Here is a 55,697-nt window from a genome sequence, read left to right as displayed (position 1 = left end):
GGCCACGCCGATGAAGCCGAGCAGCAAGCCCCGGCGTTCGGCGTGGTCGATGTGTTGCATGGGCAGGGCGGCGGACTTGTTCATGGCGGCCGCTCAATCGGCAAACGCCACGGCCACGCGCCGGTTCTGGCGGCTCTTCTTTTCAATCTTGGTGACGACCACGCGGCCAATTTCTCCGGTGGCGCGCACATGGGTGCCGCCGCACGGCTGGCGGTCGATGCCGTCGATGTGGATGATGCGGATGGCTGAGGCGCCTGCCGGCGGCGCCGCGCCGATGGTGCGCACGAGTTCGGGTTGCGCGGCCAGTTCTTCCGGCGTGATCAGGTCGATGCGCACCGGCGTGTTGCGGCCGATAAGTTTGTTCAGCTGCGTGGTGAGCGTGTCGCGGTCGAGCGTCGATTCCGGCAGGTCGAAATCGATGCGGCCGGCGTCCGGCGAGATGCCGCAGCCCGTGACCGGCACGGAAATCAGCGAGCCCAGCAGGTGCAGGCACGTGTGCAGCCGCATCAGGCGGTGGCGGCGCTCCCAGTCGATGGTGGCCGTGACCAGCGTGCCGGACGCGAGCAGCGAGAGGTTGGCGCAGTCGGCAGGCACATGCAGGACGGTTTGGCGATCGGCGCTGTAGACGGTGTCGGCGATCGCAATGGTTTGCCCATCGGGCAGAACCAGCGTGCCGGTGTCCCCAGCCTGGCCACCGCTGCGGGCGTAGAACACCGTGGCGTCCAGTTCGATGCCTTCTGGATGCACGGCGACGACAGTGGCGTCGCAGGTGGTGCGGTAGGCGTCTTCGTCAAAACGTTTCAACGTGGGCATGTGATGTCTCCGGTTCGCTGGGGCGGAATTCTGACCTTGATGCTACCGAACTGTGTCTGTACAGTACCTGTACACTTTGTCGTGGCGCTTTCTGTACAGTTTTCGGCCCGCTTCCGCCTACCCCGTCATGAATTCCACCTCCCACATCATCAGCCTGGATGCCCGCCGCGCCGCTGCCCGCCCGGCGGCGGAACAGTTGCCTGACCCGATTCCGTCGGCGCAGATGACGCTGGTGGATCAGCTCACCGAGTGGGCGCGCATGCGCATCGACGAGCGTGTGTTTCGCGCGGGCATGCGCATGCCGTCGATCCGGCAACTGGCGCAGGAGAAGAGCATTTCGCGTTTCACCGTGGTGGAGGCGTACGAGCGGCTGGTGGCGCAGGGGTATCTGGAATCGCGCCGCGGATCGGGCTTCTACGTCAAGGAGCGCCAGGCGCCATTGCCCGAAGAGCCTGTCGCGCCGCCGCCGACCGCCGCGCGCAAGATCGACGTGACGTGGCTGCTGCGGAACATGTTCCATTCTGCCGAGCCACGCAAGGCGCCGGGCATCGGCTTTCTGCCCAACGGCTGGCTCGACGGCGAGCTGATCGCCAACGCGCTGCGCACGCTCGGCCGGCAGAACGGCAACCAGTTTCTGGCGTGGGGATCGCCGCAGGGCTTTTTGCCGCTGCGCCAGCAATTGCAGACGCGGTTGGCGGAGCTGGAGATCGGTGCGCGGCCGGACCAGATCGTCATGACCTCGGGCATCACGTCGTCGCTGGACCTGATCGCGCGCCAGTACGTTCAGCCAGGCGATACGGTGCTGGTGGGCGATCCGGCGTGGTTCCTGATGTTCGGCCGCTTTGCCGCGCAAGGGGCGCAGGTGATCGGCGTGCCGTACACCGCCGAGGGGCCGGATCTGGTGGCGCTGGAGGGGCTGGTGCAGGTGCGCCGGCCCAAGCTGCTGATCATCAACTCGATCCTGCATAACCCGACCGGTACGTCGCTGTCGGCGGCCAAGGCGTTTCAGTTGCTGCGGCTGGCCGAGCAGTACGGTTTCCTGATCGTCGAAGACGATATCTACGGCGATCTCGCCCCGCCCGGCCACCCCGGCACGCGGCTGGCGAGCCTCGACCAGCTGCGCCGTGTGATCTACCTGAGCAGCTTCTCCAAGACGCTCGCGGCCAACCTGCGCGTGGGGTTCATTGCCTGCCACCCGGAGCTGGCCAAGAACCTCGTCGACGGCAAATTGCTGACCGGTCTCGTCACGCCGGAGATCAACGAGCGCGTGCTCTACAAGATCCTGACCGAAGGCCATTACCGCAAGCATGTCGAACGCATACGCGCCCGTCTGGACCGCGCCCGCGACGGCGTGCAGCGCAGCCTGGAGCGCATGGGGCTGAAGCTGTTTGCGCAGCAGGGTGCGGGCATGTTCCTCTGGGCTGATACGGGGCAGGACACCAATGCCATCGCCCGTGCCGGGCACGAGCACGGCTATGTGTTTGCGCCCGGGAGCCTGTTTTCGCCGTCGCAGATGCCGTCCACGTGGATGCGCTTCAACATCGCGACGAGCGCCGATCCGGAGTTGCTCCGGTTCCTGGCCGAGGAGCTCGAACGCGGGGCTTGAAAACCGGCTTCCACGCCTTATCTAGCCTCACAAATTCATGCGGGCGCATGCGTAACGTGTAGCCCGCTTCTCTTTCCACTTTCCAGACTTTTTATGCACACCATGAGCGCACCGCACGAGAAGATGGCTTTCCAGGCAGAAGTGAAGCAGCTTCTGCATCTGATGATCCACTCGCTGTACAGCAACAAGGAAATCTTCCTGCGGGAGTTGGTTTCCAATGCGTCGGATGCGGTCGACAAGCTGCGCTTCGAGGGCATCGCCAATCCGTCGCTGCTGGAAGGCGGTGGCGAGCTTGGCATCCGCATCGGCTTTGATGCCGCCGCGCGCACCATCACGATTGCCGATAACGGCATCGGCATGAGCCGCGACGAGGCCATCCGCAACCTTGGCACCATCGCCCGCTCGGGCACGCGCGAGTTCTTCAGCCAGCTTTCGGGCGACCAGCAGAAAGATGCTGCGCTGATCGGCCAGTTTGGCGTGGGCTTCTACTCGGCGTTTATCGTGGCCGATCGCGTGACGGTGGAATCGCGCCGCGCCGGCGTGGCCGCCAATGAAGGCGTGCGCTGGGAAAGCACTGGCGATGGCGAATTCACCGTCGACACCATCGAACGCGCCGAGCGAGGCACCACCATCACGCTGCACCTGCGCGAGGGCGAGGACGATTTCCTCTCCGCCTGGCGCGTGAAGTCGGTCGTGCAGAAGTATTCGGACCACATCTCCCTGCCGATCCAGATGCGCAAGGAAGCGTGGGACGAAGAGAAAAAAACGATGGTGGCCCAGGACGAATGGGAAACCATCAACCAGGGCAGCGCACTGTGGGCACGCCCGCGCGCCGATGTGACGGACGATCAGTACATCGCCTTCTATCAGCACATCGCCCACGAAAACGGCAAGCCGCTCGCCTGGACGCACAACCGTGTGGAAGGCCGCAGCGAATACACGCAACTGCTGTACATCCCGACCAACGCGCCGTTCGACCTGTGGGACCGCGAGCGCCGCAGCGGCCTGAAGCTGTACGTCAAGCGCGTCTTCATCATGGACGATGCCGAGCAACTTCTGCCCGGCTACCAGCGCTTCGTGAAGGGTGTGATCGATTCGGCGGATTTGCCGCTGAACGTCTCGCGCGAAATCCTGCAGGAAAGCCGCGACGTGAAGGCCATTCGCGAGGGCTCGACCAAGCGCGTGCTCGGCATGCTCGAATCGATGGCCGAGTCGGATGACGCTGCCGAGAAGGAAAAGTACGCCACGTTCTGGCAGAACTTCGGCCAAGTGCTCAAGGAAGGTATTGGCGAAGACCAGGCCAACAAGGACCGCATTGCCAAGCTGCTGCGCTTTGCTTCCACGCACAACGAAGACAGCGCACAGACCGTCTCGCTGGCGGATTACATCGGCCGCATGAAGGAAGGTCAGGACAAGATCTACTACGTGACGGCAGAAAACTGGACGGCCGCCAAGTCGAGCCCGCATCTGGAAATTTTCCGCAAGAAGGGCGTGGAAGTGCTGCTGCTGACCGATCGCGTGGACGAATGGATGCTCTCGTTCCTGCACGACTTCGAAGAGAAGGAACTGGTGTCGGTGGCGCGTGGCGATCTCGACCTGGGCGCGATGGAAGACGAGGCCGAGAAGGCCGAGCACGCCAAGGTGGAGGGCGAGTTCAAGGCGCTGGTTGAGCGTGCCAAGGCGGTGCTGGGCGACAAGGCCAAGGACGTGCGCATCACGCATCGCCTGACCGATTCGCCGTCGTGCCTGGTGGCCGATGAAGGCGATATCAGCGGCACGCTGGCGCGTCTGCTCAAGCAGGCCGGCCAACAAGCGCCCGACAGCAAGCCGGTGCTGGAACTGAACCCCACGCACTCGCTGGTGCGCAAGCTCGCGCTGCTGGAAACCGTGACCGGCAACGAAGCCGACCGCGCCGCGTTTGAAGATCGGTTGCACGTGTTGTTCGATCAGGCACTGTTGGCCGAGGGTGGCGCATTGGCCGACCCGGCGGCGTACGTGCAACGCGTGAACCGCCTGCTGGCCTGACGACGAGCGTGACGCTCAAGCGATGCTTTCCGCCCGTGGTCGACGCGCACACGCGCGTGCTGATCCTGGGCAGCCTGCCCGGCGAAGCATCGCTTGCGCAATCGCAGTACTACGCCTACAAGCACAACCAGTTCTGGCGCCTGGCCGGCGAGGTGATCGGCCAGGACCTGCCGGGCATGGAATACGCCGCGCGCTTGAAGGCGCTGCTCGCCCATCGCATCGGCCTGTGGGATGTGGTGGCCGAGGCCAAGCGAGAGGGCAGTCTCGATAGCAAGATCCGCGACCATGCCGGCAATGACCTGGCCAGCCTCATTGCTTCGCTACCCGAGTTGGCGGTGATCGCCTTCAACGGCGGCACCGCCGCGCGCATTGGTGTGAAGGCGCTGGGCGACATCGGCGACCGGCACGCCATCCTCAAACTCCCTTCCAGCAGTCCAGCTTATGCAGCCGTGCCGTACGCCCAAAAGTTGGTGGCGTGGCAAGCGCTGCGTGAGTGGCTGTCGTAGCGCTCCGTTACCTGGCCAGCCCCTCGTACAGGCCGGTCACGTCATCCATTACTTCAAGAATGCGTTCGCTGGTTGTGGCAACGTTGCGCAACTGCTCTGCGCGCGTGCCTTCGGTCTGTTTGAGCGCGTCGGCAAAGAACAACCACTGCGTGCTGGCGAGTTGCAGTTCACTGTTGATCGCCCCGGAATTCTGTGGCGCAGACGCCAGGAATGCTTGAGCAGCCGTGAATTCCTTCATTGCCGAATCGAGATCCTGTGTCATCTGCACAGAGGTAATGTCCCACGCGCGGAACATGCTCAGCTTGGCAATGCGCTGCGAAAGCATCCGCTGACGGCCCGCCACGTTGATCAGCTTGCCCGTTGACGTGCCCGATTGTTTTTCCAGCAACACCGTGCCCTGTTGCGCGAGCTTCAGGACGTCTTCACTGGCCTGGGCGATCTTTCTCGCGTTGTCGATGTTCGGGCCCCCGCCTGTCAGCAACTGCCTGTAGACGAGCCACGACTGTTCAAGTTTGGCGTAGGTGTCCTTGATCTCGGGTGTGGGCGCGAATGCCTTCAACTCCGCAAGCTGCCGATCAAAGAGCGCGACGGACTGCTCGAGAATCTTCTTCGATCGCTCGACCTCCACGCCCAGGCCGATCTGGCAATACGCCTTGGCCATGCGCTGTGACAGCATGCGCTGGCGGCCCGCCTTATTGATGGCTGAGTTGATCGTCAGCGGTTGCGCGCACGCGCTCCCCATCAGCCCCGACAGCAGGGCGGAGCACACAAGCAAGCGGATGAATTGTAGGTAGGGTTTCAAGCGGTTCTCCGTCTCATGATCAACGCAGCGACATGTGCCCGAATGTGCGCGATGCCGGCGTCGATGACCGGCGTGTGCCGGCGCCGGGCTGTGCGGCATCGTCGGTTCCGACGACATTGCGGATCAACTGGTCCATCTCCTGGATGATGTCCGCAAGCACCGTAGTGATCACTGAAAACTCGCGCCCGTACGGCCCCGCCCGTGCTGCCGAGACGCGCGCGTTCATGGCGACGATGTTGGCCTGCATCGAGATGCGCCCGAGGTGCGCGGCAATTTCTGCCTGGCGTTTGCGCAGTGCGACTTCGCACACGTGCATCTCCTCCTGATAGGCCTGCGTAATGGTCTGCAGCAGTTCCAGCATGGGCGTGGCCTGTGCCACCAGCGCATCAAGCGACGCGTTGCGTTGGGTCGCCCCGGTCGACAAGGTATCGATCGCGCTTTTGACTAGAACGATGAACTCGCGGATGCGCGCGTCACCACGAAGCTTGCCGAAGTAGAGCTGTCGCAACGCCTCCGAGAATGCTCCGGGCAGACGCGCATTGCCCTCGGCAAGATCGGTGTGGGCCGATGCGAATGTCGCCAGGCATGTCCGCGCGATGTCGAGCGCAGCGGCGTGACCCTGCGCGGCCAACACCGTGTGCAGCACGATCCGCTGCGACAGCATGCGTTGCCGCCCGGACAGGTTGATCAGCTCGCCAATGGTCTCGACGGACACGTCGGCCGTGGGAGCCGGGGTGGTGGAAGCGTTCATGTCATTGCCTTGGTGGTGGTGTCGACGCGCAGCCGCGATGGCCAGAAAAAAAAGCGCTCCGAAGCGAGACGGCGACGCACCGGGTGCCCGGGTCGTGCCGTGTCGCCTCGGAGCGCCGTTGCCCCGGACGCTCCTTGCGGAGCGTGTTGTCGCGATGTGCCAAGGTGGATCAAGGCCGCCGTTGGCCTTGTCCTTGCCCATGCAATAGCCATGCCACGCGAGAGATGCCGGCGAGCCCGTCGATCAGCCCACATCAAGAGCGTTCGCCGCACTGATCTCGTGCCAAATGCCTCATGACGAGGCGTGCGCGTGCTTCATGCAGCGGCCGAATCGCTGCCCTACACTGTGCCCTGCGCAAGAAAGCGCGGCGCCGGCGGGTCGTGCAGAGAATCGCTGGCAGCCACAACGATGGATACCAAGGAAATCATTTCCATGACCACACCTTCGATGTACGAGTTTCTGGTCCCGACCGTGAACCGCATGTTGGGTAACCTGTCGGCCCTGCTCGACAAGGCTGCTGCCCACGCAGAAGCGAAGAAGTTCGACCCGGCCAATCTGATGACCGCGCGTCTGGCGCCGGACATGCATCCGTTCACGCGGCAGGTGCAGATTGCCTGTGACCAGGCCAAGGGCGGCGCGGCGCGCCTGTCTGGCAACGAGGTGCCGTCGTACCCGGATGTGGAGACGACCATTCCGGAGTTGAAGGCGCGCATTGCCAAGACGCTGGAGTTCGTCAACAGCATCGATCCCGCGGCATTTGCTGGCAGCGAAGATCGCCAGATCACACTCAAGAGCCCGACGCGCGAGCTGCAGTTCACGGGCATTGATTACCTGCGTGGCTTCGTGCTGCCGAACCTGTATTTCCATATCACGACCGCTTACGCGCTGCTGCGCCATAACGGCGTGGAGATCGGCAAAATGGATTTCCTCGGTCGCCCCTAAGAAGCCCCTTGCCTCAAAGACAACGCCGGCTGCCTGACGACAGGCGCCTGCGTTTATTGATGGGTCGGCTGTCAAGGTCGGCTCCGCGCGGGTTCGGGGGTGTCAATGCGCAAACGTTAAGGGCGCGTCACACCGATGCCGCAGCGCATCTGTCACAATCGCGCCCGTGGCCGACGCGGGGGGTGTCGGTGCATTTCACTATCGGGCCTTCACATGCCGTTTCTCGGAATCGGATTTCACGTCATCGTTGCGCTGTTCTTTGCCGTGCACGTCGTGCGCAACAACCAGAACATGTACTGGTTGTTCATCCTCTTTGCGTTTCCATTGCTGGGCAGCGTGGTGTATTTCTTCGCGATCTATCTGCCTGAGATGCGCCACTCGCGCGGCGCGCGCGTCGCCAGCCGCGCCGTGACGCAACTGATCGACCCGAACCGCGCCGTGCGTGAGGCGCGCAACGATTTCGACCGCGCCCCGACTGTGCAACACCGCCTGCGCCTGGGCGAAGCACTGCTGGAAGCCGGCAATGCCAAAGAGGCGCGCGAGCATTTTGAGCAGGCAGCCACCGGCCCGTTTGCGGGCGACCCGGCCGTGCTCTTGGGCCTGGCCCGCGCGCAGTTCGCCACGGGCGATGCGGCACTTGCCAAGGGCACGCTCGACAAACTGTTCGAAGCGCATCGCGTGACGCGGCAGCAGCCCGAGCCGACATTGCTCTACGCACGCGCATTGGCTGCGACGAACGCACCGAACACGCGCGAGGCATTCGAGCAAGCCCTGACCTGTGCGAACGACGCGGCTGCCCGTTGCCTCTTCGGCGAATGGCTGCTCGCGCAGAACAACGACGCCGACAAACAGCGCGCCCAGGCCCTGTTTGAAGAGATCCTGCGCGACGCCAAGCACTGGACGCGCTACGCCAAAGACCACAATCGCGAGTGGCTGCACCGCGCCGCTGCCGCTCAGTCTTCTTCCCGTTGATCCGCTTTATGACGCTGTTGAAACGTAAATCCATCGAGGCCGTGGCCTCGCGCCGCCCGGCCCGCGCAAAGCGCGAAGACCGCCTCGACCACGACGATGAACCGAAGCGCATGGCCCCGCGCTTTGCGCCGGTCACGTTTTCTGAACTGGCCGGTGTGCGCTATCTGCACTTCGGTACTGAGTGGGTGCAGGGCGCCATGCGCTTGTCCAAGCCCGACGCCATCGAGCTGGAATATGCACAGCAGATGATGGCTTGGATGCTGTTTCTCGATCCTGCCGCACGGCCGGATTTCCACGTCGTGCAACTTGGTCTTGGCGCTGCCGCGCTGACGAAGTTCTGCCACCGCCAACTCGCGCCCGCGCAGGTGACGGCGGTGGAGTTGAACCCGTCGGTGATCGTCGCGGCGCGCAGCATGTTCAGCATGCCGTTTGACGACGCGCGCTTGAGCGTGCTCGAACAGGATGCCTACGACTGGGTGATGGACGCCAGTCACCACGGCACCGTCGATGCACTGCAGATCGACCTGTATGACGCCACCGCGCGCGGCCCCGTGCTGGATACGCCGGCCTTCTACAAGGCTTGCCGCCAGGTACTGCGCTCGCCGGGCGTGATGACGATCAACCTGTTTGGCGACCACACCAGCTTCCCGCGCAATATCGAGCGCATTTGCGATGCGTTCGACAACCGCGTGCTGGTCTTCCCTGAAGTGCACGATGGCAACGTGATTGCGCTGGCGTTCAATGGCCCGCCGCTGCACGTCAGTTGGGAAGCCGTGCAGGCGCGCGCCGCTGCGCTGCAGGCCTCGCTCAAGCTGCCGACCAAAGGCTGGGCAGAAGGACTGCGCAGTGCCAATGCCGGCCAGGAAGACGCGCTGTCCATCTGATCTTTGCATGCTGCCAATGCAAAACGCCCCGGCATTGCGGGGCGTTTGCTTTTTGGGAGACGGCTCAGGCGGCGTCGCCCATGCCGGGCATCTGGTCAATGAAGCCAGTCACCGCGTGCATGCGGCCACCTTCAATGCGCACGAAGTCGGTGCCCTTGACCAGCGCCTGGCCCTCGGGGCCGAGCGTCCAGCGGAAGCGGATCGTGTCTTGCACAACATCCACGCCGCCGTCGCGCGCAAAGCGGAAACCGGGGAACTTGGCCTGCACGCCTGCAATGAGCGCGTCGATGCCGTCATGGCCTGTGCCTTGCATGAGCGGGTCGACATACGTGGCGCCTTCTGTCCAGGTTTGCGCGACGAGGGCGCGGCGTTGGGCAGCGTCCGTCGCGTTCCACGCGGCGATATAGCGATCGACCAGCGTATCGGCGAGCGTGTCGTTGGCGGCGAGTTGGGTGGCAGTCATGGCGTTTCTCCGTTCGAAGTGGGGAGCTTTGCCAGCGCGGTGATGAGCGATTGCGCTGGATGGCTTCATCTTCGGCGCCAGTGTGGATGGTGTCGATTACGCGTCAGGTAATCGGCGCTCTCCCGAACAGGAATACGCGGGGCACTGCGTCTTCATCAGGTTTCGTCCCCTGATCCCGTCTTTCGCATGGGCTCGCAGATCGACGACGAGACTCCGATAGCCTTCGACCTCCGATTGGAGGTCCTGCATGCACAAAAAAATCACAGGCGAGCCATCGCGCAGTCTCTCACCGCTGCCATCGTCTGTATCCCCAACAGAGCGCACGGTTCAAGAAGGAGCAAATCAACCGACGGTGCGCACGCGTTCCCCGGCCTTTGCGAGCCTTCCCAGCTCGCGTACTGGCGGCTCAGCGCGGGTGTCCACCGCGCCGGCCAAGATTTCCGATACTGAGTTGGCACTCGCTGCGTACCTCCTTGCGCGTGCAGTGGATGGGCGCCCGGTGGCTGCGTCGGAAATATCGCGCCTTCGGTTGGCGAACGCCAGCGTGAACGAAACCCGCCAATTGCTTAAGCATGGTCGCGGTAACGTCGATGTGGACGTGCGAGCCACCCACAACGAAAGTACATGGCGGACGAAGGCAGCGCGGACCCTCAGGCTGGAACGTGAGCGGAAAGCGAAGGTGCCCTGGAATGCGTTCACCCAGCGCGCGCCTTATTCCGCCGCCGCGGCATCGGTGTTTGGCGCAGGAAACTGTGGCGAGCACACCAGCACGACGAGCGTCTATCACAGCCGCCGGTTGGCGCCTCACGAAGAAGTGCATTACGTGAGTGCCCCGGCCGTTGGACACACGTGGGCAGAAGGCCGAGTGCCAGCCGCTCCAGTTGCCGAACAGTCGGAGCGGACGGTCGTGATGGACGCCTGGGCCGCTGGACCCGCGGTACTCGCATCCGATGCACGCTTCGCCAAGCGCCGTGCCGGGCTGGAAACTACGCTGCACTTCAATGCGGAAACGGGCCGCGACGCCCGCATTGCCGCGAATGATCTGGTTCTGGAGGCACGTTCTGCAGGCCCCGCAGAAATCGCCCGGCGTGTGCAAAGCGAAGCCGGACTTACCGCCCGCTTCGCTGCCTTTATCGATTCAGTCCTGCCAAGCGGCATTGGTCACTGGCGTGAGCAGCACGTTCTTGACGGAAATTTCTCGCAAAGGGTGAAGGGCAAGCTTGCCGCTCCCGCGGATCGGGCCCAGATTCTTGGACTGGCCGTGCGCGTTGCAGAACAGCTTGGCGTGCCGCCTCAGCAGCGGTCAGCAGAGGCGCAACGAATCGTCGAGGCAGCCCATGCCATGTTGCCGGACCGGTGAAATTGACGGGGCCGGCATCCCGAAGACACTTACTTGGACAACAACCGCATCGCCGATTCCAACCCGGCAATCGTCACCGGATACATCCGCGTCTTCACGATCTGGTTGATGACCGAGATGGACTGGCGGTATTCCCACAGGCCTTCCGGCTCGGGGTTGAGCCAGACAAATTTCGGGAACTGTTCGATCAGCCGCTTCAGCCACGTGGCACCGGCTTCAGCGTTGTTGTATTCGACTGAGCCGCCAGCCTGCAGGATTTCGTACGGGCTCATGGTCGCATCGCCAACGAAGATCAGCTTGTAGTCGGGCGGATATTTACGGATGACGTCCCAGGTGGAGAAGCGCTCCGCGTGGCGGCGCCGGTTGTTCTTCCACAGCCATTCGTAGACGCAGTTGTGGAAGTAGTAATACTCGAGGTGCTTGAACTCGGTCTTGGCGGCGGAGAAGAGTTCTTCCACGCGCTTGATGTGGTCGTCCATCGAGCCGCCCACATCCATCAGCATCAGTACCTTGACGTTGTTGTGCCGCTCGGGGCGCATCTTGATGTCGAGCAAGCCGGCGTTGGCGGCGGTGGAGTGGATCGTGTCGTCCAGGTCCAACTCGATGTCGGCGCCATCACGTGCAAACTTGCGCAGGCGGCGCAGCGCCACCTTGATGTTGCGCGTGCCGAGTTCAACGGTGTCGTCGTAGTCCTTGTACGCGCGTGCTTCCCACACCTTGACCGCGGTGCGGTTGCCCTTTGATGGCCCGCCGATGCGGATGCCTTCTGGGTTGTAGCCGCCGTGCCCGAATGGCGACGTGCCACCCGTGCCGATCCACTTGTTGCCGCCCTCGTGGCGCTCGTGCTGCTCGTTCAGCAGTTCTTTCAGCCGCTCCATCAGCTTGTCGAGGCCGCCCATGGCCTCTATCTTGGCCTTCTCCTCGGGCGACAGTTCGCGTTCCAGCTTTTTGGTGAGCCAATCGAGCGGAATATCCGCGCGCCAATCGACCGCGCCTTCCACGCCCTTGAAGTAGGCGCCGAACGCCTGATCGAACTTGTCGAAGTGCTTTTCGTCCTTCACCAGCGTCATGCGCGCCAGGAAGTAGAACTCGTCGAGCGACGGCGCGATGACCTGCTGCTTGAGCCCTTCAAGCAGCGTCAGGTATTCCTTGACCGAGACCGGCAGCTTGGCGTGCCGCAGCGTGAAGAAGAAATCGATGAGCATGGTGGTCCTCCGGCGCTCAGGCGCGCGGTTGCTCGAGCTTGTATTGCAGATGGCGTTTCACGGTCAGCCATTCCGATTCGATGATCGAAAACACGACCGTGTCGCGGAAGCTGCCGTCCGGCATGCGTTGGTGGTTGCGCAGCACGCCGTCCTGCTTGGCGCCGAGCCGCGCAATGGCCGCGCGGCTCTGGTGATTCATCCAGTGCGTGCGAAATTCCACCGCAATGCAGTGCAGTGTCTCGAACGCGTGCGTGAGCAGAAGCAACTTGCATTCCGTGTTGATGGCCGTACGCTGGGCCGCCTTCGAATACCACGTGTGGCCGATTTCCAGCCGGCGGTTGGCTTCGTCCACGTTGAAGAGGCGGGTGGCGCCGACCACCTTGCCGGGCTGCCCATCGCGCATCTCGCGCACGACAAACGGCATGGCGCCGAGGCGTTCGCGCATGTCCAGGGCAATGGCCACCCAATCGCCAGTCTTGTCAGGCGAAGGCACCGAGGTGTACCAGAGCTTCCACAGCTCACCATCGGCGGCTGCGGCGCGCACTTCATCCAGATGCTCTGGGCCGAGCGGCTCCAGCCAGGCGTGCTGGCCGGACAGCGTGACGGGCTCGATCAGGCGCGACATGGTCGGACTCGCTCAGCGGTTGGCTCGGTTCATGAACACCAGGCGCTCGAACAGGTGCACGTCCTGCTCGTTCTTGAGCAGCGCGCCATGCAGCGGCGGAATCGCGGCGTTCTTGTCCTGGCTGCGCAGCGATTCCGGCGGAATGTCTTCGGCCAGCAGCAGCTTGAGCCAGTCGATCAGTTCGGACGTCGACGGCTTCTTCTTCAGACCCGGCAGGTTGCGCATCTCGTAAAACGCATCCAGCGCGGCCTTGACCAGCGCCGGCTTGATGCCCGGGTAGTGCACGTCGACGATGGCTTGCATGGTTTCCGCATCCGGAAACTTGATGTAGTGGAAGAAGCAGCGGCGCAGGAACGCGTCGGGCAGTTCCTTCTCGTTGTTCGACGTGATGATCACCAGCGGGCGGTGCCTGGCGCGGATCGTTTCCCGCGTTTCATACACGTAGAACTCCATGCGATCCAGCTCGCGCAGCAGGTCGTTCGGGAATTCGATGTCGGCCTTGTCGATCTCGTCGATCAGCAGCACGACAGGCTTATCCGCCTCGAAGGCCTGCCACAGCACGCCCTTGACGATGTAGTTGCGGATGTCGTGGACCCGGTTGCTACTTTCCTTGTCGCCCAGCTGGGAGTCGCGCAGGCGCGAAACGGCATCGTATTCGTACAGACCCTGCTGGGCCTTGGTGGTCGATTTCACATGCCATTGCAGTAGCGGCATGCCCAGCGCGGCGGCCACTTCCTCGGCCAGCATGGTCTTGCCCGTGCCCGGCTCGCCCTTGATGAGCAGCGGGCGCTGGAGCGTCATGGACGCATTGACGGCAAGCTTGAGGTCATCGGTGGCGACGTACTGGTCGGAGCCTTCGAAGCGTGAGCGCTGGTCGGATGGGGCAGGCGAGGTGGTGGTGTTCATCGTGCAAGCCTACTGAGCGGTAAAAGATTTGGAAACGGCCAGTATAAGAGCATTTGGGCGTTTGACGCCGGGCGGCAGCGTGGCGGATGCGCCGTGCCATTCCTTGCTGTCAAGTCACGGGAGCCCTAACTGGACTGGCAAAAAAACGGTGCGGTACAATGCGCCGGTTTGACGCACCTCAAATGACCGTCCTCTGGCCAGTTGCCAACGGCGGGTGAATGCGCCCAGCGAGACAGCCGGCTGAGACGAGCCAAGCCGGCAGGGCGAGCAGGATTCTGAAACTCCACGCTTAAGAACGAGATGAAAAAGATCCTCACCATGGTGGCCGCCTTGGGCACATTAGGCGCACTGTCCGCCGCAGCCAACAGCGCCGCCGCAGCCGACGTTCAGGGCAACGCGGCCGCCGCCGAAAACAAGGTCGCCATGTGTATCGGCTGCCATGCCATCCCCGACTACAAGACGTCGTTCCCCGAGGTGTATCGCGTGCCCTATCTGGGCGGCCAGAACGCCAAGTACATCGAAAGCGCGCTGCATGCGTACCAGAAGGGTGACCGCAAGCACCCGACCATGCGCGCCATTGCCGGCTCGCTGACCGATCAAGACATTGCCAACCTGGCCGCCTATTACGCGGCGCAGACGCCGGCCACCCAAAACAATCCCCAGAAGTGACGAGGAAGAATATGAAGAAGATCTCGCTCGCAATCTCGTTCAATCTGGGTGCGCTGATGCTGGCTGCCGCTGTGTCGGCGCAGGCGGCCGATATTGAAAAGGGCAAGCAGCTGGTGGAGAAGGGCGCTTGCGTGGCCTGCCATGGCGCCGGCCTGAACGCACCGATCTCGCCGGACTATCCGAAGCTTGCTGGCCAGCACGGCGACTACATCTATCACGCGCTGCTGGCCTATCAGACCAGCAACAACCCGCTGGTGGGGCGCAGCAACGCCATCATGGCGGGCCAGGTCAACAGCAACCCTGCCACGATCGGTGCCGACGGCAAGCCGCGTCCGTTCACGCAGGCTGAGCTGAAGGACATTGCCACGTACATCGAATCTCTGCCCGGCTCGCTGGTCCTCAAGAAGTAAAGCGGCATCGCCGGTAAAGAAAAACCGCTCTTCGGAGCGGTTTTTTTATGGCGTTGGATTTAGCGCGCAGTGGCGCGCTTGCGCACGCATTCGATATAGGCGTCGCCGTCTGGCGGCAAGCCGGTGCGTTGCGCCGTCCATAGCATCTGGCCCAGGCATTCCATTACCTGGTGCTGTGCTTCGTGCGGCGAGTCGAGCCGCTGGGCAAGCGCCTCATATGCAGCGCGAATACCGCGCGGCTGATCCACCGATACCTGCTCGCTGATCGACAGGTGCATCGACAGGTGCAGGAACGGGTTGCTCTGGCCGCTTTCCGGCGTGTAGTCGCGGGCGAGGGCTTCTTCGCCGGCTTCCAAGGTGTCGTGGTATTCGGGATGCTGCAGCATCCAGTCGAGCGCCATGGCTTCGAGCGGCGTGAGGATTTCTGCCTGGCGGTGCTTGCGCCATGCGCCGCAGAAGAATTGACGGACTTCGTCGCGGGAGGGATTGAACATGATCCCGCCATTGTACCGGCGCGCCTCGATGCCTGCCGCACAGCTTCGCGAGACGGCAACGCTACAATGGCGCCCGCTCCCGCAGAGGTCGATTCCAACAAAAACGCCGCCCCCCCCCATGAGACAAGCCGCCGATTCCCCCCTCGCAGTGCGCGCCGCCGACAAGCTCCTTGGCGTGCTGCTGATCGCCGTGTCCGCCGCATCCTTCGGCGCGATGGCCATCTTCACGCATTACGCCTATGCGAGTGGCGCGAACGTGGTGGGTCTGTTGATCGTGCGTTTCGTGATCGCGGCCGTGGCGCTGATGGTCGTGATGCGTGTTCGTCGCATCGGCATACCGCCGTGGTCGCGCGTGGCTGGGTTGGCGGCAATGGGTGGCATCGGTTACGCAGGGCAGTCATTCGCGTTTTTTACCGCGTTGAACTACGCGCCGGCCAGCCTGGTGGCGCTGCTGCTGTATCTGTATCCGATGTTCGTGACGGTACTGGCGGCGATTTTCCTGCGTGAGCGGCTGACCCCCACGGCGATCATCGCGCTGGTGCTGTGCTCGGTCGGGGCGGGGCTGACGGTGGGCGGCGCGGGCCTGTCGGGCGGCAGCCTTCTCGGCATTGGGCTGGGGGTGGCCTCCGCGGTGATTTACTCGATCTACATCACGGTCGGTGCACGGGTCACGCGCGGGCTGGATCCTCTGGCGTGTACGACCGTCATCTGTACCGCTGCGGCCGTGGTGTACACGGGCATGGCGTTGGCCGGCGCGCCTGCGCACCTGCCCGGCACGTTGGGTGGCTGGGCGGCGGCACTGGCCATTGCGGGCTTGTCGACGGTGGTGGCGATCCTGACATTCTTCGCCGGCTTGCAGAAGCTGGGGGCGGCGCAGGCGTCGATGCTGTCGACGCTGGAGCCAGTGGTGACCGTACTGCTGGCGGCATTGCTGCTCGGCGAATCGATCGCGCCCATGCAGATGACGGGCGGTGCATTGATCCTCGCGGGCGTCCTCTGGCTCACGCGTGCAGACGCTAAACCTGCAGGTCACAGCGTGGATGACATGGCCTGAAGCCGAATCTTCACGCAAAAAAGCCGCCCAGCGAGAACTGGGCGGTTTCGCTTTCTGCCTTCAGGCGCTTACTTCTTCGGGCCGCTCGGCAGGCGTTGCAGGCTCTGCACCCGCATCAGGGCCGGACGATCGGCCATCACGCCATCGTAGAACGAAGCCAGATCACCCTTGAGCGCGGTGCGCGACGCATCGTTCAGATAGATCATGTGGCCCGACGGGTAATTCTTGATCGTCAGGTTTTTCGCCTTGAGCGTCGGATCAAGCGGCATTTGCGCCAGCGTCAGCTCGGTCTGGTGGAACGGCGTGACGGCGTCGAAATAGCCGCTGGCCTGCAGCACCTTCAGGTCGGGGTTCAGGCTCATCGTCGAGGCGAGATCGCCAGCGGTGTACAGCGTGTTGCCGCCGCCCTTGTTGGCGCCCGTCGGGTCGATATGGCTGAAGTCCCAGTTGTTGAACACGGCGTCGTTCAGGTCAACGAACGACGAGGTCGATGTGTACTTGAGCTGGGTGTTCAGGTAGCTGTTCCACAGCACCGTATACGCGCCGCCGATGTTCGAGATCGACGGATCGTTGCTGCCCGAGTTCGGCAGGATGAACGGCGCGATGCCCTGGCCCGTGTAGTTGGCGCGGCCGTCATACTGGCCGATCTGGATGCCCGGGTTGAGCGTCAGGAAGAACGTGTACGGCGGATTGTTGTTCTGCGACGGCACGTTGCCCAGCGCTGCCGGATTGCCGAACGTCTGGATCAGCGAGATCGGATCGGTGCCGATGTACGAGCCCATCGTCTGCGCTGTCGCCAGATTCAGGTTCAGGCGCACGTTGACGAAGCCGCCGTCCGCGGCGCTTGGCGCCTGTGCCAGCGGTGCGAGCGTGTTGTCGGCGTAGTTGCGTGCCTGGACCATGTAGCTGTCGAGGTCGGTCGGTGCCGGGTTGAGTGTCGTCTTCTTCCAGTAGAACGCGTCGGCTGCCAGCGTCGGGAAGGTGCCAACGGCCGAGAGCGCATTCGCGTAGTCGAGAATCGACGATTGCAGCGTGATCCCGTTCAGCTCGATGCCGTCTTCATGCAGCACCCACGACAGCACCGCACTGCGCGCCGTGCCATACGACTCGCCGTAGAGGAACTTGGGCGAATTCCAGCGCGAGTTCTTCGTCAGGTAGCGCTGGATGAAGCGGTCGATGGAGTGCGCATCCTGGTCGGTGCCCCAGAAGTCCTTGTTCTTGGCCGGTGCAATGGCGGCTGAATAACCGGTGCCGACCGGGTTGATGAACACTAGGTCGGAGCGGTCGAGCAGGCTGTCCGGGTTGTCGGGCAGTTTGTACGGCGCCGGTGGCGTGAAGTTCGGGAACGACGACTGCAGCCGCTTCGGCCCGAACGAGCCCAGCAACAGGAACACCGACGATGAGCCCGGCCCGCCGTTATAGAAGAACGTCACCGGACGCGGCTTCGACGGGTCCGGGTTGTCCTGCGTGTACGCCACGTAGAACATCGTCGCGTTAGATTGCGACGTAATCGGGTCGATGGTCGTCAGGTGGCCGGCGGTGGCCGTGTAGGCGATGCTCTTGCCGCCGATCGTGACCGTGTGGTGCGTGATGGCTGCGCTTTCTCCCGGGTCGGCAGCCAGGGCGTCGTTGGGCCCGGTGCCGTAGACGTTCGGGTCGACGTAAGGCTGGTCGGGCGGTACGGCGGCAGCTACCGGCTGCGTGGTTGCGTTGCCGGCGTTGGCGGCAACGCCGCTGGGGTTGGCCGTGGCGGATGAGTCGCCGCCGCCGCAACCCGCCAGCAGCACGGCTGACAGCGCAGCGGCCGCAAACGATACACCAAAGGTTCGAGACAAACCTGCAAAATCACTGGTCGATAACCTGGATTTTTTCATGGCGATAATGGCCTTCTTCAGGGTGACGAACGCCATCACTTAAAACGTTTAGTTTTAAGTGGGCTCCATATTCGTTTTGCGTTTTGTCATTTCTATACGACGCAAAGCGAATATTCAGATTTCCCGCCTTGTCTGCGGAAATTAATGCAATTGTTTATTTTTTGGCAAAAGACGCCCCTGAAATCCGAGCGGATCTCAAAAAGAAAGCAATCATGGGGTCAAGCCCGCAGGGCGTTTGCGCAAAGCCTCACAAGGACTGTGCAAAAACGTAGGGATGAATGCGGCCGCGCAGCTGTTTTAAAACCAGATGCGTATCCGATGCGTCCAACCCTGCGGGTAATACAATGACGAACCAAAAAGTAGTTCGTAAGCAAACCGTTGTAAAGGGGTCTTTTCCGTTGTGCGCGATGGGCTGTAAAAATCACCATGCCCATGCCATGGCGCCTCGCAATAAGTGCGATTAAATACAAACAAGGCATGCCGTTTTTCTAAAGTCTGTGTGCGGCTGACGGGTGCCGGATGTCCATTCGGTGTGAGCAGGTGTCCCGCACGTGCGGAACCGGCGCATTACAATGCGCTCCTCAACTTTTTCCGGAGCACCCCGCAATGCCGATGCTTGAACCGTCCGTGCTGGACCAACTGTTCCACGCAGCCCGTACGCACAACGTGTGGCTGGACAAGCCGGTCGACGACGAACTGCTGCACACGCTGTACGACACCGTGAAGTACGGCCCGACCGCCGCCAACAGCACGCCGGCCCGCTTCGTGTTCGTCAAGAGCGCTGCCGCCAAGGAACGCCTGATTCCGTGCATGTCGGCCGGCAACCAGGAAAAGACCCGCCAGGCGCCCGTCGCCGTGATCGTTGCGTATGACACGCAATTCCACGAGCAACTGCCCAAGCTGTTCCCGCATACCGATGCGCGTTCGTGGTACGCCGGCGACCAGGCCAAGATCAATGCGGCTGCGTTGATGAACGGCTCGCTGCAGGGCGGCTATCTGGTGCTCGCCGCGCGTGCCCTGGGCCTGGACTGCGGCCCGATGGCCGGCTTCGATGCCAACAAAGTGAACGAGACGTTCTTCCCCGATGGCCAGTGGAAGGTCAACTTCATCATGAACATCGGCTACGGCGACGCCGAGAAGCTGCACCCGCGCAACCCGCGCCTGTCGTTCGAAGAGGCGTGCAAGATCGTTTGATCGACAGCCGGTCGCGCAAAGAAAACGGGGACTCGCTTCAGTATCGGCGGTCCCCGTTTTTTATTCCTTCGGCGCTGGTGTCTTGGGCCTGAATTCGCACAGTGGCTCGATGGCGCAATGCCAGCACTCGGGCTTGCGCGCCTTGCACACGTAGCGCCCATGCAGGATCAGCCAGTGGTGCGCATCCTGCCGAAATTCTTCCGGCACCACCTTCAGCAGTTTCAGCTCCACTTCCAGCACGTTCTTGCCCGGCGCCAGCCCGGTGCGATTGGCCACGCGAAAGATGTGCGTGTCCACGGCAATCGTGGGTTCGCCGAAAGCCGTGTTCATCACCACGTTGGCCGTCTTGCGGCCCACACCCGGTAGTTCTTCCAGCGCAGCGCGGTCGCGCGGCACTTCACCGCCGTATTGGTCGAGCAGGATGCGGCACGTCTGCAGGATGTGCTTGCACTTGGTGCGGTACAGCCCGATGGTCTTGATGTATTCGGTGATGCCTTCCTCGCCCAGCGCCAGCAGCTTGGCGGGCGTATTGGCCACCGGAAACAGCTTGCGCGTTGCCTTGTTCACGCCAACGTCGGTCGCCTGCGCCGAAAGCAGCACCGCAATCAGCAACTCGAACGGCGTGGTGTATTCCAGCTCGGTGGTCGGCGTCGGGTTGTTTTCGCGCAGGGTCTCGAAGATGGCGTGGCGCTTGGCGGGATTCATCGTCGGGCAGGGTTCAGGGTTTGTCCGCGTCGGGTTTGGTGCCGTGTTCGATCTGGCTGGCGATGCGCTTGCGGCGGGCTTCGGCTTCATCGATCTGGGCTTGCACATCCGCGGACACATTGGTCATATTGCGCGGACCTTGCCCGCGCGCGGCCATCTCGACCTGCTTCTGGCGCGCCCGCTCAATTGCAGCCTGGATGATCGCCTTCTTGCGGGCCTGCGCGGCGAGTTCGGCGTCGTCAGCGGGTTGTTCGGCGCTGACGGCCGCGAGTTTGGCCGCAGCCTTGGCGGCAAGGCGTGCTTCGTTCTCGGCTTGTTCGCGCTTGAGGCGTGCGTTGCGGAAGACGTAGCGGTCCCGCGCGGCATCGGCTTGCTGCTGGCTCCAGGCATTCCAGCCCGTGTGTTCGCCGGTGACGGGGATCATGTCGATGCAATCGACGGGGCAGGGCGGCACGCAGAGGTCGCAACCGGTGCACCAGTCTTCCAGCACCGTGTGCATCGCCTTGGGTGCACCGACGATGGCATCGACCGGGCATGCCTGAATGCACAGCGTGCAACCGATACAGCGCTCCGGGTCGATGACCGCGACGGCGCGAGGCTGTTCGATGCCGTTGGACGGGTCCAGCGGCAGCAGGTCACCCGTGCGGCCGAGAGCGTCGGACAGCCGGCGGACACCTTCCGCGCCGCCGGGTGGGCAGCGATTGGGTAGCGCCTCGCCGTTGGCCATGGCTTCAGCGTAAGGGCGGCAGCCGTTGTAGCCGCACTTGGTGCATTGTGTTTGCGGCAGGAGGTTTTCGAGCCGGTCGGCCAGGGATGCGGCCACTGCGGGGACCAAGGAAACCACGATGGGACTTATCGTTTGAATAGCTTGCCATTATCGCCGATTTGGTCCCCGCGCAAGGCGTGCATGCCCTGACATCGCATACGGCGGGCATGTCTTAACCCTATGACATAATTCCTGCGTTCTAAACGGACCGACGTGCCATGCCGTCTCACCCAGCCGCGCCCATCGCCGACATCGAAGTCGATGCTCATGGCGAATCCGCCGCACCCCGCACGCGTCGTGACCCCGCCGGCACGCGCCGACGCATTCTTGCTGCAGCCATCGAGGAATTTTCGCGGGGCGGCTTTGCCGGCGCCCGCGTCGACGCCATCGCCCGCCGCGCCGAGACCAACGAGCGCATGCTGTATTACTACTACGGCAGCAAGGAAAAGCTTTTTCTGACCGTGCTCGAACACATGTATTTCCGCTTCAAGGAGGCGGAAGAGCAGGTGCAGATCGAGTCGTCGGACCCGCGTGAGGCAGTCGTCCAGCTTGCGCGTTTCGTCTGGGACTTTTATTACGAGAACCCCGAGTTCATCCGCCTGCTCAACAGCGAAAACCTGCACGAGGCGCGGCATCTGAAGACGTCGCCGCACCTGGTCGAGCTGGTCAACCCGGTTATCGATGTGCTGCGCGGCGTGGTCGAGCGCGGCCAGCGCAGCGGCATCTTCCGCGAGGACGTCGATGTGTCGCGCCTGTATCTGACGATCTCGGCGCTGGGCTATTACGTGCTGTCCAACCGCTACACGATCAGCGCCGTCGTGGGCCGCGACATTGCCTCGGCCGACGAGCACGAAGCCTTCGCGCAACTGCATATCAAGATGTTGCTGGCGTATCTGGATCGGCCCAGGAGCTGATCGGCGGAAGCATCGTCGCGCAACAAAAAAGCCTCGCGGGTGCGAGGCTTTTTCTTGGGTGCTTAAGGCTTACGCGACTGCTTTGATGCGCGGAGCGCTCTCTTCGTTGCGGCGAATGAAATCACGCAACTGCGGATACACCTGCTCGCGCCAGCGTCGACCCGAGAAGATGCCGTAGTGGCCGCACTTGGGTGCCGTCAGATGCTGCTTGCGCGCGTTCGGGATACCGGTGCACAGGCCATGCGCGGCTTCGGTCTGACCGCTGCCGGAGATGTCGTCCAGCTCGCCCTCGATGGTGAAGAGCGCGGTGCTCTTGATGTCCTGCGGGCGCACCGGCTTGCCTTCCACCACCCACGTGCCATTGGCCAGATGGAATTCCTGGAACACATCGCGGATGGTTTCGAGGTAGTACTCGGCAGCCATGTCGAGCACGGCGTTGTACTCGTCGTAGAACCGTACGTGGGCTTCAGCGTCTTCCGTGTCGCCCTCGATCAGGTTCAGGTAATAGTCGTAGTGCGATGACAGGTGGCGGTCCGGGTTCATCGCCACGAAGCCGGCGTGCTGCAGGAAGCCCGGATAAACCTTGCGACCATGCCCCGGATAGTTGGCCGGCACCGTGTAGATCACGTTGTTCTCGAACCAGCTGTGCGACTTATTGGTCGCCAGCGAGTTGACGGCGGTCGGGCTCTTACGCGCGTCGATCGGGCCGCCCATCATGGTCATCGTGCGCGGCGTCTTTTCGCCGTCCGAGGCCATCAGCGAGATGGCGGCCAGTACGGGCACGGTCGGCTGGCACACCGAAATCACGTGCAGCTTGTCAGCACCAATGTGATTGATGAACTCGCGGATGTAGTTGATGTAGTCCGACAGGTGGAAGGCGCCTTCTTCGGTCGGCACCATGCGAGCGTCGATCCAGTCGGTCACGTACACCTTGTGATCCTGCAGCAACGTGCGCACGGTGTCGCGCAGCAGCGTGGAGTGATGGCCTGATAGCGGCGCACACACCAGCACGATCGGCTCATCCTTGAGCAGCTTGATGGTCTCGGCGTCGTCGGCGTAGCGCTTGAAGCGGATCAGGCGGCAGAACGGTTTCTCGACGATGGTCTGTTCGACGATGGGAATGTCGCGGCCGTTGGACTTGACGGAGCGGATGCCGAATTCCGGCTTCTCGTACTCCTTGCCCAGGCGGTACAGCAGCTCGTAGCCCGCAGCGTAGCGTTGCGCGCCGGGCATCAGGGACAGCGGACTCAGTGGGTTGGTGAAGGTCTTGGCGGTCGCTTGGGCCCAAGCCGTCATGGGGCTGAGCAGTGCGCGCTGGAATTCGTGAAGCTGGTAAAGCATGGCTGGACCGGTCTGTGGTGGCAAGGGCGACGCAAACGATTATGCACCTGGGCGCAGGTTACTGCGATGCAGCATAAACCCTGATAACAGAGTGTTGCGTTGCTCTATGATGCGCCCGTGTCAGTCTAGTCCCATGCAGCAAAAAAGCGGCCGAAGCCGCTTTTCTTTTTGCAATTGCCCGTAGAGCGTGACGCCTACGGCACCTTACAGGACGTCAGCGATAGCGTTTACCACGGCATCGATGTTGTGCGTGTTCAGCGCGGCCACGCAGATGCGGCCGGTCGACACGGCGTAAATGCCGTGTTCGTTACGCAGGCGATCCACTTGCGCGGAGGTCAGACCCGAGTACGAGAACATGCCACGCTGGGCCTTCACGAACGAGAAATCGGTCTTCACGCCCTTGGCGGCCAGCTTGTCGACCAGTGCGTTGCGCATCGACTTGATGCGATCGCGCATTTCGCCCAGTTCCTGTTCCCACATCGCGCGCAACTCGGGGCTCGTCAGCACGCTGGCGACGATCGTGCCGCCATGCGTCGGCGGGTTCGAGTAGTTCGTGCGGATCACGCGCTTGACTTGCGACAGCACGCGGGTGGCTTCGTCCTTGCTGGTCGTCACGATCGACAGTGCGCCGACGCGCTCGCCGTAGAGCGAGAACGACTTCGAGAACGAGCTGGAAACGAAGAACGGCAGGCCCGAATCAGCAAACAGGCGCACGGCCAGGCCGTCCTGCTGGATGCCGTCGGCAAAGCCTTGGTAGGCCATGTCGAGGAACGGGATCAGGTTCTTGGCTTTGATGACTTCTACGACCTGCTTCCACTGCTCGGTGGTCATGTCCACGCCGGTCGGGTTGTGGCAGCAGGCGTGCAGCACGACGATCGTGTTCGGCGCGTAGCTGTTGAGCGAATCCATCATGCCCGCGAAGTTCAGGCCGTGCGACGGGGCATCGTAGTACGCGTAGTTGACGACTTCGAAGCCGGCCGACTCGAACAGCGCGCGGTGGTTTTCCCAGCTCGGGTCGGAAATCGCGACCTTGGCGTTCGGATACAGGCGCTTGAGGAAGTCGGCGCCGATCTTCAGTGCGCCGGTGCCGCCCAGGGCTTGCGCGGTGACCACGCGGCCTTCGGTGATCAGCGGCGATTCAGCGCCGAACAGCAGCTTCTGCACGGCTTGGTCGTAGGCGGCAATGCCTTCGATCGGCAGGTAGCCACGCGGGGCCGCGGCGGCCAGGCGGGCCTTTTCGGCTTCCTGCACGGCGCGCAGCACCGGAATTTTCCCTTCGTCGGTGAAGTACACGCCCACGCCCAGATTCACTTTGGTGCTGCGGGTATCGGCGTTGAAAGCTTCATTCAGGCCCAGGATGGGATCGCGCGGAGCCAGTTCGACGGCGGAGAAAAGCGACATGAGATGTCTCGATCGGTTGGTTCGGAATTCGGTGGGATCTTGCAGGCGGTGCGGCGCGGACTCCGGGGCGGGTCGCCCGGCGCCAGAAGTACAAACGAGGCGCGCACGAAGATGGATTGTACCGAATACAGGCTCTAATCGCCCGAAAAATCCTTGCAGAACAGGCGCCTAAAGCGTTTTAGCGGCCAGTACAGATGTGCGGGCGCGGCTATCCAAACGATTGCTCGGGCCGCACGCTACACTAGACGATTGGTTGCAATTGCCGCTGCCGCCCTCAATTTGTGAGGGCGTGCGAGTCACTTTGTCGACTTCCCGCGCTGCCATCCTACCCGCCGCCATGACCGATCTGAGCCAAGTCCCCAGCCCGCACGACGAGTCGAAGTTCGTGACTTTCGAGGGCTCGCCGTTCCAGTTGTACCAGCCGTATCCGCCGGCCGGCGACCAGCCGGAGGCGATCCGCCAGCTCGTCGAGAACATTGGCGACGGCCTGTCGTACCAGACCCTGCTGGGCGTGACGGGCTCGGGCAAGACCTTCACCATGGCCAATGTGATCGCGCAGGTGGGGCGCCCGGCGATTGTGTTCGCGCCCAACAAGACGCTGGCGGCGCAGCTGTATTCGGAGTTTCGCGAGTTTTTCCCGCGCAATGCGGTCGAGTACTTTGTCTCCTACTACGACTATTACCAGCCTGAGGCCTATGTGCCGCAGCGCGACCTCTTCATCGAGAAGGACTCGTCGATCAACGAGCACATCGAGCAGATGCGGCTCTCCGCCACCAAGAGCCTGCTGGAGCGTCGCGATGTGGTGATCGTGGCCACTGTGTCGGCCATTTACGGTATCGGTAACCCGAGCGAATACCACCAGATGATCCTGACGCTGCGCGCGGGTGACAAGGTCAGCCAGCGCGACGTGATTGCGCGCCTGATCGCCATGCAGTACACGCGCAACGAGACGGATTTTCAGCGCGGCACCTTCCGTGTGCGCGGCGACACGGTCGACATCTTCCCCGCCGAGCATGCAGAAATGGCGGTGCGCCTGGAGCTGTTCGACGATGAAGTCGAATCGCTGCAGCTGTTCGATCCTCTGACGGGCCGTGTGCGGCAGAAGATTCCACGATTTACGGTGTACCCGTCGAGCCACTATGTGACGCCGCGCGAGACCGTGCTGCGCGCGATCGAGACCATCAAGGCCGAGCTGCGCGAACGGCTCGATTTCTTCTACAAGGAAAACAAGCTGGTGGAAGCGCAGCGGCTGGAGCAGCGCACGCGCTTCGATCTGGAGATGCTGCAGGAGCTGGGCTTCTGCAAGGGCATCGAGAATTATTCGCGACACTTGTCTGGCTCCGCGCCGGGCGAACCGCCGCCGACGCTGGTCGACTACCTGCCGCCGGATGCGCTGATGTTCCTCGATGAATCGCACGTGCTGATCGGCCAGCTCAACGGTATGTACAACGGTGACCGCGCGCGCAAGGAAACGCTCGCTGAGTACGGCTTCCGCTTGCCTTCCGCACTCGACAACCGGCCGCTCAAGTTTGCCGAATTCGAGACCAAGATGCGGCAGGTGACGTTCGTGTCTGCCACACCGGGGGATTACGAAAAAAAGACGGCGGGCACGGAAGTCGTGGAGCAGGTCGTGCGCCCCACGGGCCTCGTCGACCCGATTATCGAGGTGCGCCCGGCTACGACGCAGGTCGACGATCTGCTGTCGGAGATCCATGTGCGCGTTGAGGCCGGCGAGCGTGTGCTGGTGACCACGCTCACCAAGCGCATGGCCGAGCAGTTGACCGAGTTCCTGTCGGAGAACGGCGTCAAAGTCCGCTACCTGCATTCGGACATTGATACCGTGGAACGCGTGGAGATCATCCGCGACCTCCGCCTGGGCACGTTCGATGTGCTGGTTGGTATCAACCTGCTGCGCGAGGGGCTGGATATTCCCGAAGTGTCACTCGTGGCGATTCTGGATGCCGACAAGGAAGGTTTCCTGCGTGCCGAGCGCTCGCTCATCCAGACGATTGGCCGCGCCGCGCGGAATGTGAACGGCACCGCCATCCTTTATGCGGATCGCATGACCGATTCGATGAAGAAGGCGATTGGCGAAACCGAGCGCCGACGTGCCAAGCAGATCGCCCACAACGAGGCGCACGGCATCACGCCGCGCGGTGTGGTCAAGCGGATCAAGGACATCATCGACGGTGTGTACAACGTCGACGACGCGCGCGCCGAACTGAAGGCCGCACAAGAGGCTGCCAAGTACGAAGACATGAGCGAGAAGCAGGCGTCAAAGGAAATCAAGCGCCTGGAAAAACAGATGCTCGACCACGCCAAGAACCTCGAATTCGAAAAGGCGGCGGCGGTGCGCGATCAGCTTGCCAAGCTCAAGTCGCAGCTCTTCGGGGCGAGCGGCGAAGACCATATCGTTCCGGCCGCCTGAACTGCGCGGCCACCTGCGTTGTCGGACTCCCGCCTTGCCGCAGGCGGCGGGGGTTGCTGTCAACGCCATTTCAGATCAAATTCAGGCACTGCGCGTCGCCTGACCGGGGAATCGGCATGTGCTGCAGCGCTCGACTGCACGCGTTCGCCATCAAGGGAGTTCGATGTTCAACTTTTTGCTTAACCCGTGGCGCAAGTGGCGCGCTTCCCGGCACGCCAGCCATCAACTCGACGCCATCCTCGCCCAGTTCGAGCCCACGCGCAGTCTGGCCGAACGCAACGAGTGGCTGATCGAGCTGACTTACTGGCTGCGTCGGGCAGACCGGCCTGAGGGGGCCGCGTCGGAGTCCTGGCGTTATGCCCGCCTGCGTTATCTGCTCCAGGTGCTGGAGAACAATCCGGCCCTAGCAGAACGCGTTGGGCAGACATTGCGCAGCATCGTGCAAGACAACGATCCGGTGTCGCTGCTGTGCGATACGGGGTTGTCGTCACGCTCGGGTTTCTGGAGCGAGTTGCTCGACCGTTGGCAGGCGCGCCTGCTGCCGCCAGCACCGAACCAGCCGCAACTGGCGACGTTGTTTGCGCTGATGTTTGTGGGACCGACCGACGCGCAGTGGGTCGATGGTCTGGACGACGAACTGGTCACGCGCCTCTACGCGCTGTTCCGTGCGGGGATGACGGATGCCGATCACGCTGCTGGCCAGACGCGTCTGGAGCGCAGCCTTGGTATCGGCATCCAGATCCTGATCAGCCAGGTCCGTGCGGCGGGTTTGTCGCGCGGCATCCGCAGCCGCATGGACCATGCGGAACTGACGGACTCTCCGTTCTATCTGCTGGCCGACGCAGCCAATGCGATCTTCCTTGAGCGGCCCAACGCCGCGCTGGCGAGCCCCGAGCGGTTCCTGCAGGAACTCAACTATTTCCGCGCCGTGCTGGATCGCTGCCGAACGGCGACGGCCAGCGTGTATCAGCATCTGGATGAGAACGGCGTCTCGGTAGAAGTCGTGTTCCAGGTCGAGCGGATGAAGGCGTGGCTCGGCCGCATCGATTTGCTGCTCACCGCGTGGGCAGATACACAGGGCTCGCGCCGCTTCGTGCATATGACGGCCGAACTGGTGTCGGCCAGCCAGCATCGCCGCAGTGTGGGGTATCTGATTCGCTCCACGTTTGCAGATCTGGCGCGCAAGGTGGTCGAGCGCTCAGCGGAGAGCGGCGAGCACTACATTACGCGCGACGGCAAAGAATATGGCGCGATGGTCAAGGCTGCAGCCGGCGGTGGCGTCATTACAGCGGCCACGGTGTACATCAAGTTCTTCATCACCGGCGCGCATCTGTCGCGCTTTACCGAAGGGCTGTTCGCGTCGATCAACTATGCGGTCAGCTTTCTTGGCATCCATTTCGCGCATTTCACGCTGGCTACCAAACAACCTGCCATGACGGCCCCTGCGCTGGCGCACCGGCTCGATCAGGTGGGGCGCCAGGAAGGGTTGGACCGCTTTGTCGACGACACGGTCGCCATGATCCGCTCCAACGCGGCGGCGATTGCGGGCAATCTTGTGGCCGTGGCACCTGTAGCCTTCCTGGTGCAGTGGCTGGCCGGGCGCTTCTTCCATACGGATCTGATTTCGGCAGCGAAGGCGATGGCGACCATCGACTCCTTTTCGATCCTTGGGCCGACGCCGTTGTACGCGATTTTCACGGGCGTGTTGCTGTGGGCATCGAGCCTGGCGGCGGGCTGGGCAGACAACTGGTTCGCGCTACACCGTGTGCATGACGTGATCGCCTACCACCGGCGCCTTCGGTTCATGGTCGGCACGCAGGGCGCGCAGCGCATTGCCAGCTTCTGGAAGCGCAATCTGTCGGGCATTGTCGCCAACGTGTCGCTGGGCTTCATGCTGGGGCTCGGGCCCGAGATCCTGTCGTTCTTCGGCCCGCATATGGAAGTGCGTCACGTCACGCTGTCGACTGGTGCGGTGGCAACCGCCGTGGGCGTGCTGGGCCCAAGCGTGATGCATACGGCGCCGTTCTGGCTGGCCGTGGCCGGCATTGCGCTGATGGGTGTGCTGAACGTGCTGGTGTCGTTTGCCCTGGCCTTCAACATGGCGATGCGCTCACGCAACCTGCGCGGGGTCGATCGCAAGCGCGTGACGGGCGCCGTATGGCGCCGCATCTTGCGGGATCCGCTGTGCCTGCTGGTGCCGCGCGCCCCAACTGTGAGCACGCCGCCCAGCACCAGCACGCCGGTCTAGGTCTAGTGGGTTGCGGGCGCGGCAGGCGCGCCCAACTCGCTGCGGAACGGAATGGATGGCTGCGCGCCGAGCCGCGTGACTGACACTGCCGCCGCGGCTTGCCCGAATTCGATGGCCGTATCGGGCGACACGCCTTCTGCCAGTGCCACAGCCAGCGCGCCGACAAACGTATCGCCGGCAGCGGTAGTGTCGATGGCGTGCGCGATCGGTGCCGGCATCAACAGGCGCGACTGCGCATCTACGTAAGCCACGCCGCGCGCCCCCAACGTGACGATCACGTGCCGCGCACCTTGTGCATGCAGATCAGCGGCGGCATCCAGTGCGGCTCCGGGCGAATCGACAGGGCGGGCTGTCAGTAGCGCCGCTTCGGTTTCGTTGGGGATCAGGTAATCGCAGGCTGCAATCCATGGGGTAGGCAGCGGGCCGATGGCAGGCGCCGGGTTCAGGATGACCTTTTTGCCAAGCCGCTGCCCGAGCTTGAGCGCGCATTCCACCGCATCCGGCGGAGATTCCAACTGACAAACGATTACGCGCGCGCGTTCGAACGCTGCCTGTTGCGCTTCGATCATCGCTGGCGTCAGCAGTTCGTTGGCGCCAGCCACGATGACGATGGTGTTCTGGCCGCTGTTGGCCACGGTCACGCAGGCGATGCCGGTGGCGGCCCCGGCGTGCACCGACACCATCGATGTGTCCACGCCCTCGCGGCGCAGGCCGTCGCGCAGTGCGGTGCCGTATGCGTCGTCACCCACGCAGCCGAGCATGGCGACACGGGCCCCCAGGCGCGCTGTCGCCACGGCCTGGTTGGCACCCTTGCCGCCTGGGATGGTTTCCAGCGCAGGCGCAGCAACCGTTTGCCCGGGACGCGGCAAGCGCGGCGTGCGGATCACGAGATCCATATTCAGGCTGCCGACGATCAGCACGTCGGCAGCGGGGTGCGCGGAAGAGGCGGAAGGGCGCTTGGCCACCATGTCGGGACTACGTTGAAAGCGTGAAAGGAATGCTGAATCAGGCGGCACGTGCCGGGCGCTCAGGCTCGGCGGTGGATTCGCGCAAAGACAGGCGCGGCGGCAGCACGATGCGGCGCGCACGGTGCTCTTCCACGGGATGGCGCAAGGCGTTGTCGCCGAGGTGTTCGAGCAGCGTCTGCGCGGTGGTCTCGCCGAGTTGGCGGATCGATTGGCCAACGGTGGACAGCGCCGGATAGACGTAGCGGCTCAGTTCGATGTCGTCAAAGCCCATCACGGACAGCGCCTTCGGCACAGGAATGCCCAGTTCCGCCGCAGCGCGCAGCGCGCCGATACCCATCAGGTCATTACCGGCAAAGATGGCCGTGGGCATCTCGCCTTCGGTCAACAACTGGCGCGCGGCACGGTAGCCGCCTGGGCTGGTGAAATCGCCTTCGGCAATGCGGGCCGAGGCTTCTGGCACGCCGGCTTCGCGCAGCGCGCGGTGGAAACCGGCCAGGCGCTCAGCCGTCACGCTCAGTGCCGACGGCCCGCTGATGCAGGCGATGCGGCGGTGACCGAGGTCCAGCAGATGCTTGGTCGCCATGTACGCGCCTTCTTCGTGATCGACTTGCACTTGGTCGGCCTGGATGCCTTCGGTCGGGCGGTCGACCATCACGATGGGCAGGGCGGATTCACCGAGCGCTTCGACCAGCGCCGTGTCTGGCCCGGCGCTGCTGACGATGATGCCGTCGACGCGCTTTTCCATCAGCACACGCAGGTAGTCGCGCTGCTTGCGGGGGTCGTCGTCGGAGTTGCAGAGGATGACGCTGTAGCCGGCGGCAGCGCACACGTCTTCAATGCCGCGTGCCAACTCCGCAAAGTACGGATTGGTGGCGGTGGGCACGAGCACGCCGATGGTGCGCGTGGTGCGGTGTTTGAGCGAGCGTGCCACGGCGCTGGGCACATAGCGCGTAGCCCGGATGGCTTCTTCCACGCGCTTGCGTGTCTCGGCGTTGACTGGCCTTGTGTTGTTGATGACGTGCGAGACGGTGGTGAACGAAACCCCGGCCAGTGCGGCCACGTCCTTGATGGTTGCCATGACGATCTCCTCTGTCTCTTAATGTTGCTTGCTGCGGTTGCGCTTGCTGCGATAGGTATCCATGACCACGGCCGCGACGATGACCGCGCCCGTGATGATTCGTTTGGTGGGCTCGGAGGCGCCGATCTGTGCAAGGCCTGATTCGAGCACCGAGATGATCAGCACGCCGAACAGCGTGCGCACGACCGACCCGCGTCCGCCCATCAGGCTCGTGCCGCCGATCACCACGGCCGCGATCACCTGCAGTTCCATGCCTACGCCCGCGTTCGGATCGGCCGCTTCCAGACGCGACACCTGGAACAGCGCCGCCAGCCCCGACAACAATCCCATCAGCGCAAACACGGCAACCTTGTATGGCCGCGGATTCACGCCCGCCAGCCGCACGGCTTCTTCATTGGTGCCGATGGCCACCAGGTAGCGGCCGAACACCGTGCGCACCAGCACAATCTGGCCAACGATCGTGATGACAATCGCAATCAGGAACGACGGCGCAATGCCCAGCGCGATGGGGTTGGCCAGCCAGTCGACCGCGCTGCCGATGTACACCGTGCGCGAATCGGTGAGGCTGTAGGCGAGGCCGCGCGCCATTTCCAACACGCCCAGTGACACGATGAACGACGGAATGCCCCAGTGGACTGTGACCGCGCCGGTCAGCATGCCGGCCGCCGTGGCCAGCGCCACGCCCGCCAGCGCTGCTGGCAACAGGCCCCACCCGAACTTGGTCATGGCCACGGACAGCACCGAAGCCGACAGCGCCAGCACCGAGCCCACCGACAAATCAATGCCGCCGATCATCAGGATGAAGGTCATGCCCACGGCCATCACCAGCAGGTCGGGGATCTCGTTGGCGATGGTTGTGAACGTGGGCAGCGAGAAGAACGTCGGCGACAGCGTGCCGAACAGCACCAGCATGGCGACCAGCGCAGCGAGCAACCCGCCGATGGTGCCAAGCGACATGCCCAGCGCCGCGCGCGTGCCGGCGGTCGCTGCGGGCGGCGTCGGGGGCAGGGTGGAATCAGAGCGCATCTGCGGTCTCCGAGGGCGATTGGGGTGCACGTGAATCGGATTCGCCCGATTCACCGAAAGCGGCGGCGAGCAGCGTGTCTTGGCTCCAGCCGTCGCGTTGGAAGATGTGCGTGAGCCGCCCGGCGCGCATGACACCAATGCGATCACACAGTTGCATGAGTTCGCGCAGATCGCTCGAGACCACGACCAGCGCCTTGCCTCGCGCGGCCAGCGCGTCGAGCAGCGTATAGATGTCGAACTTGGCGCCGACATCCACCCCTCGCGTCGGCTCATCGAATAGCAGCACTGGCGTGTCGCGCTCCAGCCAGCGGGCGATGGCCACCTTCTGCTGATTGCCGCCAGATAGTTCACCCACCGGCTGCTCCGGACCCGCGCACCGGACACGCAAGGCGCCGATGTGCCGCTGCGCCAGCGCACGCTCTTGCGCGGGTTGCAGCCAGCCGCGTTTCGTGACGCCTGGCATGTTGCCCAGCGCGATGTTCGTGGCGATGGGCAGGCTCAGCATCAGGCCTTCGTCCTTGCGGTCTTCGGTGAGCAGGCTGATGCCGTGGCGTACCGCATCGCCGGGCGAGCGGATGCGCACAGGCGCCAGCGGCGAGCCCACCTCGACGGTGCCCGCATCCGCGCGGTCTGCACCGAAGATCAGCCGCAGCAGCTCCGTGCGCCCCGCGCCGACTAGCCCCGCGATGCCAAAGATTTCCCCCGGCGCCACGTCAAAGCTCACGTCACGCACGGCCGGCGTACGCGTGAGGCCGCTCACCCGCAGCGCCGGTGAGCCGTCACCGAGCCACGGCGCGCGCGTGGCATGTTGTGTTTCGGATGCGGCGGCCACATCGCGACCGACCATCGCCTGGATCAGCGCATCCTGCGTGACCGTCGCGGCCGGCGCATCGGTAACCAGCTTGCCGTCACGCAGCACGACGATGCGATCGGCAATGCGCGCGAGTTCGTCCAGGCGGTGGGAGATGTAGATAATCGCCACGCCTTCGCGGCGCAGCGCGTCGATGCGCTCGAACAGCGTGGCGCTCTCGTGCGCGCTCAGCATCGCCGTCGGCTCGTCGAGGATCAGCACACGGCATGCGCTCGCCAGCGCTCGGGCAATCTCGATCATCTGCCGGTGGCCGATGCCGAGCGTCTGGACGGGCGTCCACGGATCGAGGTCCAGGCCGACGCGCGCGAGCGCCTGTTCGGCTCGATGGCGCAACGCGGAACGATCCACAAAACCGAACCGCCGGGGGAGGTCGCCCAGGAACAGGTTTTCGGCCACGGTGAGCGTGGGTACCATGCTCAGTTCCTGCAGCACCATGCGCACGCCCAGCGCTTCGGCTGCGCTGCGCGAATCGGGTGCGTACAGCGTGCCGGCCAGCGTCATCGACCCGGAAGTCGCCGTTTCCAGTCCGCAGAGGATCTTGGAAAGCGTGCTCTTGCCGGCGCCGTTCTCCCCCGTGAGCGCAAGCACCTCGCCCGCGTGCACATCGAGATCGATATCTCGCAGCACGGGGGCGGCGTAGTGCTTGCTGACGGCGGAGACGCGCAGCAGCGGCGGGCGAGGTTCGTAAGCGGCAGACATGGCTGGCGGCGGCTTGCCGGTCTGTGGCGTTACGTGCGCGTGACGAGGTTGACCGGTGTCTCGACGACACCCGACAGCTTCGCCTGCGGCGTCTTGGCGGCCAGCGCCTTCAGGGCGGTCTCGATGCCGTAGACGGCTTGCTGATCGGCGTGTTGATCAGCAGTGGCTACGACACGCCCATCCGCCAGCATGGCTTTGATGGCGTCGATGTTGTCGTAGCCGCCAATCAGCACCTTGCCCAGCTTGCCTGCCGCGCGCACTGCCGACACAGCGCCGATGGCCATGTTGTCGTTGCCGCACAGCAGCGCCTTCAGGTCAGGCTCCGAGCGCAGCATGGCGGCTGCCACCTTGTTGCCCTTATCGATTTCCCATTCGCCCGATTGCACCCCGGCGATCTTCAGCTTGGCGGCTTCGGCCGCATCCTTGAAGCCGGCGGTGCGCTGCTGGGCGTTTGTCGTGGTCGGAATGCCTTCGATAATGCCCACGGCATCGCCCGGCTTAAGCGACTTGGCAACGAAGTCGCCCACGAGTCGCGCACCCTTGCGGTTGTCCGGCCCCACGAAAGGCACATTGAGCCCTTTCTCTTTTAGCGCCGCCGGGTCTAGCCGGTTGTCGATGTTGATGACGAGAATGCCCGCGTCCACCGCTTTCTTGACGACCGGTACCAACGCCTTGGAGTCGGCTGGCGCCAGCACCAGCGCATCCACACGCGCGACGATCATCTGCTCGACCAGGCGGATCTGGCCGGCGGTGTCGGTTTCGTCGCGAATGCCGTTGGTCAGCAGCGAGTACTCCGATGCGTGGTCCTTCTGATGCTTGCGGGCGCCGTTCTCCATGGTCAGGAAGAACTCGTTGGCGAGCGACTTCATGACCAGCGCCACTTTGGGCGGCCGATTGGCCGCGTACGCCAGCGAAAACGGGAAGGGCAGAGCAGCAGCTACGGCAGAGCCCGCGCCAAGTTGCAGGGCGCGGCGACGGCGGATATCCATGGTGTCTCCTCCAGGAAGAGGCCTATCTGGGCGGGTGGGATGCGGGCGTCGTTGCCGCTTCATGCCGTAAGGCATTCCTAAGGGCAATCGCGCCTCGCTCTTCGCAAACGTTTGCGTATCTGACAGTCTCGGCTACCGCGTAACAGAAGTCAATCAAATTGCGCTTTTCACCGCATAAGGAAAAACCCGCAGTGACGGCGCCTTCGCGACGGCCCGGCAAGTTGCGTTGCGGGAGTGGTGTGATAGCCCTATCGAACGTGGTTGATTGTTTTAGTCCACAATACGGCCTGCCGCGTGGCCATCCCGGTTTTCGGGCTCTGCAAATCCCCTTGCTGCGACGCGGAATCCCCCGACACCTTAGTTGACCGATTTTGTCGGGTTCCTTTATACTTGAGCAAAACGATCAGGTATTTCCCCGACGCCATGAGATTGACCACCAAAGGCCGCTTCGCGGTCACCGCCATGATTGACTTGGCGCTGCGCCAAGAGCAGGGTCCGGTCACGCTGGCTGGCATCAGCCAGCGTCAGAAGATTTCGCTGTCGTATCTGGAGCAGCTGTTCGGCAAACTGCGCCGCCACGAAATCGTGGAAAGCGTGCGCGGTCCGGGCGGCGGCTACAGCCTCGCACGCCGTGCCGACGACGTCACCGTTGCCGACATCATCATCGCCGTGGATGAGCCGCTGGACGCCACCCAATGTGGCGGCAAGGGCAACTGCGGCGGCGAAGAGCATGTCGGCGGTCACACGGGCCGCTGCATGACGCACGACCTGTGGGCCACGCTCAATCAGAAGATGGTCGAGTATCTCGATTCGGTGTCGCTGCAGAATCTGGTCGATCAGCAACGCGAACGTCAGCCCGAAGTGATCCAGGACATGCGTGAAGCGCGTCCGGCTCGCCGCGAACGCGCACCGGCACGCGCCCGTACCGTTGATGCGCCGGCCGCGACGTCAGTGGCTGCCGAGCCCGTCAAGCGCGCGCCGCTGGTCAACTCCGTTTTCAGTCTGGCGCAGGCGTGATTGCGCCGGCGTGAGGCCGGCCACGACGCCAGCCCCACACAAGAACATCGCCCCCCACACAAGGCAGACAAGATATGAGCACCCCGCATCTTCCCATCTACATGGACTATTCCGCGACGACGCCGGTGGATCCGCGCGTGGTCGACAAGATGATCCCGTACCTGCGCGAGAGCTTTGGCAATCCTGCCTCGCGCAGCCACCCGTTTGGTTGGGAAGCCGAAAAGGCGGTCGAGACCGCGCGCGAGCAGGTTGCCGCGCTGGTGAATGCCGACCCGCGTGAAATCGTCTGGACGTCCGGCGCCACCGAATCCGACAACCTGGCGATCAAGGGCGCTGCCAACTTCTACAGCAGCAAGGGCAAGCACATCATCACCGTTAAGACCGAGCACAAAGCTGTGCTGGACACGACGCGTGAGCTGGAGCGCCAGGGCTTCGAGGTGACGTATCTGGACGTGAAGGACAATGGCCTGATCGATATCGAAGTTTTCAAGCAAGCCATCCGCCCCGACACCATTCTTGCGTCGGTGATGATGGTGAACAACGAAATCGGCGTGGTTCAGGACATCGAGCAGTTGGGCGAGATCTGCCGCGAAAAGGGCGTGATCTTCCACGTGGATGCCGCGCAGGCCACGGGAAAGGTGGGCATCGACCTGCAGAAGCTGAAGGTCGACCTGATGTCGTTCTCGGCCCACAAGACGTATGGGCCGAAGGGCATCGGCGCGCTGTATGTGCGTCGCAAGCCGCGTATCCGCATCGAAGCGCAGATGCACGGCGGTGGCCACGAGCGCGGCATGCGTTCGGGCACGCTTGCGACGCACCAGATTGTGGGCATGGGCGAGGCCTTCCGCATCGCCAAGGAAGAAATGGCGACCGAGAACGAGCGCATCCGCATGCTGCGTGATCGCCTGTATCGCGGCCTGAACACGATGGAAGAGGTGTATGTGAACGGCGATATGGAAGCCCGTGTACCGCACAACCTCAACATCAGCTTCAACTTTGTCGAAGGCGAGTCGCTGATCATGGCCATCAAGGACGTTGCCGTGTCGTCGGGCTCGGCCTGTACGTCGGCCTCGCTGGAACCTTCGTACGTGCTGCGTGCGCTTGGCCGCAACGACGAACTGGCGCACAGCTCGATCCGCTTCACGGTCGGCCGCTTCACCACGGAAGAAGAAGTGGACTACGTGGTCGAACTGCTCAAGAACAAGATCGGCAAGCTGCGCGACCTGTCTCCGCTATGGGAGATGTACAAGGACGGCGTGGATCTGAACAGCATTCAATGGGCGGCGCACTAAGCGCGGCGTTTGAGAACAACGGCGCCCCCGCGCCAGCCAACGATTGAAAGAGGTGTGAAATGTCTTACAGCAACCAAGTTCTGGACCATTACGAAAACCCGCGCAACGTCGGTTCGTTCGAGAAGGGCGACGACACGGTCGGTACCGGCATGGTCGGCGCGCCGGCTTGCGGCGACGTGATGAAGCTGCAGATCAAGGTCAACGAGCAGGGCGTGATCGAAGACGCCAAGTTCAAGACCTACGGCTGCGGCTCGGCCATCGCTTCGTCGTCGCTGGTGACGGAATGGGTGAAGGGCAAGACGCTGGATCAGGCGCTGGAAATCCGCAACACGGCCATCGCTGAAGAGCTGGCCTTGCCGCCGGTGAAGATCCATTGCTCGATCCTGGCCGAAGACGCCATCAAGGCGGCCGTGGCCGACTACAAGGAAAAGCACGGCTCGGCCGAGCAGAAGGCTGCTTGAGCCGGTTTGGATAGAAAGGACGCAGCATGATCACCCTGACCGACAAGGCCGCGCAGCACGTTTCCCGCTACCTCACCCGCCGTGGCAAAGGCGTGGGCTTGCGCGTGGGCGTGAAGACCACGGGCTGCTCGGGCCTGGCATACAAGCTCGAATATGCAGATGAGATTGCCGCCGAAGACGAGGTCTTCGAATCCAACGGCGTCAAGGTGATCGTCGATCCGAAGAGCTTGCCGTACATCGACGGTACCGAATTGGACTACGCACGCGAAGGCCTGAACGAAGGGTTCCGCTTCAACAACCCGAACGTGAAGGACGAGTGCGGCTGCGGCGAGTCGTTCCGCGTTTGAGCGGGGCACATTGAAGCAGGCGATTGTTGGTTTCGAGCGGGATGAGGAGGGCCACTGGGTCGCCCGTCTCGCTTGCGGACACGGGCAGCACATGCGCCACGATCCGCCTTGGCAGTTGCGGCTCTGGACAGAAACCGAAGCCGGGCGCGCCAGCAAGATCGGCGTGGTTGTGGAGTGCCTGAAGTGCGATCGGGGTGAACCGGTCGAATAAGGAACACGAAGGAACACGAGGCGGCGCGGCCGCTTTTTTTATTCATGAATTCCGGTTTGTCCGCACACACGACGCATTTTTCCCTCTTCGGTCTGCCCGAGCACTTCGAGGTCGACGACGACGCTCTGAACGCTGCCTATCGCACCGTGCAGTCGCAGGCGCATCCCGATCGTTATGCCCATGCGGGCGACGCCGAACGCCGCGTCGCCATGCAATGGGCCACGCGCGCCAACGAGGCGTATCAGACGCTGCGTGATCCGCTCAAACGGGCGACGTATCTATTGCACCTGCGTGGTATTGACGTGCAGGCGGAGAACAACACGGCTATGCCGCCCGCGTTCCTGATGCAGCAAATGGAGTGGCGCGAAACGCTTGGCGACGCCAAGGCCGGGCGCGATGTGGATGCGCTGGACGATTTGCTGACCATGCTGCGCAAGGAAAAACGTGCGCGTTATCAGGCACTGTCCGGCCTGCTCGGCGGCGATGGCAACACCGCGGCGGCGGCCGATGCCGTGCGCCAATTGATGTTCATCGAAAAGATCGAACGCGACACCGCCGAGTCCATCGACCGGCTGGACGACTAGAACCCAGAATTTGCGACAATGTTGGGTTTGCCCCGGCAGGCAGCCCATCCGCGCAATCGAGACATCCCCATGGCTTTACTGCAGATTTCCGAACCTGGCGAATCGCCCGCACCGCACCAGCGCCGTCTGGCGGTCGGCATCGACCTGGGCACGACCAACTCGCTGGTGGCCTCCGTGCGCAGCAGCGTGCCGGAAGTGCTGCCTGATGATCAGGGCCGCCCGCTGCTGCCCTCCGTGGTGCGCTATCTGGCGACGGGCGGCGCGCATATTGGCTATAAGGCTCAGGCCGAAGCCGTGCGTGACCCGAAGAACACCATCATCTCGGTCAAGCGTTTCATGGGGCGCGGCCTGAAGGACGTCGCTCACATTGAGAACACGCCGTACGACTTTGTCGACGCGCCCGGCATGGTCCAACTGAAGACCGTAGCCGGCGTGAAGAGCCCGGTGGAAGTGTCGGCGGAGATTCTCGCCACGCTGCGCCAACGTGCCGAAGATACGCTCGGCGACGAACTCGTCGGCGCCGTCATCACCGTCCCGGCGTACTTTGACGATGCACAGCGCCAAGCCACCAAGGACGCCGCCAAGCTGGCCGGTCTGAACGTGCTGCGCCTGCTGAACGAGCCGACCGCCGCCGCCATCGCCTACGGCCTGGACAACGCCGCCGAAGGCATTTACGCCGTCTATGACTTGGGCGGCGGTACGTTCGACATCTCGGTGCTCAAGCTCACCAAGGGCGTGTTCGAGGTGATGTCGACGGGCGGTGACTCCGCGCTCGGCGGTGACGATTTCGACCAGCGCGTCGTGTGCTGGATCGTCGAGCAAGCCGGCCTGCAACCGCTCTCGGCCGAAGACACACGTCTGCTGCTGAACAAGGCACGCGCCGCCAAGGAATGGCTCTCCACCGCCGACAGCACCGAGATTGACGCGATGCTCTCCACCGGCGAGACCGTGCATCTCGTGTTGACCGCCGAAACCTTTGCCGAACTGACCGCCAATCTCGTGCAGAAGACGCTGTCGCCGGTGCGCCGCGCGTTGCGCGATGCGGGCGTGACGGTCGAAGAAGTGAAGGGCGTTGTGCTGGTTGGTGGTGCGACGCGCATGCCGATCATCCGCCGTGCCGTTGGCCAACTGTTTGGCCAGACGCCGCTCACGAATCTCGATCCCGACCAGGTGGTCGCCATTGGTGCGGCCATGCAGGCCAACCTGCTGGCCGGTAACCGTGCGCCGGGTGAAGACTGGCTGCTGCTCGACGTGATCCCGCTGTCGCTGGGCGTCGAGACGATGGGCGGCCTGGTCGAGAAGATCATCCCGCGTAACAGCACGATTCCCGTCGCGCGCGCGCAGGAATTCACCACGTTCAAAGACGGCCAGACGGCCATGGCGATCCACGTGCTGCAGGGCGAGCGCGAACTGGCGAGCGATTGCCGATCGCTGGCGCGTTTCGAGTTGCGCGGCATCCCGCCGATGGTGGCCGGCGCCGCACGCATTCGCGTGACGTATCAGGTGGACGCTGATGGTTTGCTGTCCGTGTCGGCACGCGAAACGGTGTCGGGCGTGGAAGCGGCGATTGCTGTGAAACCGTCGTACGGTCTGGGCGATGACGATGTCGCCCGCATGCTGAAGGAAGGCTTTCAATCCGCCGAAGACGACATGCGCCGTCGTGCGCTGGCGGAAGAGCGGGTTGAAGGCGAGCGCTTGCTTGAGGCGCTGTCGCAGGCGCTGGCGGCCGATGGCGATCTGCTATCGCCGGAGGAGCGCGCCGCCATCGACACCGAAATTGCCGCGCTGCGCGCCACCATGCAGGGCGAAGACCACCGCGCCATCAAGGACGCCGTGGATGCCCTGTCGCACGGCACTGACGAATTCGCCGCGCGCCGTATGGATCGCGGCATCCGGAAGGCGCTTGCCGGCAAACGTATCGAGGAGCTCGGCTGATCGCCGATCGCATCCCCCACATCACACTTATCGAACGAGTTTTTCATGCCACAAATCGTCGTCCTTCCTCACGTCGAATACTGCCCGGAAGGGGCCGTGATCGAAGCCAAGTCCGGCACGACCATCTGCGATGCGCTGCTGGGGGCCGACATCGAGATCGAGCACGCCTGCGAGAAGTCGTGTGCTTGCACGACCTGCCACGTGATCGTGCGCGAAGGCTTCAATTCGCTGGATGAGGCGAGCGAGAAGGAAGAAGATTTGCTCGATAAGGCTTGGGGCCTGGAGCCGAACTCGCGCCTATCGTGCCAGGCCAAGGTGGCGGATACCGACTTGACCGTCGAGATTCCGAAATACACGATCAACCACGCCAAGGAAAACCACTGAGCCGAGCGGCCAGCGGAGGAGGGAGCCCATCATGAAATGGAACGACATCCAGCAGATCGCGGAAGCGCTGTACGACAAGTACCCCGACGTCGATCCGACGCGGCTGAACTTTGTCGACCTGCATAACAAGGTTGTCACGCTGGAAGGCTTTGACGACGACCATAAGCGTGGCGGCGAGAAGTTTCTCGAGGCCATCCAGCAAGCCTGGATCGACGAAGCGGAATAAGCACGTAGCGCTAAAACGCGTACGCATAAAAAAACCGGCCCCGAAGGCCGGTTTTTCTTTGGTGCGAAGGCGATGCCGGGTTAGCCAGCCACCAGCGTACCGTTCTCGATATGCACGCGCTCGCCTGCCTGGAAGCCCGGCGCAGCTTTGTACGTGAAGCTACGGTTTGTACCGTTGTCCATGCGCACGTTCACGCGGTATTGGGTGTCGCGGCTGTAGTAGTTCTCCGCCACATGGCCACCATAACCGCCTGCCACCGCGCCGCCGACTGTCGCCAGCGTACGGCCATTGCCGCGGCCAATCTGGTTACCGAGCAACCCGCCCACCACGGCGCCACCGATCATGCCGAGGCCCGTTTCCTTGCCTTGCGTGGTAATCGGGGTGACTGACGTCACATGGCCGGCATACGGGCTGGCCGACTGGCGCGGCTGTGTTTGCGCATAGCTCGGGCTGGGCGACGGTGCACGTTCAGCGTACGACGGCTCTCGGGCGCGCGCCGGAGCGGGCGCCACGTTTTGTGCCGGATACGGAGCGGCCTGATTCGGCTGCGTTGTCTGGCCCGGCGCAGCCAGCGCCATCGGGGCCGAAGCGCCCGGCATTGCCGCGGCTGATTGCGCAGCCACATTCGGATCAGTGCTGCCCTGCGTAGCCTTCGAAGTCGGCAGCACGCCGGTGATGGCGGCCACTGCGGTCAGGCTGGCGATGATCACCGCCACAGCTGCCGTCGTCATCAGCGGATGCATGCGTCGTGGCGACGACGGGACTTGACCCGGCGACGTGCCACCATATTGCTGACCTTGGTTCGGTTGGATGTTGTTGTTCATCTTCGTTCTCCTGCGGCCCGTGATTGGTTCGGGGTTCGGCCTTCGATGATCACAGTGTGGTCCATCGCCCAAACGGATGCCGTTTTAATTTGTAAGCATCTGTACTTCAATTTTTCTATTGAAAATCAATGGGTTGGCAAGATTTGATGCAGATTGTCAAAACGGGGCGATGTTACAAATAGCGGGGTAGGCGCAGGATTTGCGCCCGCGCGGGCAATAAAAAAACGCTCCCGAAGGAGCGTTTTTTGAGGTGGAGGACCGAGCCGATCAGTCTTCGCGGCGCAGGTGCGGGAAAAGGATCACGTCGCGGATATTCGGGCTGTCCGTCAGCAGCATCACCAGACGGTCGATGCCGATGCCGCAGCCGCCGGTCGGAGGCATGCCGTATTCCAACGCGCGGATGTAGTCGGCGTCATAGAACATGGCTTCCTCGTCGCCGGCGTCTTTCTGTTCGACCTGCTTGCGGAAGCGCTCAGCTTGGTCTTCCGGATCATTCAGCTCGGAGAAGCCGTTGGCGATTTCGCGGCCGGTGATGAACAGCTCGAAGCGCTCGGTGATGCCGGGCAGCGTGTCGGAGCCACGTGCCAGCGGCGACACTTCGACCGGGTAGTCGATGATGAACGTCGGCTCCCACAGTTGCGACTCGGCGGTTTCTTCAAACAGCACAAGCTGCAGGGTACCCACGCCGGCGTTCAGGAATTGCGGCGCGTTGGTGTCGATCTTGAACTTCTTCAGCTCGGCGCGGAGGAAGTCGACATCCGCCAGTTGCGCGTCGGTGTATTGCGGCGCGTACTTCTGGATTGCCTGGCAGATGGTCAGGCGATGGAACGGCTTGGCCAGATCCAACTCGCGGCCCTGGTAAGTGAGCGTGGCGGTGGCCGAGGCGTCGATGGCGGCTTGGCGGATCAACTGTTCGGTGAAATCCATCAGCCAGCGGTAGTCCGTGTAGGCCGCGTAGAACTCCATCATCGTGAACTCGGGATTGTGTCGCGGCGACACGCCCTCGTTACGGAAATTGCGATTGATTTCGTACACGCGCTCGAAACCGCCCACGATCAGGCGCTTGAGATACAGCTCTGGCGCGATGCGCAGGAACATCTGCATGTCCAGCGCGTTGTGGTGCGTGATGAACGGCTTGGCTGCCGCGCCGCCCGGAATCGGATGCAGCATCGGCGTCTCGACTTCCATGAAACCGTTGCCGGCCATGAAGTTGCGCAGCGAAGCCATGGCCTTGGTGCGGGCGCGGAATGTGTCGCGCGTTTCCTTCGAGACGATCAGATCGACGTAGCGCTGGCGGTACTTCTGTTCCTGGTCGGCCAGACCGTAGTAATCACCCGGCAGCGGGCGCAGGCTCTTCGAGAGCAGGCGCAGTTCCGTCACAGCCACCGACAGTTCGCCGGTCTTCGTCTTCATCAGCGTGCCGCGTGCGGCCACGATATCGCCCAAGTCCCACTTCTTGAAGCTGGCGTAGACGTCTTCGCCGACGGCGTCGCGGCTGATATAGAACTGGATGCGGTCGGTGGCGTCCTGCACGGTGGCAAAGCTGGCCTTGCCCATCACGCGCTTGAGCATCATGCGGCCAGCAACGGCCACCTGCACTGGTTCGGCTTCCAGAGCAGCCTGCTCCAGCTCGCGGTATTTCGCTTGCAGATCACCGGCATGGTGCGTCGGGCGAAAATCATTGGGGAACGCGACGCCTTGCTGGCGGATCTCTGCCAGTTTCTCGCGGCGCTCGGCGATGATCTTGTTGTCGTCCTGCGCCGGCACGGCGGCCGCGGTATTCGATTCGGCCGGGTTGTTCTGTTCGGTCATGATGGTGATGAGAGGAATGTCGGTTCAGGCGATGTTGCGCAGGTCGTCCAGCTCGGTCGCACCAAAGTCGGGGCGGACGAGGTAGGCGGCGATGCGCGCGGCGGCGTCTTGCGGCGAGACCAGCTCGCCATGCGCATGCAGATCGCGGAAGCGCTGCACGCCAGCAAAGTCGGCGCCACGGATGGTGCGTTGCATGTCGGTGTCGATGACGCCCGGGGCCAGCGCCACGGCGCGCACGCTGGCGTCGCCATCGGCGTTGATGGCGCGCACGAACATGTCCAGCCCCGCCTTGCCGGTGCAATACGCGGCCCAGCCGGCGATCGGCCGGCGTGCCGCGCCCGACGAGATCGCCAGCACGCGGCGCTGCGCGTTCCACCCGGAGGTGCCGCGCAGCAGGGCAGCGGTCAGCGCCATCGGGCCGGCCAGGTTCAGTTGCAGGTGCGGCAGCAGCGTATCGGCGCGCAATGTGTCGATGGTGCCGATCGGCTCGACCGCGCCGGCGTTGAGCACCAGCGTCACGTTGGCAAAAGCGGGCAGGGCGGCAAGCGTCTTGGTCATCCAGGCCTCAGTGGCATGCGCGTCGGACAGGTCGACCTGGTGCCAGTCGAGCGTCACGCCGGCGGCGGCCGCCTGCGCGCGCAATTCAGCGTTATCGCCGCGTGCCACGCAGATGAGGCGGCGACCGGGCTGCATCAGCGCCTGGGCCAGCGCGGCGCCCAGGCCGCGCGAGGCACCGGTCAGGATGAACAGGGACGTGTCAGACATGGCAGTCGCTCTGGTTTGGCTCGGATCAGACGCCCTGCTTCAGGCTGGCCTGAATAAACGGGTCGAGGTCGCCGTCCAGCACCTTCTGCGTGTTGGAGATTTCCACGTTGGTGCGCAGATCCTTGATGCGGCTTTGGTCCAGCACATACGAGCGGATCTGATGGCCCCAGCCCACGTCCGTCTTCGCCGCTTCCTGTGCGTCGGCAGCAGCCTGACGTTTGCGCAGCTCGTGCTCGTACAGGCGCGACTTCAGCATCGTCATCGCCTCGGCGCGGTTGCGGTGCTGCGAGCGGTCGTTCTGGCACTGCACGACGATGCCGGTCGGGATGTGCGTGATCCGCACGGCCGAATCCGTCTTGTTGATGTGCTGACCGCCCGCGCCCGAAGCGCGGTACGTATCGACACGCAGATCGGCCGGGTTGACCTCGATCTCGATCGAATCATCGACTTCCGGATACACGAAGATCGACGAGAACGACGTGTGGCGCCCGCCTGCCGAGTCGAACGGCGACTTGCGCACCAGGCGGTGCACGCCCGTTTCGGTGCGCAGGAAGCCAAAGGCGTATTCGCCCTCGACCTTGATCGATGCGCTCTTGATGCCGGCCACGTCGCCTTCGGACTCTTCCAGCACTTCGGTCTTGAAGCCCTTGCGCTCGCAGTACTTCAGGTACTGGCGCAGCAGCATCGACGCCCAGTCGCACGCTTCGGTGCCGCCGGCGCCAGCCTGGATGTCGATAAAGCAGTTGGCTGCATCCATCGGGCCGGAGAACATGCGGCGGAATTCCATGTCTTCGACAATGGCGCGCATGCCCGCGGTGTCAGCCTCGATGGCTTCGATGGTGTCGTCGTCGCCCTCTTCGCGGGCCAGCTCGAACAGCTCGGCGCCGCCGGTGAGGTCTTCGTCGAGCTTGGTCAGCGCCAGCACGACGGTTTCAAGCGACTTCTTCTCGCGGCCCAGTTCCTGGGCGCGTTTGGGATCGTTCCAGACCTCGGGGTTTTCGAGTTCTTTATCGACTTCAACTAGACGTTCAGATTTGACGTCGTAGTCAAAGATACCTCCGAAGGTCGTCGGCGCGTGACTTCAGGTCGGCCAACGTGTTCTGGACGGCATTGAGGCGTTCTGCTTCCATGGTGCAAAAATCCGGTCGGAAACCGGAAATTATAGCGGAATCAAGGGGTTTCCCGTCCGGTTGGAACCCCAAAACGGCCATTTTCCGGGCCGTGTACCGGGATTTGTGTGACTGCCGCAGGCGTGCCGCGGGGCTTCGGTTAGCATGACGGCCAGTTCATATGGCTTTTGGCGCCGTCCGATGATCATCCGCTCGCTGCTCGATACCGATCTGTACAAATTCACGATGATGCAGGTGGTGCTGCATCACTTTCCTGGCGCGCACGTCGAATACCGGTTCAAGTGCCGCAACGCGGGCGTCGATCTGGTGCCGTTCATTGACGAGATTCGCGCGGAAATCCGCCATCTCTGCACCCTGCGCTTTACCGATGCGGAGCTCGATTACCTGCGCGGGATGCGCTTCATCAAGAGCGATTTCGTCGATTTTCTCGGCCTGTTCCATCTCAACGAGAAGTACATCGACGTGCGTCAGGCGCCCAGCAACGATGGGCAGATCGAGATCGTCATCGCGGGGCCGTGGCTGCACACGATCATGTTCGAGGTGCCGGTGCTGGCCATCGTCAACGAGGTGTTCTTCAGCCGGACGCAGACGCACCCGCAGTGGGAGGAGGGCAAACGCCGCCTGACCGACAAGCTGGCGTCGCTGAAGCGCCCCGGCCTTGAAGACTGCCGCATTGCCGATTACGGCACCCGCCGCCGCTTCTCGCACACCTGGCACGAGCATGTGCTGCTGGAGACGTGTGCGCAGCTCGGCGCCCAGTACGCGGGCACCAGCAACGTCTACTTCGCCATGAAGCACGGCATGACGCCGCTTGGCACCATGGCGCACGAGTACCTGCAAGCCTGTCAGGCACTCGGTCCGCGCCTGCGCGATTCCCAGACCTTTGCGCTGGAAACCTGGGCCAAGGAATATCGCGGCGATCTCGGTATCGCACTGTCGGATACCTACGGCTTCGACGCCTTCCTGCGCGACTTCGACATGTTTTTCTGCAAGCTCTTCGATGGCGTTCGACACGATTCTGGCGACCCGTTCGAGTGGGGCGAGCGCATGCTCAAGCATTACGAGGACATGCGCGCCGAGCCGAAGTCCAAGGCGCTGATCTTCTCCGACAGTCTCGACATGCCCAAGGTCATCGGTCTGTATGAGCGTTTCCACGGCCGCTGCAAGCTGGCCTTTGGCGTGGGAACCAACCTGACCAACGACCTGGGCTATACGCCGCTTCAGATCGTCATCAAGATGGTCCGCTGCAACGGCCAGCCGGTGGCCAAACTGTCGGATGCACCGGAGAAGACCATGTGCGACGATCCGGCCTACCTCACGTATCTGAAGCAAGTGTTCGGCGTGCAATAAGGCTCACGCCAGCGCCGAATAAGTTTCAACGGCGTTGGCCGATCGCGCCCAAAGCGGCTCGTATAATCGACCGATCTTTCGGAGCCGCCATGGAATCACAACCGGACACCCCCGTCGACCCGCTCGACACCAGCCGTGCACGCGATGCCATCTTTGCGCGCATCCGCAATGCGCAGCATCGTCCCGCGAAACCGACGCAGGGTGAGCGCGACGCCGTGGCGGATTACCTCGCGCGGCATCCCGCCGGCCCGCGTCCGCCAGTGCCCGAGGATCTCGCCGCGTATTTCGCCGAGCAGGCTCTGAAGATGGCTTCCACGCTGGATACGGTGGACGCGCTATCCGACGTGCCGGGCGCTGTGGCCCGCTACTTGGCCGGCCTTAGCCTTAAGCCGCAGGCGGTGGCCTGGACGACGTTGCAATCCCTCGACTGGACGGCCGCCGGCATCGATATCCAATTCCGTCCGCCTGTCCGTGAAGCGCAAGCCGATCAGGAACACGGCGATCTCGTCGGCATTACGGGTTGCTTCTGTGCGATTGCCGAGACGGGCTCGCTGATGCTGCTGTCGGGGCCGGAGAATGTCGCCTCCACGGCGCTGCTGCCCGAGACGCATATCGCCGTGGTGCCGCAGTCGCGCATCGTCGCCAATCTGGAAGACGCCTATACGCTGATGCGTGCGGAGCGGGGCGAGCTGCCGCGCGCCACCAACGTCATCAGCGGGCCTTCGCGCACGGGCGATATCGAGCAAACCATCGTGCTCGGCGCACATGGGCCGTATCGCGTACACGTGATCGTGGTGACGGCTGCCTGAGGCAACGTTCGGGGGCGCCTTGCCCCATCAAACCTCTGTGGATGTTTAGGGTCGATAGACCTCGGGCGTTTACACTGGCGTCTTTGTTTGTGTGGCGCAGCTGCGTTTGCGGTGTGCGCTCGCGGTTAGGAGAACGCCTACGTGAAACGCCTCTGGCCCCTTGTCTTCCTGTTTGTCTGTGGCCTGGCGCGCGCCGCTGATGTAAGCGGTGCTGAGTTGCACCTGTTATGGGGTGTGCCGTTTGCGGGCATCCTGCTCTCGATTGCAATTGCGCCGCTCGTCGTGCCCAAGCTATGGCACGACCATTACGGCAAGATCGCGGCGGCGTGGGCGTTGGCGCTTCTGGTGCCGTTCGGGATCGTGTTCGGTTCTGACGCGGCCATCGCTTCCGTCAATCACGCCGCCCTTGCTGAGTACATTCCCTTCATCGCGCTGATCGCCGCTTTGTACGTTGTCGCAGGCGGCATCTGCATTCGCGGCAACCTGCACGGCACCCCAAAGCTCAATACCGGCTTGATCGCACTTGGCACGGCTCTGGCCAGCATCATGGGCACGACCGGCGCAGCCATGCTGCTGATCCGGCCATTGCTGCGCGCCAACGAAGCGCGCCGGCATCGCGCACACGTCGTCGTGTTCTTCATCTTTCTGGTAGCCAACGCCGGCGGAGCGCTTACGCCGCTGGGCGATCCGCCGCTATTCCTCGGCTTCCTGCAGGGCGTTGATTTCTTCTGGACCACGCAACATCTGTGGCGGCAGACGCTCACAATGTGGGTGCTGCTGCTGGCGATCTTCTTCGTCATTGATAGCTATCTCTATCACACGGGCAAGGAAGAGCTGCCCAACATCACCGACGCCACGCCGGATGATGCAGGCCCGCTACGCTTCGAGGGCAACGTCAACTTTGTGCTGCTGGCAGGCATTCTCGGCCTCGTGCTGATGAGCGGGCTGTGGAAGCCCGGCATCGTCTTCTACGTGATGGGCACGGAGGTGCTGCTGCAGAACGTAGTGCGCGACATCGGGCTTGTCGTCATCGCGCTGCTGTCGCTGTGGCTCACGCCCCGTAGCGCGCGCGCCGGCAACGAGTTCAACTGGGAGCCCATTCTGGAAGTCGCCAAGCTCTTCGCCGGCATCTTTATCACGATCGGGCCGGTGATCGCCATGCTCAAGGCCGGCGTGGACGGCCCTTTCGCAGGCATCGTCCATCTCGTCAATGACAGCGCGGGCCAGCCGAACAACGCGATGTACTTCTGGGCGACGGGGTTGCTGTCGTCGTTCCTCGACAATGCGCCGACGTATCTGGTGTTCTTCAACACCGCAGGCGGTGACGCGCGCATGCTGATGAGCGAGGGTGCCTCCACACTGGCCGCCATTTCCGCTGCAGCCGTGTTCATGGGCGCCAACACTTACATTGGCAACGCGCCCAACCTGATGGTCAAGGCCATCGCCGAAAGCCGTGGCCTGCAGATGCCGAGCTTCTTTGGCTACATGCTGTGGTCCGTTTGCATTCTCGTGCCGATTTTCGTTCTGATGACCTTCGTCTTCTTCCGCTAACCGAACGTGTGCTGAACGTATGAAACCCGGAATCCTTGTCACCCGCGCGATGTTTCCCGAAGTGCTTGAGCGCTTGCGCGAGACCTTCGACGTGATCGACAACCAGGCGGACGTCGTTTATCCGCCCGAAGCGCTGGCCGAGCGTCTGCAGGGTCGCGTGGGCCTGCTGTCCAACGCCGCCGACACCATCAACGCCGATCTGATCAGCCGCGTGCCGACGCTGCGCGCGGTATGCAACATGGCCGTCGGCTACAACAACTTTGACCTCGCAGCGATGACGCGCGCGGGCATCCTGGCTACCAACACGCCCGACATCCTGACCGAGACCACCGCCGACTTCGGCTGGGCTCTGCTGATGGCCGCCGCTCGCCGTGTGTCCGAATCCGAACGCTGGCTACGCGAGGGGCATTGGAAGCGCTGGACTTACGACGCCTTCCTCGGCGCCGAGGTATATGGCAGCACGCTGGGCATTCTTGGCATGGGCCGCATTGGCCAGGCGCTGGCGCGGCGTGCAAGCGGCTTCTCGATGCGCGTGATCTATCACAACCGCAGCCGGCTTTCGCCTGAACTCGAACAGGACACGCGCGCCACGTATGTCAGCAAGGAGGATTTGTTGAAGCAGGCAGATCATCTCGTGCTGGTGCTGCCGTATTCCAAGGAAAGCCACCACGCCATTGGCGCCGCTGAACTGGCACAGATGAAGCCGACGGCTACGCTGGTCAACCTCGCGCGCGGCGGCATCGTGGATGACGCAGCGTTGGCGCTGGCACTGGCGGACAAGCGCATCTTCGCGGCCGGCCTGGATGTGTACGAGGGCGAGCCGAAGGTGCATCCGGCGTTGCTCGCGGCCGAGCACGTTGCGCTCACGCCGCACATTGCCAGTGCCACCGTTGGCACGCGCCTGGGCATGGCGAATCTGGCGGCCGATAACCTGATTGCTGCACTGGGCTTCGGCCCGCACGCGGGGCAGCCGCCCAACTTGTTGAACCCAGACGCGCTCACGCAGCGCGTCTCCTCCTGACCGAACGCTGATATGGACTGGCTGGCTTTACTGACGTTGCTGGGCGTAGCCGTGGTGGCTGTGCTCTGTGTGTTGATCTGGCGTGGCGTGTCTCGCCCGGCGGAGAACGATGTGTCGCCGATGCTCGCGGCGCTGCAAGATGCGCTCATGCGGGAACTCACGCGCGGCAACGAACGCATCGAGCGCGAACTGCGCGGCGAAATTGCTGAAACCGCCCGCATCGGCCGCAGCGACGTCACCCAGCAACTGGGGCAATTCCAGCAGGTGCTGGCGACACAGCTCACCAGCGTTGCCACGCTGCAGAACAACCAGATCGACACGTTTGCGCAGCAGCTCACCAAACTGACTGAGACGAACACGCAGCAGCTCGAAGCCGTGCGCCAAAACCTGCAGCAGCAAGCCCAGCAGGCACGCGAAGAGCAGGGCAACGCGCTGCGCCGCTTTGGCGAGACGATGCAGCAGCAGCTCTCCCAATTGGGTGAGGGCAACGAGCGCCGCCTGGCTGAGGTGCGCGCCACGCTGGAACAGAAGCTCAAGGACATCGAAGCGAACAACGCGACCAAGCTCGACGAGATGCGCCGCACCGTCGACGAAAAGCTGCACGCCACGCTGGAGCAGCGGCTGGGCGAATCGTTCAAGCTGGTGTCGGACCGGCTGGAGCAGGTGCATCGCGGCCTGGGCGAAATGCAGGCGCTAGCCCAGGGCGTGGGCGACCTGAAGAAGGTGCTGACGAACGTAAAGACGCGCGGCACCTGGGGCGAAGTCCAGCTTGAGATGCTGCTGGAGCAGATGCTCACGCCCGAGCAATACGACAAGAACGTCGAAACCGTGCACGGCACCGGCGCGCGCGTGGAATTCGCCATACGCCTGCCCGGCAAAACCGATGCCGATCACGATGCAACGGTCTGGCTGCCGATCGACGCCAAGTTCCCGAAAGAGCAATACGAGCGCCTGCTCGACGCACAGGAACGTGCCGATGCCGACGCCGCTGCTGTCGCCAGCCGCGAGCTGGAAGTCGCGGTGCGTAAAGAGGCGCAAACCATCCACGAGAAGTACATCGCGCCGCCGGCCACGACCGACTTCGCCATCCTTTTCCTGCCGACCGAGGGCCTCTACGCTGAAGTGCTGCGCCGTCCGGGCCTGACGGACGAGTTGCAGCGCAAGTTCCGCGTAACGGTGGCGGGTCCGACCACGCTTACGGCCATCCTCAATAGCCTGCAAATGGGCTTCCGAACGCTGGCGCTGGAAAAGCGCTCCAGCGAAGTCTGGCAAGTGCTCGGAGCCGTGAAGAGCGAGTTCGGAAAATTTGGCGATGTGCTGGCCGCGACCAAGAAAACGCTGGAGCGCGCCGTCAGCAACATCGAGCAGGCCGAGGTGCGGACACGCCAGATGAGCCGCAAGCTCAAGGCGGTGGAGGCGCTGCCGAGCGATTCCGCGCAGAGCGTGCTGGGGCTGGAAACTGCCGTGCCCCAGGACGACGAAACCGAGGCCGAATAGAACGTTGGTATCAGCAAAAGAAAAGGGGCGGATATTTCCGCCCCTTCTTCTTGGACCGCGCAGAAGTGATCAGGCTTCTTCCGGCACGTCGCGCAACAGGATCTCGATACCGCCAAAGCGCTCGGCGACCCAGTTGTAGGCATGGCAGGCCAGCCACAGTGCACCAAAACCAACCAAGGCATTGAGGATCAGGCCGCTGAGCACGACGATCGTCGGCAGTTCACCGTAGCGGACGAAGCCGACGAAGAAGAACAGCCCTACGACCGGCAGCGAGAAACAGAGATACACCAGCACCAGCGCGCGTGCGGTGTGGGCCGGGTGAAGATACGCAATCTCCTTGGTCATCATGGCAGTGCTCAAGCTCAAATCCGAAACAATCAAACTGGCGCAGAGTGTAGCGAATCGACCGATGCGCCGATACCCGCAGCCCGCGGGTGACGCAAAAAACCGACAGCATGCAGTGTTGCAGCCGGCACAAGAGCCGCTGTCGCCACGCCGTTCAGACGAGGCCGTCGAACAGCAGTATCTGCACGGCGTCGCCGGCGTTGACCTGGCCTTGTTCGTGGGCGAGCACGATGAAACAATTTGCTTCACTCATGGAACGCAGGACGCCCGAACCTTGCTGGCCGGTCAGGCGGACTTCAAGCTGGCCGCGATCATTCAGGGCGGCGATTGCGCGTTGATATTCCGTGCGCCCGGGGCGCTTGCGGATCGGGGTAGCGCTTACGGCCGGCACCAGTGGTGCGCCGGCGTCGGTGGCGCCCATCATGCGCAGCAGCGCGCCGCGCACGAAGTGATAGAACGTCACCATCACTGCCACCGGATTGCCCGGCAAGCCAAAAAGGAAAGCGCTGCGGCCATTTGACGCGATGCGCCCGAACGCCATCGGCCGGCCCGGGCGCATGGCGATCTTCCAGAACGTCACGTCGCCGAGTTTGGCCATCATCTGTTTGGTGAAGTCCGCTTCGCCGACGGAGACCCCGCCCGAAGTGATGATCGCATCGGCATTTTCGGCGGCGGTGCGGAACGCGGCTTCGAGCGCTGCCGGGTCATCGCGTACGACGCCCATGTCGAGCAGTTCCACGCCCAGGCGCGAGAGCATGCCGTGGAGCGTGTAGCGGTTGGAGTCGTACACGCAGCCGGCGTCGAGCGGTTCACCAATGGAGCGTAGCTCGTCGCCGGTGGAGAAGAACGCCACGCGCAGCTTGCGGCGCACAGAAACTTCGGCGATGCCAAGCGAGGCGAGCAGGCCGATGTCGGCGGGGCGCAGGGTACGGCCGGCGGACAGCGCGGCGCTGCCTCGCGCGAGGTCTTCACCACGCAGACGACGGTTGTCGCCGGCACGCACCGCATCGCGGGCAAAGCGGACGGTGTCTGCATCGCCTTGCGTGAATTCCTGCGGGATGACCGTATCGCAGCCCGCCGGCATGACGGCACCGGTCATCACGCGCACGGCTTCGCCTGCGCTGGGTGCACCATCAAAAGCGACACCCGCGTACGCCGTGCCGATCACCCGCAAGGAGACTTCGCCTGCATCTCCGGCAAGTTCCGCGCTGGCAAAGGCAAAGCCGTCCATGGCCGAGTTGTCGTGCGCAGGCACGTCGATGGATGACAGCACGTCTTCAGCCAGCACGCGATCAAGCGCGCTGCGGATGGGCACGCGGGCAACGCCGCTTACCGGCTGCACGAAGTCGCGCATGATGGCCTGCGCTTGCGCGACGGGCAGGGCGTTCGGATCGTAATCGGACAGGCACGAAACGACAGAGGCGAGGGTGGTCATGACGTCGATGAGGGATCGGATGGCGTCAGCGCTCTAGCGGCGCTCGGCCAGCTGGCGCAACTCTTCCAGCGTATTGATATTGGCGAAGGCGGTGCTGTCGTCAAACAGCACGTCCACCGTGGGGTGGCGCGCGGTCCAGGTTTCGATCTTGCGGCCGCCGCCTTGCAAATAGGCGATCAGGTCGTCGGCCAGCAACGCATCGATCAGACAGAATACCGGCTGCACTTGCCTGCGCGGTTGACCTTGCGCATCCGGCTCCATCGTCACCGGCATGGCGATGCGCGCGTTGGCCTCGTCCATTGCCTGTGAGAGCTTGGCGGCGAGGTCGGTCGGCACGAACGGCGAATCGCAAGGCGCGGTCAGCAGATAGCGCGTCTGGCATTGCTCCAGCCCGGCCAGGATGCCCGCCAAGGGGCCGGCAAAGTCCGGCACCGAATCCGCCACCACCGGCACGCCAAACGATTCGTACGCGGCGAGGTTGCGATTGGCGTTGACCAGAATGTGGCCGACCTGCGGCGACAGGCGCATCAGCGTGTGCATCGCCATCGGCGCGCCACGAAACGTCTGCAGGCCCTTGTCGACGCCGCCCATGCGGCTGCCCCGGCCGCCGGCCAGGATCAGGCCGGTAATGTCGGATGTCGGAATCATGTTGTTGAACGCTGGCGGGTTCAGCCGCCGATGTAGGACATTTCGATGCGTCGGCCGGCCGGATGGGCCTCGCCGCTGGCACGCAATTCGGAGTAGCGGTCGGCGCGGCCTTGCCAGACCGTGCGGATCGCATTGGAGAGTTCGAGATCGGTCGCGCCGCCGCGCAGTAGCGCGCGCAGGTCGAAACCTTCTGTGGCGAACAGGCAGAGATACAGCTTGCCTTCGGTCGACAGCCGGGCGCGCGTGCAATCGTGGCAGAAGGCCTGCGTCACGCTGGAAATCACACCGATTTCCCCTGTGCCATCGACATAGCGCCAGCGCTCGGCGGTCTCGCCACTGTAGTTGGCCGACACGGGTTCAATCGCAAACTCCGCAGACAGACGCTGGATGACCTCCGCCGAGGGCACGACAGAACGCATTTCCCAATGGTTGGTCGTTCCCACGTCCATGTATTCGATAAAGCGGACGATGATGCCGCTGCCGCGGAAGTGACGCGCCATCGGCACAATCTGGTCGTCATTGTCACCCTTCTTGACGACCATGTTGACCTTGATCGGTGCCAGGCCGACCTTCTGCGCCACTTCAATGCCGTGCAGCACTTCGCTCACCGCGAAATCGACGTCGTTCATGCGGCGGAAAGTCGCATCGTCGATGCCGTCAAGGCTGACGGTCACGCGACTGAGGCCAGCATCCTTAAGCGACTGCGCCTTGCGTGCGAGCAGGGCGCCGTTTGTGGTGAGCGTCAGGTCCAGCGGCTTGCCTTCGGCTGTGGTGAGGCGCGCGAGCATTTCGACCAGGCGTTCGATGTCTTTGCGCAGCAGCGGCTCGCCGCCGGTCAGGCGGATCTTCTCGACGCCGTGCTCGATAAACAACCGGGCCATGCGTTCGATCTCTTCGAACGAGAGCAGCTCGGAATGCCGCAGGAAGCGGTAATCCTTGTCGAACACGTCCTTCGGCATGCAGTAGACGCAGCGGAAGTTGCAGCGGTCCGTCACCGAGATGCGCAGATCGTGCAGCCGGCGACCGCGCGTGTCCTTCAGAGTGCCCTCTGCGGGCAGGAGCAC

At 63.3% G+C, this 55,697-nt stretch carries 55 protein-coding genes (2 of these 55 running past the window's edge); 28 read left to right on the top strand and 27 right to left on the bottom strand.

What is annotated here, in order from left to right; all coding sequences use genetic code 11:
• Positions 1–84 carry the start of a DMT family transporter gene (locus tag NG898_RS14900; protein ID WP_252693061.1) on the bottom strand. It extends 855 nt beyond the left edge of the window, so the window shows 84 of its 939 coding nt (coding positions 1–84); the start codon lies at positions 82–84; its stop codon lies off the left edge, out of view.
• A gap of 9 nt (positions 85–93) precedes the next feature.
• Positions 94–813, bottom strand: a complete 720-nt coding sequence (locus NG898_RS14895; RefSeq protein WP_252693059.1) for an alanyl-tRNA editing protein — start codon at positions 811–813, stop codon at positions 94–96.
• A gap of 52 nt (positions 814–865) precedes the next feature.
• Here NG898_RS14895 and NG898_RS14890 point away from each other — a divergent pair, with 52 nt between their 5' ends.
• The 3 genes from NG898_RS14890 to NG898_RS14880 all read left to right on the top strand — a co-directional run bounded on the left by NG898_RS14890 (position 866) and on the right by NG898_RS14880 (position 4,950).
• A complete protein-coding gene (locus tag NG898_RS14890; protein ID WP_252693057.1) occupies positions 866–2,419 on the top strand; it encodes an aminotransferase-like domain-containing protein in 1,554 nt (517 codons plus the stop codon).
• 102 nt (positions 2,420–2,521) lie between these two features.
• Positions 2,522–4,444, top strand: a complete 1,923-nt coding sequence (htpG, locus tag NG898_RS14885; protein ID WP_252693055.1) for a molecular chaperone HtpG — start codon at positions 2,522–2,524, stop codon at positions 4,442–4,444.
• Positions 4,445–4,452: 8 nt separating this feature from the next.
• Positions 4,453–4,950 carry a DNA-deoxyinosine glycosylase gene (locus NG898_RS14880; RefSeq protein ID WP_252693053.1) on the top strand — a complete coding sequence of 166 codons (498 nt, stop codon included), beginning with the start codon at positions 4,453–4,455 and terminating at the stop codon, positions 4,948–4,950.
• Between the two features lie 7 nt (positions 4,951–4,957).
• Here NG898_RS14880 and NG898_RS14875 read toward each other — a convergent pair whose 3' ends face one another.
• Together NG898_RS14875 and NG898_RS14870 are read right to left on the bottom strand one after the other, a co-directional pair.
• Positions 4,958–5,692 (bottom strand): type IV pili methyl-accepting chemotaxis transducer N-terminal domain-containing protein, encoded by a 735-nt coding sequence (locus NG898_RS14875; RefSeq protein WP_252693450.1) that lies wholly within the window; start codon positions 5,690–5,692, stop codon positions 4,958–4,960.
• 79 nt (positions 5,693–5,771) lie between these two features.
• The gene (locus NG898_RS14870) at positions 5,772–6,503 is read right to left on the bottom strand and encodes a type IV pili methyl-accepting chemotaxis transducer N-terminal domain-containing protein (protein WP_252693051.1); all 732 of its coding nucleotides are present in this window, start codon (positions 6,501–6,503) and stop codon (positions 5,772–5,774) included.
• Between the two features lie 432 nt (positions 6,504–6,935).
• Here NG898_RS14870 and NG898_RS14865 point away from each other — a divergent pair, with 432 nt between their 5' ends.
• From NG898_RS14865 to NG898_RS14855, 3 genes are all read left to right on the top strand, one after another.
• Complete coding sequence (locus NG898_RS14865; protein ID WP_252693050.1) at positions 6,936–7,445, top strand: DUF1993 domain-containing protein; 510 nt, start codon at positions 6,936–6,938, stop codon at positions 7,443–7,445.
• Positions 7,446–7,658: 213 nt separating this feature from the next.
• Positions 7,659–8,417, top strand: a complete 759-nt coding sequence (locus tag NG898_RS14860; RefSeq protein WP_252693048.1) for a tetratricopeptide repeat protein — start codon at positions 7,659–7,661, stop codon at positions 8,415–8,417.
• Positions 8,418–8,425: 8 nt separating this feature from the next.
• Positions 8,426–9,301, top strand: coding sequence for a class I SAM-dependent methyltransferase (locus tag NG898_RS14855; RefSeq protein WP_252693046.1), 876 nt, complete (start codon positions 8,426–8,428; stop codon positions 9,299–9,301).
• A gap of 64 nt (positions 9,302–9,365) precedes the next feature.
• Here NG898_RS14855 and NG898_RS14850 read toward each other — a convergent pair whose 3' ends face one another.
• Positions 9,366–9,764 carry a nuclear transport factor 2 family protein gene (locus NG898_RS14850; RefSeq protein ID WP_252693045.1) on the bottom strand — a complete coding sequence of 133 codons (399 nt, stop codon included), beginning with the start codon at positions 9,762–9,764 and terminating at the stop codon, positions 9,366–9,368.
• A 247-nt stretch (positions 9,765–10,011) separates the two neighbouring features.
• Here NG898_RS14850 and NG898_RS14845 point away from each other — a divergent pair, with 247 nt between their 5' ends.
• Positions 10,012–11,124, top strand: coding sequence for a hypothetical protein (locus NG898_RS14845; RefSeq protein WP_252693043.1), 1,113 nt, complete (start codon positions 10,012–10,014; stop codon positions 11,122–11,124).
• Between the two features lie 29 nt (positions 11,125–11,153).
• Here the strand turns inward: NG898_RS14845 and NG898_RS14840 are convergent, their stop codons facing one another.
• Genes NG898_RS14840 through NG898_RS14830 form a run of 3 tightly spaced genes read right to left on the bottom strand, consistent with a single transcriptional unit; the run spans position 11,154 to position 13,860 of the window.
• Positions 11,154–12,329 carry a vWA domain-containing protein gene (locus NG898_RS14840; protein WP_024973123.1) on the bottom strand — a complete coding sequence of 392 codons (1,176 nt, stop codon included), beginning with the start codon at positions 12,327–12,329 and terminating at the stop codon, positions 11,154–11,156.
• 16 nt (positions 12,330–12,345) lie between these two features.
• Positions 12,346–12,954: a GNAT family N-acetyltransferase gene (locus NG898_RS14835; protein WP_252693042.1), complete on the bottom strand. Its 609-nt coding sequence runs from the start codon at positions 12,952–12,954 to the stop codon at positions 12,346–12,348.
• 12 nt (positions 12,955–12,966) lie between these two features.
• Positions 12,967–13,860 carry an AAA family ATPase gene (locus NG898_RS14830; protein WP_252693040.1) on the bottom strand — a complete coding sequence of 298 codons (894 nt, stop codon included), beginning with the start codon at positions 13,858–13,860 and terminating at the stop codon, positions 12,967–12,969.
• 300 nt (positions 13,861–14,160) lie between these two features.
• On the opposite strand from NG898_RS14830, the gene NG898_RS14825 reads away from it, so the two are divergent.
• Both NG898_RS14825 and NG898_RS14820 read left to right on the top strand, forming a co-directional pair.
• Complete coding sequence (locus NG898_RS14825) at positions 14,161–14,529, top strand: c-type cytochrome (protein WP_012435195.1); 369 nt, start codon at positions 14,161–14,163, stop codon at positions 14,527–14,529.
• A gap of 11 nt (positions 14,530–14,540) precedes the next feature.
• Positions 14,541–14,939: a c-type cytochrome gene (locus NG898_RS14820; protein ID WP_252693038.1), complete on the top strand. Its 399-nt coding sequence runs from the start codon at positions 14,541–14,543 to the stop codon at positions 14,937–14,939.
• Between the two features lie 59 nt (positions 14,940–14,998).
• Here NG898_RS14820 and NG898_RS14815 read toward each other — a convergent pair whose 3' ends face one another.
• Positions 14,999–15,433, bottom strand: coding sequence for a DUF1841 family protein (locus NG898_RS14815; RefSeq protein ID WP_009238576.1), 435 nt, complete (start codon positions 15,431–15,433; stop codon positions 14,999–15,001).
• A gap of 118 nt (positions 15,434–15,551) precedes the next feature.
• Between NG898_RS14815 and NG898_RS14810 the strand changes: the two genes are divergently transcribed.
• Positions 15,552–16,487 carry a DMT family transporter gene (locus tag NG898_RS14810; protein ID WP_252693036.1) on the top strand — a complete coding sequence of 312 codons (936 nt, stop codon included), beginning with the start codon at positions 15,552–15,554 and terminating at the stop codon, positions 16,485–16,487.
• 68 nt (positions 16,488–16,555) lie between these two features.
• Here NG898_RS14810 and NG898_RS14805 read toward each other — a convergent pair whose 3' ends face one another.
• Entirely contained in the window at positions 16,556–18,361 is a 1,806-nt protein-coding gene (locus NG898_RS14805) for a S10 family peptidase (RefSeq protein WP_420803700.1), read from the bottom strand.
• Between the two features lie 606 nt (positions 18,362–18,967).
• Between NG898_RS14805 and NG898_RS14800 the strand changes: the two genes are divergently transcribed.
• Positions 18,968–19,555 carry a malonic semialdehyde reductase gene (locus NG898_RS14800; protein WP_024976149.1) on the top strand — a complete coding sequence of 196 codons (588 nt, stop codon included), beginning with the start codon at positions 18,968–18,970 and terminating at the stop codon, positions 19,553–19,555.
• A 60-nt stretch (positions 19,556–19,615) separates the two neighbouring features.
• On the opposite strand, the gene nth is transcribed toward NG898_RS14800, so the two are convergent.
• Together nth and rsxB are read right to left on the bottom strand one after the other, a co-directional pair.
• Positions 19,616–20,260, bottom strand: a complete 645-nt coding sequence (gene nth, locus NG898_RS14795; RefSeq protein WP_045204434.1) for an endonuclease III — start codon at positions 20,258–20,260, stop codon at positions 19,616–19,618.
• 13 nt (positions 20,261–20,273) lie between these two features.
• Entirely contained in the window at positions 20,274–21,104 is an 831-nt protein-coding gene (gene rsxB / locus NG898_RS14790) for an electron transport complex subunit RsxB (protein WP_252693033.1), read from the bottom strand.
• Between the two features lie 140 nt (positions 21,105–21,244).
• On the opposite strand from rsxB, the gene NG898_RS14785 reads away from it, so the two are divergent.
• The gene (locus NG898_RS14785) at positions 21,245–21,940 is read left to right on the top strand and encodes a TetR/AcrR family transcriptional regulator (protein WP_252693031.1); all 696 of its coding nucleotides are present in this window, start codon (positions 21,245–21,247) and stop codon (positions 21,938–21,940) included.
• Between the two features lie 69 nt (positions 21,941–22,009).
• On the opposite strand, the gene NG898_RS14780 is transcribed toward NG898_RS14785, so the two are convergent.
• Both NG898_RS14780 and NG898_RS14775 read right to left on the bottom strand, forming a co-directional pair.
• Positions 22,010–23,281: a polyhydroxyalkanoate depolymerase gene (locus NG898_RS14780; protein ID WP_252693029.1), complete on the bottom strand. Its 1,272-nt coding sequence runs from the start codon at positions 23,279–23,281 to the stop codon at positions 22,010–22,012.
• A gap of 204 nt (positions 23,282–23,485) precedes the next feature.
• Entirely contained in the window at positions 23,486–24,682 is a 1,197-nt protein-coding gene (locus tag NG898_RS14775) for an amino acid aminotransferase (protein WP_252693027.1), read from the bottom strand.
• Between the two features lie 337 nt (positions 24,683–25,019).
• Between NG898_RS14775 and uvrB the strand changes: the two genes are divergently transcribed.
• Together uvrB and NG898_RS14765 are read left to right on the top strand one after the other, a co-directional pair.
• Positions 25,020–27,110 (top strand): excinuclease ABC subunit UvrB, encoded by a 2,091-nt coding sequence (uvrB, locus tag NG898_RS14770; protein ID WP_004635725.1) that lies wholly within the window; start codon positions 25,020–25,022, stop codon positions 27,108–27,110.
• A gap of 163 nt (positions 27,111–27,273) precedes the next feature.
• Positions 27,274–29,358: a site-specific recombinase gene (locus NG898_RS14765; protein WP_252693025.1), complete on the top strand. Its 2,085-nt coding sequence runs from the start codon at positions 27,274–27,276 to the stop codon at positions 29,356–29,358.
• A 2-nt stretch (positions 29,359–29,360) separates the two neighbouring features.
• On the opposite strand, the gene rbsK is transcribed toward NG898_RS14765, so the two are convergent.
• From rbsK to NG898_RS14740, 5 genes are read right to left on the bottom strand one after another with little or no spacing between them, the layout of a single operon-like run.
• On the bottom strand, positions 29,361–30,326 hold the full coding sequence (rbsK, locus tag NG898_RS14760) for a ribokinase (RefSeq protein ID WP_252693024.1): 966 nt from the start codon (positions 30,324–30,326) through the stop codon (positions 29,361–29,363).
• A 37-nt stretch (positions 30,327–30,363) separates the two neighbouring features.
• A complete protein-coding gene (locus tag NG898_RS14755) occupies positions 30,364–31,404 on the bottom strand; it encodes a LacI family DNA-binding transcriptional regulator (RefSeq protein WP_252693022.1) in 1,041 nt (346 codons plus the stop codon).
• 18 nt (positions 31,405–31,422) lie between these two features.
• Positions 31,423–32,430, bottom strand: a complete 1,008-nt coding sequence (locus NG898_RS14750; RefSeq protein WP_252693020.1) for an ABC transporter permease — start codon at positions 32,428–32,430, stop codon at positions 31,423–31,425.
• Complete coding sequence (locus tag NG898_RS14745; protein ID WP_252693018.1) at positions 32,420–34,000, bottom strand: sugar ABC transporter ATP-binding protein; 1,581 nt, start codon at positions 33,998–34,000, stop codon at positions 32,420–32,422. The genes NG898_RS14750 and NG898_RS14745 overlap by 11 nt, the downstream gene beginning before the upstream one ends.
• Before the next feature lie 29 nt (positions 34,001–34,029).
• Positions 34,030–34,989, bottom strand: a complete 960-nt coding sequence (locus NG898_RS14740) for a sugar ABC transporter substrate-binding protein (RefSeq protein WP_252693016.1) — start codon at positions 34,987–34,989, stop codon at positions 34,030–34,032.
• A 423-nt stretch (positions 34,990–35,412) separates the two neighbouring features.
• On the opposite strand from NG898_RS14740, the gene iscR reads away from it, so the two are divergent.
• From iscR to iscX, 9 genes are all read left to right on the top strand, one after another.
• Entirely contained in the window at positions 35,413–36,006 is a 594-nt protein-coding gene (iscR, locus tag NG898_RS14735) for a Fe-S cluster assembly transcriptional regulator IscR (RefSeq protein ID WP_252693014.1), read from the top strand.
• A 74-nt stretch (positions 36,007–36,080) separates the two neighbouring features.
• Positions 36,081–37,298 (top strand): IscS subfamily cysteine desulfurase, encoded by a 1,218-nt coding sequence (locus tag NG898_RS14730; protein ID WP_092971601.1) that lies wholly within the window; start codon positions 36,081–36,083, stop codon positions 37,296–37,298.
• A 59-nt stretch (positions 37,299–37,357) separates the two neighbouring features.
• The gene (iscU, locus tag NG898_RS14725) at positions 37,358–37,759 is read left to right on the top strand and encodes a Fe-S cluster assembly scaffold IscU (RefSeq protein WP_004635709.1); all 402 of its coding nucleotides are present in this window, start codon (positions 37,358–37,360) and stop codon (positions 37,757–37,759) included.
• A gap of 26 nt (positions 37,760–37,785) precedes the next feature.
• Complete coding sequence (gene iscA, locus NG898_RS14720) at positions 37,786–38,106, top strand: iron-sulfur cluster assembly protein IscA (RefSeq protein ID WP_024976135.1); 321 nt, start codon at positions 37,786–37,788, stop codon at positions 38,104–38,106.
• A 10-nt stretch (positions 38,107–38,116) separates the two neighbouring features.
• Positions 38,117–38,317, top strand: a complete 201-nt coding sequence (locus tag NG898_RS14715) for a DUF3565 domain-containing protein (protein WP_252693012.1) — start codon at positions 38,117–38,119, stop codon at positions 38,315–38,317.
• Between the two features lie 44 nt (positions 38,318–38,361).
• A complete protein-coding gene (gene hscB, locus NG898_RS14710) occupies positions 38,362–38,901 on the top strand; it encodes a Fe-S protein assembly co-chaperone HscB (protein ID WP_252693010.1) in 540 nt (179 codons plus the stop codon).
• A 69-nt stretch (positions 38,902–38,970) separates the two neighbouring features.
• Positions 38,971–40,836, top strand: a complete 1,866-nt coding sequence (gene hscA, locus NG898_RS14705; protein ID WP_252693009.1) for a Fe-S protein assembly chaperone HscA — start codon at positions 38,971–38,973, stop codon at positions 40,834–40,836.
• 45 nt (positions 40,837–40,881) lie between these two features.
• Positions 40,882–41,220: an ISC system 2Fe-2S type ferredoxin gene (fdx, locus tag NG898_RS14700; protein WP_092971597.1), complete on the top strand. Its 339-nt coding sequence runs from the start codon at positions 40,882–40,884 to the stop codon at positions 41,218–41,220.
• A 31-nt stretch (positions 41,221–41,251) separates the two neighbouring features.
• Positions 41,252–41,446: a Fe-S cluster assembly protein IscX gene (iscX, locus tag NG898_RS14695; protein ID WP_009238557.1), complete on the top strand. Its 195-nt coding sequence runs from the start codon at positions 41,252–41,254 to the stop codon at positions 41,444–41,446.
• A gap of 80 nt (positions 41,447–41,526) precedes the next feature.
• Here the strand turns inward: iscX and NG898_RS14690 are convergent, their stop codons facing one another.
• The 4 genes from NG898_RS14690 to prfB form a co-directional block, all read right to left on the bottom strand.
• Positions 41,527–42,270, bottom strand: coding sequence for a glycine zipper 2TM domain-containing protein (locus tag NG898_RS14690; protein WP_252693007.1), 744 nt, complete (start codon positions 42,268–42,270; stop codon positions 41,527–41,529).
• Positions 42,271–42,537: 267 nt separating this feature from the next.
• The gene (lysS, locus tag NG898_RS14685; RefSeq protein ID WP_252693005.1) at positions 42,538–44,082 is read right to left on the bottom strand and encodes a lysine--tRNA ligase; all 1,545 of its coding nucleotides are present in this window, start codon (positions 44,080–44,082) and stop codon (positions 42,538–42,540) included.
• Between the two features lie 24 nt (positions 44,083–44,106).
• Entirely contained in the window at positions 44,107–44,847 is a 741-nt protein-coding gene (locus NG898_RS14680; RefSeq protein WP_252693003.1) for an SDR family oxidoreductase, read from the bottom strand.
• A 25-nt stretch (positions 44,848–44,872) separates the two neighbouring features.
• Positions 44,873–45,977, bottom strand: a protein-coding gene (gene prfB / locus NG898_RS14675; protein ID WP_139219361.1) for a peptide chain release factor 2 whose coding sequence is annotated in 2 segments (ribosomal slippage) — positions 44,873–45,895 and positions 45,897–45,977 — 1,104 coding nt in all. Because the reading frame shifts where the segments join, the coding sequence is not laid out codon by codon here.
• A gap of 180 nt (positions 45,978–46,157) precedes the next feature.
• Here prfB and pncB point away from each other — a divergent pair.
• From pncB to NG898_RS14650, 5 genes are all read left to right on the top strand, one after another.
• Positions 46,158–47,327 carry a nicotinate phosphoribosyltransferase gene (pncB, locus tag NG898_RS14670; protein WP_092971594.1) on the top strand — a complete coding sequence of 390 codons (1,170 nt, stop codon included), beginning with the start codon at positions 46,158–46,160 and terminating at the stop codon, positions 47,325–47,327.
• Positions 47,328–47,416: 89 nt separating this feature from the next.
• Complete coding sequence (locus NG898_RS14665) at positions 47,417–48,136, top strand: LutC/YkgG family protein (RefSeq protein WP_252693001.1); 720 nt, start codon at positions 47,417–47,419, stop codon at positions 48,134–48,136.
• A gap of 141 nt (positions 48,137–48,277) precedes the next feature.
• Positions 48,278–49,687 carry a sodium:proton antiporter gene (locus NG898_RS14660; protein WP_252693000.1) on the top strand — a complete coding sequence of 470 codons (1,410 nt, stop codon included), beginning with the start codon at positions 48,278–48,280 and terminating at the stop codon, positions 49,685–49,687.
• 19 nt (positions 49,688–49,706) lie between these two features.
• Entirely contained in the window at positions 49,707–50,708 is a 1,002-nt protein-coding gene (locus NG898_RS14655) for a 2-hydroxyacid dehydrogenase (protein ID WP_252692997.1), read from the top strand.
• A gap of 12 nt (positions 50,709–50,720) precedes the next feature.
• On the top strand, positions 50,721–52,205 hold the full coding sequence (locus NG898_RS14650) for a DNA recombination protein RmuC (RefSeq protein WP_252692995.1): 1,485 nt from the start codon (positions 50,721–50,723) through the stop codon (positions 52,203–52,205).
• A gap of 69 nt (positions 52,206–52,274) precedes the next feature.
• Here the strand turns inward: NG898_RS14650 and NG898_RS14645 are convergent, their stop codons facing one another.
• The 4 genes from NG898_RS14645 to moaA form a co-directional block, all read right to left on the bottom strand.
• On the bottom strand, positions 52,275–52,553 hold the full coding sequence (locus NG898_RS14645) for a hypothetical protein (RefSeq protein ID WP_004635681.1): 279 nt from the start codon (positions 52,551–52,553) through the stop codon (positions 52,275–52,277).
• 151 nt (positions 52,554–52,704) lie between these two features.
• Positions 52,705–53,985, bottom strand: a complete 1,281-nt coding sequence (gene moeA, locus NG898_RS14640) for a molybdopterin molybdotransferase MoeA (RefSeq protein WP_252692994.1) — start codon at positions 53,983–53,985, stop codon at positions 52,705–52,707.
• A 33-nt stretch (positions 53,986–54,018) separates the two neighbouring features.
• Entirely contained in the window at positions 54,019–54,633 is a 615-nt protein-coding gene (gene mobA, locus NG898_RS14635; RefSeq protein ID WP_252692992.1) for a molybdenum cofactor guanylyltransferase MobA, read from the bottom strand.
• Between the two features lie 20 nt (positions 54,634–54,653).
• Positions 54,654–55,697, bottom strand: partial view of a GTP 3',8-cyclase MoaA gene (moaA, locus tag NG898_RS14630; RefSeq protein ID WP_252692990.1) — the 3' portion only. It continues 78 nt past the right edge of the window; only the last 1,044 of its 1,122 coding nucleotides appear in the window; the start codon falls outside the window, past its right edge — the gene reads right to left on this strand; its stop codon occupies positions 54,654–54,656.

Source organism: Ralstonia mojiangensis (assembly GCF_023955645.1).
Lineage (GTDB): Bacteria > Pseudomonadota > Gammaproteobacteria > Burkholderiales > Burkholderiaceae > Ralstonia > Ralstonia mojiangensis.
This window is presented reverse-complemented; position numbering and strand designations above follow the sequence as displayed.

Excerpts from the sequence above, each read along its gene's own strand:
- iscX (WP_009238557.1), top strand. The coding sequence starts at position 41,252 with ATGAAATGGAACGACATCCAGCAGATCGCGGAAGCGCTGTACGACAAG.
- NG898_RS14870 (WP_252693051.1), bottom strand. The coding sequence starts at position 6,503 with ATGAACGCTTCCACCACCCCGGCTCCCACGGCCGACGTGTCCGTCGAG.
- htpG (WP_252693055.1), top strand. The coding sequence starts at position 2,522 with ATGAGCGCACCGCACGAGAAGATGGCTTTCCAGGCAGAAGTGAAGCAG.
- NG898_RS14690 (WP_252693007.1), bottom strand. The coding sequence starts at position 42,270 with ATGAACAACAACATCCAACCGAACCAAGGTCAGCAATATGGTGGCACG.
- NG898_RS14780 (WP_252693029.1), bottom strand. The coding sequence starts at position 23,281 with ATGCTTTACCAGCTTCACGAATTCCAGCGCGCACTGCTCAGCCCCATG.
- iscU (WP_004635709.1), top strand. The coding sequence starts at position 37,358 with ATGTCTTACAGCAACCAAGTTCTGGACCATTACGAAAACCCGCGCAAC.
- NG898_RS14800 (WP_024976149.1), top strand. The coding sequence starts at position 18,968 with ATGCCGATGCTTGAACCGTCCGTGCTGGACCAACTGTTCCACGCAGCC.
- NG898_RS14860 (WP_252693048.1), top strand. The coding sequence starts at position 7,659 with ATGCCGTTTCTCGGAATCGGATTTCACGTCATCGTTGCGCTGTTCTTT.
- NG898_RS14785 (WP_252693031.1), top strand. The coding sequence starts at position 21,245 with ATGCCGTCTCACCCAGCCGCGCCCATCGCCGACATCGAAGTCGATGCT.
- uvrB (WP_004635725.1), top strand. The coding sequence starts at position 25,020 with ATGACCGATCTGAGCCAAGTCCCCAGCCCGCACGACGAGTCGAAGTTC.
- NG898_RS14730 (WP_092971601.1), top strand. The coding sequence starts at position 36,081 with ATGAGCACCCCGCATCTTCCCATCTACATGGACTATTCCGCGACGACG.
- nth (WP_045204434.1), bottom strand. The coding sequence starts at position 20,260 with ATGAATCCCGCCAAGCGCCACGCCATCTTCGAGACCCTGCGCGAAAAC.
- NG898_RS14865 (WP_252693050.1), top strand. The coding sequence starts at position 6,936 with ATGACCACACCTTCGATGTACGAGTTTCTGGTCCCGACCGTGAACCGC.
- moeA (WP_252692994.1), bottom strand. The coding sequence starts at position 53,985 with ATGACCACCCTCGCCTCTGTCGTTTCGTGCCTGTCCGATTACGATCCG.
- NG898_RS14825 (WP_012435195.1), top strand. The coding sequence starts at position 14,161 with ATGAAAAAGATCCTCACCATGGTGGCCGCCTTGGGCACATTAGGCGCA.
- iscA (WP_024976135.1), top strand. The coding sequence starts at position 37,786 with ATGATCACCCTGACCGACAAGGCCGCGCAGCACGTTTCCCGCTACCTC.
- NG898_RS14650 (WP_252692995.1), top strand. The coding sequence starts at position 50,721 with ATGGACTGGCTGGCTTTACTGACGTTGCTGGGCGTAGCCGTGGTGGCT.
- mobA (WP_252692992.1), bottom strand. The coding sequence starts at position 54,633 with ATGATTCCGACATCCGACATTACCGGCCTGATCCTGGCCGGCGGCCGG.
- NG898_RS14745 (WP_252693018.1), bottom strand. The coding sequence starts at position 34,000 with ATGTCTGCCGCTTACGAACCTCGCCCGCCGCTGCTGCGCGTCTCCGCC.
- NG898_RS14815 (WP_009238576.1), bottom strand. The coding sequence starts at position 15,433 with ATGTTCAATCCCTCCCGCGACGAAGTCCGTCAATTCTTCTGCGGCGCA.
- NG898_RS14845 (WP_252693043.1), top strand. The coding sequence starts at position 10,012 with ATGCACAAAAAAATCACAGGCGAGCCATCGCGCAGTCTCTCACCGCTG.
- NG898_RS14775 (WP_252693027.1), bottom strand. The coding sequence starts at position 24,682 with ATGTCGCTTTTCTCCGCCGTCGAACTGGCTCCGCGCGATCCCATCCTG.
- hscB (WP_252693010.1), top strand. The coding sequence starts at position 38,362 with ATGAATTCCGGTTTGTCCGCACACACGACGCATTTTTCCCTCTTCGGT.
- fdx (WP_092971597.1), top strand. The coding sequence starts at position 40,882 with ATGCCACAAATCGTCGTCCTTCCTCACGTCGAATACTGCCCGGAAGGG.
- NG898_RS14765 (WP_252693025.1), top strand. The coding sequence starts at position 27,274 with ATGTTCAACTTTTTGCTTAACCCGTGGCGCAAGTGGCGCGCTTCCCGG.
- NG898_RS14810 (WP_252693036.1), top strand. The coding sequence starts at position 15,552 with ATGAGACAAGCCGCCGATTCCCCCCTCGCAGTGCGCGCCGCCGACAAG.
- NG898_RS14850 (WP_252693045.1), bottom strand. The coding sequence starts at position 9,764 with ATGACTGCCACCCAACTCGCCGCCAACGACACGCTCGCCGATACGCTG.
- pncB (WP_092971594.1), top strand. The coding sequence starts at position 46,158 with ATGATCATCCGCTCGCTGCTCGATACCGATCTGTACAAATTCACGATG.
- NG898_RS14665 (WP_252693001.1), top strand. The coding sequence starts at position 47,417 with ATGGAATCACAACCGGACACCCCCGTCGACCCGCTCGACACCAGCCGT.
- NG898_RS14755 (WP_252693022.1), bottom strand. The coding sequence starts at position 31,404 with ATGGCAACCATCAAGGACGTGGCCGCACTGGCCGGGGTTTCGTTCACC.
- lysS (WP_252693005.1), bottom strand. The coding sequence starts at position 44,082 with ATGACCGAACAGAACAACCCGGCCGAATCGAATACCGCGGCCGCCGTG.
- NG898_RS14645 (WP_004635681.1), bottom strand. The coding sequence starts at position 52,553 with ATGATGACCAAGGAGATTGCGTATCTTCACCCGGCCCACACCGCACGC.
- NG898_RS14830 (WP_252693040.1), bottom strand. The coding sequence starts at position 13,860 with ATGAACACCACCACCTCGCCTGCCCCATCCGACCAGCGCTCACGCTTC.
- NG898_RS14875 (WP_252693450.1), bottom strand. The coding sequence starts at position 5,692 with ATGGGGAGCGCGTGCGCGCAACCGCTGACGATCAACTCAGCCATCAAT.
- NG898_RS14680 (WP_252693003.1), bottom strand. The coding sequence starts at position 44,847 with ATGTCTGACACGTCCCTGTTCATCCTGACCGGTGCCTCGCGCGGCCTG.
- NG898_RS14750 (WP_252693020.1), bottom strand. The coding sequence starts at position 32,430 with ATGCGCTCTGATTCCACCCTGCCCCCGACGCCGCCCGCAGCGACCGCC.
- rbsK (WP_252693024.1), bottom strand. The coding sequence starts at position 30,326 with ATGGTGGCCAAGCGCCCTTCCGCCTCTTCCGCGCACCCCGCTGCCGAC.
- iscR (WP_252693014.1), top strand. The coding sequence starts at position 35,413 with ATGAGATTGACCACCAAAGGCCGCTTCGCGGTCACCGCCATGATTGAC.
- NG898_RS14805 (WP_420803700.1), bottom strand. The coding sequence starts at position 18,361 with ATGAAAAAATCCAGGTTATCGACCAGTGATTTTGCAGGTTTGTCTCGA.
- hscA (WP_252693009.1), top strand. The coding sequence starts at position 38,971 with ATGGCTTTACTGCAGATTTCCGAACCTGGCGAATCGCCCGCACCGCAC.
- NG898_RS14835 (WP_252693042.1), bottom strand. The coding sequence starts at position 12,954 with ATGTCGCGCCTGATCGAGCCCGTCACGCTGTCCGGCCAGCACGCCTGG.
- NG898_RS14740 (WP_252693016.1), bottom strand. The coding sequence starts at position 34,989 with ATGGATATCCGCCGTCGCCGCGCCCTGCAACTTGGCGCGGGCTCTGCC.
- NG898_RS14895 (WP_252693059.1), bottom strand. The coding sequence starts at position 813 with ATGCCCACGTTGAAACGTTTTGACGAAGACGCCTACCGCACCACCTGC.
- NG898_RS14655 (WP_252692997.1), top strand. The coding sequence starts at position 49,707 with ATGAAACCCGGAATCCTTGTCACCCGCGCGATGTTTCCCGAAGTGCTT.
- NG898_RS14820 (WP_252693038.1), top strand. The coding sequence starts at position 14,541 with ATGAAGAAGATCTCGCTCGCAATCTCGTTCAATCTGGGTGCGCTGATG.
- NG898_RS14840 (WP_024973123.1), bottom strand. The coding sequence starts at position 12,329 with ATGCTCATCGATTTCTTCTTCACGCTGCGGCACGCCAAGCTGCCGGTC.
- NG898_RS14855 (WP_252693046.1), top strand. The coding sequence starts at position 8,426 with ATGACGCTGTTGAAACGTAAATCCATCGAGGCCGTGGCCTCGCGCCGC.